At 71.5% G+C, this 56,218-nt stretch carries 52 protein-coding genes and 1 rRNA gene (1 of these 53 cut by a window edge); 16 read left to right on the top strand and 37 right to left on the bottom strand.

Translation table 11 applies throughout. From position 1 onward, the window contains the following. Together IF12_RS0112790 and IF12_RS0112785 are read right to left on the bottom strand one after the other, a co-directional pair. Positions 1–406: the 5' portion of an SDR family NAD(P)-dependent oxidoreductase gene (locus tag IF12_RS0112790; protein WP_030158727.1), read on the bottom strand. Its footprint begins 359 nt before the window's first position; the window shows 406 of its 765 coding nt (coding positions 1–406); its start codon is at positions 404–406; the stop codon falls past the left edge of the window. A gap of 34 nt (positions 407–440) precedes the next feature. After that, entirely contained in the window at positions 441–869 is a 429-nt protein-coding gene (locus tag IF12_RS0112785) for an SgcJ/EcaC family oxidoreductase (RefSeq protein WP_051704331.1), read from the bottom strand. Positions 870–971: 102 nt separating this feature from the next. On the opposite strand from IF12_RS0112785, the gene IF12_RS0112780 reads away from it, so the two are divergent. Beyond that, on the top strand, positions 972–1,634 hold the full coding sequence (locus IF12_RS0112780) for a TetR/AcrR family transcriptional regulator (protein WP_030158723.1): 663 nt from the start codon (positions 972–974) through the stop codon (positions 1,632–1,634). 16 nt (positions 1,635–1,650) lie between these two features. Here the strand turns inward: IF12_RS0112780 and IF12_RS24150 are convergent, their stop codons facing one another. The 3 genes from IF12_RS24150 to IF12_RS0112765 form a co-directional block, all read right to left on the bottom strand. Continuing rightward, positions 1,651–2,160, bottom strand: coding sequence for a DUF402 domain-containing protein (locus IF12_RS24150; RefSeq protein ID WP_081913554.1), 510 nt, complete (start codon positions 2,158–2,160; stop codon positions 1,651–1,653). 66 nt (positions 2,161–2,226) lie between these two features. Further along, positions 2,227–2,835 carry a maleylpyruvate isomerase family mycothiol-dependent enzyme gene (locus IF12_RS0112770; RefSeq protein ID WP_231492587.1) on the bottom strand — a complete coding sequence of 203 codons (609 nt, stop codon included), beginning with the start codon at positions 2,833–2,835 and terminating at the stop codon, positions 2,227–2,229. A 167-nt stretch (positions 2,836–3,002) separates the two neighbouring features. Further along, positions 3,003–3,980: a hypothetical protein gene (locus IF12_RS0112765; RefSeq protein WP_133884168.1), complete on the bottom strand. Its 978-nt coding sequence runs from the start codon at positions 3,978–3,980 to the stop codon at positions 3,003–3,005. Positions 3,981–4,261: 281 nt separating this feature from the next. On the opposite strand from IF12_RS0112765, the gene IF12_RS0112760 reads away from it, so the two are divergent. Beyond that, positions 4,262–5,974 carry a DUF4041 domain-containing protein gene (locus IF12_RS0112760; protein WP_197034704.1) on the top strand — a complete coding sequence of 571 codons (1,713 nt, stop codon included), beginning with the start codon at positions 4,262–4,264 and terminating at the stop codon, positions 5,972–5,974. 211 nt (positions 5,975–6,185) lie between these two features. On the opposite strand, the gene IF12_RS0112755 is transcribed toward IF12_RS0112760, so the two are convergent. Next, complete coding sequence (locus IF12_RS0112755) at positions 6,186–6,830, bottom strand: TetR/AcrR family transcriptional regulator (RefSeq protein ID WP_030158712.1); 645 nt, start codon at positions 6,828–6,830, stop codon at positions 6,186–6,188. Between the two features lie 93 nt (positions 6,831–6,923). Here IF12_RS0112755 and IF12_RS0112750 point away from each other — a divergent pair, with 93 nt between their 5' ends. Beyond that, positions 6,924–8,405, top strand: a complete 1,482-nt coding sequence (locus IF12_RS0112750; RefSeq protein WP_051704330.1) for a serine hydrolase — start codon at positions 6,924–6,926, stop codon at positions 8,403–8,405. Positions 8,406–8,649: 244 nt separating this feature from the next. On the opposite strand, the gene IF12_RS0112745 is transcribed toward IF12_RS0112750, so the two are convergent. After that, positions 8,650–9,174 (bottom strand): hemerythrin domain-containing protein, encoded by a 525-nt coding sequence (locus tag IF12_RS0112745; protein WP_081913553.1) that lies wholly within the window; start codon positions 9,172–9,174, stop codon positions 8,650–8,652. Between the two features lie 38 nt (positions 9,175–9,212). Between IF12_RS0112745 and IF12_RS0112740 the strand changes: the two genes are divergently transcribed. Then, on the top strand, positions 9,213–9,815 hold the full coding sequence (locus IF12_RS0112740; protein WP_166659562.1) for a TIGR03086 family metal-binding protein: 603 nt from the start codon (positions 9,213–9,215) through the stop codon (positions 9,813–9,815). A 47-nt stretch (positions 9,816–9,862) separates the two neighbouring features. On the opposite strand, the gene IF12_RS0112735 is transcribed toward IF12_RS0112740, so the two are convergent. Beyond that, positions 9,863–12,358, bottom strand: coding sequence for an MMPL family transporter (locus IF12_RS0112735; RefSeq protein WP_030158704.1), 2,496 nt, complete (start codon positions 12,356–12,358; stop codon positions 9,863–9,865). 74 nt (positions 12,359–12,432) lie between these two features. Further along, a complete protein-coding gene (locus IF12_RS0112730) occupies positions 12,433–13,065 on the bottom strand; it encodes a TetR/AcrR family transcriptional regulator (RefSeq protein ID WP_030158702.1) in 633 nt (210 codons plus the stop codon). A gap of 353 nt (positions 13,066–13,418) precedes the next feature. On the opposite strand from IF12_RS0112730, the gene IF12_RS0112725 reads away from it, so the two are divergent. The 3 genes from IF12_RS0112725 to IF12_RS0112715 are packed head-to-tail and all read left to right on the top strand — an operon-like array spanning position 13,419 to position 15,775. Then, positions 13,419–14,507 carry a zinc-binding dehydrogenase gene (locus IF12_RS0112725; protein ID WP_030158700.1) on the top strand — a complete coding sequence of 363 codons (1,089 nt, stop codon included), beginning with the start codon at positions 13,419–13,421 and terminating at the stop codon, positions 14,505–14,507. 51 nt (positions 14,508–14,558) lie between these two features. Then, the gene (gene fabG, locus IF12_RS0112720) at positions 14,559–15,317 is read left to right on the top strand and encodes a 3-oxoacyl-ACP reductase FabG (RefSeq protein WP_030158699.1); all 759 of its coding nucleotides are present in this window, start codon (positions 14,559–14,561) and stop codon (positions 15,315–15,317) included. Then, positions 15,314–15,775, top strand: coding sequence for a MaoC family dehydratase (locus IF12_RS0112715; protein ID WP_030158697.1), 462 nt, complete (start codon positions 15,314–15,316; stop codon positions 15,773–15,775). The genes fabG and IF12_RS0112715 overlap by 4 nt, the downstream gene beginning before the upstream one ends. 124 nt (positions 15,776–15,899) lie before the next feature. Here IF12_RS0112715 and IF12_RS0112710 read toward each other — a convergent pair whose 3' ends face one another. Together IF12_RS0112710 and IF12_RS0112705 are read right to left on the bottom strand one after the other, a co-directional pair. Further along, positions 15,900–17,123: an acetyl-CoA C-acetyltransferase gene (locus IF12_RS0112710; protein WP_030158695.1), complete on the bottom strand. Its 1,224-nt coding sequence runs from the start codon at positions 17,121–17,123 to the stop codon at positions 15,900–15,902. Positions 17,124–17,160: 37 nt separating this feature from the next. After that, positions 17,161–18,336 (bottom strand): acyl-CoA dehydrogenase family protein, encoded by a 1,176-nt coding sequence (locus tag IF12_RS0112705; RefSeq protein ID WP_030158694.1) that lies wholly within the window; start codon positions 18,334–18,336, stop codon positions 17,161–17,163. 124 nt (positions 18,337–18,460) lie between these two features. Between IF12_RS0112705 and IF12_RS0112700 the strand changes: the two genes are divergently transcribed. After that, complete coding sequence (locus IF12_RS0112700) at positions 18,461–18,880, top strand: thioesterase family protein (protein WP_030158693.1); 420 nt, start codon at positions 18,461–18,463, stop codon at positions 18,878–18,880. Here IF12_RS0112700 and IF12_RS0112695 read toward each other — a convergent pair. The 12 genes from IF12_RS0112695 to IF12_RS0112640 form a co-directional block, all read right to left on the bottom strand. Continuing rightward, positions 18,877–20,478, bottom strand: coding sequence for an AMP-binding protein (locus IF12_RS0112695; protein ID WP_030158692.1), 1,602 nt, complete (start codon positions 20,476–20,478; stop codon positions 18,877–18,879). The genes IF12_RS0112700 and IF12_RS0112695 overlap by 4 nt on opposite strands. Beyond that, positions 20,475–21,731 (bottom strand): acyl-CoA dehydrogenase family protein, encoded by a 1,257-nt coding sequence (locus IF12_RS0112690; RefSeq protein WP_030158691.1) that lies wholly within the window; start codon positions 21,729–21,731, stop codon positions 20,475–20,477. Before IF12_RS0112690 ends, IF12_RS0112695 begins: the two co-directional genes overlap by 4 nt. After that, on the bottom strand, positions 21,707–22,762 hold the full coding sequence (locus IF12_RS0112685; RefSeq protein WP_030158690.1) for a phosphotransferase family protein: 1,056 nt from the start codon (positions 22,760–22,762) through the stop codon (positions 21,707–21,709). The genes IF12_RS0112690 and IF12_RS0112685 overlap by 25 nt, the downstream gene beginning before the upstream one ends. A gap of 85 nt (positions 22,763–22,847) precedes the next feature. After that, the gene (locus tag IF12_RS0112680) at positions 22,848–24,113 is read right to left on the bottom strand and encodes an ABC transporter substrate-binding protein (protein ID WP_035748992.1); all 1,266 of its coding nucleotides are present in this window, start codon (positions 24,111–24,113) and stop codon (positions 22,848–22,850) included. A gap of 119 nt (positions 24,114–24,232) precedes the next feature. After that, the gene (locus tag IF12_RS0112675) at positions 24,233–25,243 is read right to left on the bottom strand and encodes a branched-chain amino acid ABC transporter permease (protein WP_051704328.1); all 1,011 of its coding nucleotides are present in this window, start codon (positions 25,241–25,243) and stop codon (positions 24,233–24,235) included. Continuing rightward, positions 25,240–26,118 carry a branched-chain amino acid ABC transporter permease gene (locus IF12_RS0112670; protein ID WP_030158686.1) on the bottom strand — a complete coding sequence of 293 codons (879 nt, stop codon included), beginning with the start codon at positions 26,116–26,118 and terminating at the stop codon, positions 25,240–25,242. The genes IF12_RS0112675 and IF12_RS0112670 overlap by 4 nt, the downstream gene beginning before the upstream one ends. A 400-nt stretch (positions 26,119–26,518) precedes the next feature. Next, entirely contained in the window at positions 26,519–27,235 is a 717-nt protein-coding gene (locus IF12_RS0112665; protein ID WP_030158684.1) for an ABC transporter ATP-binding protein, read from the bottom strand. Next, on the bottom strand, positions 27,232–27,969 hold the full coding sequence (locus tag IF12_RS0112660; protein ID WP_030158682.1) for an ABC transporter ATP-binding protein: 738 nt from the start codon (positions 27,967–27,969) through the stop codon (positions 27,232–27,234). The genes IF12_RS0112665 and IF12_RS0112660 overlap by 4 nt, the downstream gene beginning before the upstream one ends. A gap of 184 nt (positions 27,970–28,153) precedes the next feature. Then, a complete protein-coding gene (locus IF12_RS0112655; RefSeq protein WP_030158679.1) occupies positions 28,154–28,882 on the bottom strand; it encodes an SDR family NAD(P)-dependent oxidoreductase in 729 nt (242 codons plus the stop codon). Beyond that, positions 28,879–29,847 (bottom strand): NADPH:quinone oxidoreductase family protein, encoded by a 969-nt coding sequence (locus IF12_RS0112650; protein WP_030158678.1) that lies wholly within the window; start codon positions 29,845–29,847, stop codon positions 28,879–28,881. Before IF12_RS0112650 ends, IF12_RS0112655 begins: the two co-directional genes overlap by 4 nt. Positions 29,848–29,855: 8 nt before the next feature. Then, positions 29,856–30,437, bottom strand: a complete 582-nt coding sequence (locus tag IF12_RS0112645; RefSeq protein WP_030158676.1) for a TetR/AcrR family transcriptional regulator — start codon at positions 30,435–30,437, stop codon at positions 29,856–29,858. Positions 30,438–30,502: 65 nt separating this feature from the next. After that, positions 30,503–31,243 (bottom strand): SDR family oxidoreductase, encoded by a 741-nt coding sequence (locus IF12_RS0112640; protein WP_030158674.1) that lies wholly within the window; start codon positions 31,241–31,243, stop codon positions 30,503–30,505. A gap of 210 nt (positions 31,244–31,453) precedes the next feature. Between IF12_RS0112640 and IF12_RS0112635 the strand changes: the two genes are divergently transcribed. Continuing rightward, a complete protein-coding gene (locus tag IF12_RS0112635; protein WP_030158672.1) occupies positions 31,454–31,837 on the top strand; it encodes a PASTA domain-containing protein in 384 nt (127 codons plus the stop codon). 352 nt (positions 31,838–32,189) lie between these two features. On the opposite strand, the gene IF12_RS0112630 is transcribed toward IF12_RS0112635, so the two are convergent. The 8 genes from IF12_RS0112630 to IF12_RS0112595 form a co-directional block, all read right to left on the bottom strand. After that, positions 32,190–33,518 carry an ROK family transcriptional regulator gene (locus IF12_RS0112630; protein ID WP_081913549.1) on the bottom strand — a complete coding sequence of 443 codons (1,329 nt, stop codon included), beginning with the start codon at positions 33,516–33,518 and terminating at the stop codon, positions 32,190–32,192. Then, on the bottom strand, positions 33,515–34,414 hold the full coding sequence (locus tag IF12_RS0112625; protein WP_030158669.1) for a PmoA family protein: 900 nt from the start codon (positions 34,412–34,414) through the stop codon (positions 33,515–33,517). The genes IF12_RS0112630 and IF12_RS0112625 overlap by 4 nt, the downstream gene beginning before the upstream one ends. A gap of 72 nt (positions 34,415–34,486) precedes the next feature. Continuing rightward, positions 34,487–35,368 (bottom strand): PmoA family protein, encoded by an 882-nt coding sequence (locus IF12_RS0112620; RefSeq protein ID WP_051704327.1) that lies wholly within the window; start codon positions 35,366–35,368, stop codon positions 34,487–34,489. Next, entirely contained in the window at positions 35,361–36,926 is a 1,566-nt protein-coding gene (locus IF12_RS0112615) for a glycoside hydrolase 43 family protein (protein ID WP_051704326.1), read from the bottom strand. The genes IF12_RS0112620 and IF12_RS0112615 overlap by 8 nt, the downstream gene beginning before the upstream one ends. Next, positions 36,923–37,822, bottom strand: a complete 900-nt coding sequence (locus IF12_RS0112610; RefSeq protein ID WP_030158664.1) for a carbohydrate ABC transporter permease — start codon at positions 37,820–37,822, stop codon at positions 36,923–36,925. The genes IF12_RS0112615 and IF12_RS0112610 overlap by 4 nt, the downstream gene beginning before the upstream one ends. Before the next feature lie 10 nt (positions 37,823–37,832). Beyond that, positions 37,833–38,753: a carbohydrate ABC transporter permease gene (locus tag IF12_RS0112605; protein ID WP_030158663.1), complete on the bottom strand. Its 921-nt coding sequence runs from the start codon at positions 38,751–38,753 to the stop codon at positions 37,833–37,835. A gap of 23 nt (positions 38,754–38,776) precedes the next feature. Then, on the bottom strand, positions 38,777–40,114 hold the full coding sequence (locus IF12_RS0112600; RefSeq protein ID WP_133884166.1) for an ABC transporter substrate-binding protein: 1,338 nt from the start codon (positions 40,112–40,114) through the stop codon (positions 38,777–38,779). Between the two features lie 385 nt (positions 40,115–40,499). Next, a complete protein-coding gene (locus tag IF12_RS0112595; RefSeq protein WP_030158661.1) occupies positions 40,500–43,109 on the bottom strand; it encodes a GNAT family N-acetyltransferase in 2,610 nt (869 codons plus the stop codon). A 57-nt stretch (positions 43,110–43,166) separates the two neighbouring features. Between IF12_RS0112595 and IF12_RS0112590 the strand changes: the two genes are divergently transcribed. Next, positions 43,167–43,880: a siderophore-interacting protein gene (locus tag IF12_RS0112590; RefSeq protein WP_030158659.1), complete on the top strand. Its 714-nt coding sequence runs from the start codon at positions 43,167–43,169 to the stop codon at positions 43,878–43,880. A gap of 45 nt (positions 43,881–43,925) precedes the next feature. Here the strand turns inward: IF12_RS0112590 and IF12_RS0112585 are convergent, their stop codons facing one another. Continuing rightward, positions 43,926–44,465: a DinB family protein gene (locus IF12_RS0112585; protein WP_030158658.1), complete on the bottom strand. Its 540-nt coding sequence runs from the start codon at positions 44,463–44,465 to the stop codon at positions 43,926–43,928. Positions 44,466–44,648: 183 nt separating this feature from the next. On the opposite strand from IF12_RS0112585, the gene IF12_RS0112580 reads away from it, so the two are divergent. Beyond that, positions 44,649–44,909, top strand: a complete 261-nt coding sequence (locus IF12_RS0112580; protein WP_030158657.1) for a hypothetical protein — start codon at positions 44,649–44,651, stop codon at positions 44,907–44,909. 288 nt (positions 44,910–45,197) lie between these two features. On the opposite strand, the gene IF12_RS0112575 is transcribed toward IF12_RS0112580, so the two are convergent. Continuing rightward, entirely contained in the window at positions 45,198–45,881 is a 684-nt protein-coding gene (locus tag IF12_RS0112575) for a DUF998 domain-containing protein (protein WP_081913548.1), read from the bottom strand. Positions 45,882–46,025: 144 nt separating this feature from the next. Here IF12_RS0112575 and IF12_RS0112570 point away from each other — a divergent pair, with 144 nt between their 5' ends. The 4 genes from IF12_RS0112570 to IF12_RS0112555 all read left to right on the top strand — a co-directional run bounded on the left by IF12_RS0112570 (position 46,026) and on the right by IF12_RS0112555 (position 50,343). Continuing rightward, positions 46,026–47,327, top strand: a complete 1,302-nt coding sequence (locus IF12_RS0112570; protein WP_051704324.1) for a sensor histidine kinase — start codon at positions 46,026–46,028, stop codon at positions 47,325–47,327. Next, positions 47,324–47,998, top strand: coding sequence for a response regulator transcription factor (locus tag IF12_RS0112565; RefSeq protein ID WP_030158651.1), 675 nt, complete (start codon positions 47,324–47,326; stop codon positions 47,996–47,998). Before IF12_RS0112570 ends, IF12_RS0112565 begins: the two co-directional genes overlap by 4 nt. Positions 47,999–48,078: 80 nt before the next feature. Continuing rightward, complete coding sequence (locus tag IF12_RS0112560) at positions 48,079–48,903, top strand: NAD(P)H-binding protein (RefSeq protein ID WP_030158650.1); 825 nt, start codon at positions 48,079–48,081, stop codon at positions 48,901–48,903. 282 nt (positions 48,904–49,185) lie between these two features. Beyond that, the gene (locus IF12_RS0112555; protein ID WP_030158649.1) at positions 49,186–50,343 is read left to right on the top strand and encodes a S1 family peptidase; all 1,158 of its coding nucleotides are present in this window, start codon (positions 49,186–49,188) and stop codon (positions 50,341–50,343) included. Positions 50,344–50,472: 129 nt separating this feature from the next. On the opposite strand, the gene IF12_RS0112550 is transcribed toward IF12_RS0112555, so the two are convergent. The 3 genes from IF12_RS0112550 to IF12_RS0112540 form a co-directional block, all read right to left on the bottom strand. Continuing rightward, positions 50,473–51,585, bottom strand: a complete 1,113-nt coding sequence (locus tag IF12_RS0112550; RefSeq protein ID WP_051704323.1) for a DNA glycosylase AlkZ-like family protein — start codon at positions 51,583–51,585, stop codon at positions 50,473–50,475. A 135-nt stretch (positions 51,586–51,720) separates the two neighbouring features. After that, positions 51,721–53,265 (bottom strand): gamma-glutamyltransferase family protein, encoded by a 1,545-nt coding sequence (locus IF12_RS0112545; protein ID WP_030158637.1) that lies wholly within the window; start codon positions 53,263–53,265, stop codon positions 51,721–51,723. A gap of 132 nt (positions 53,266–53,397) precedes the next feature. Beyond that, entirely contained in the window at positions 53,398–54,552 is a 1,155-nt protein-coding gene (locus tag IF12_RS0112540) for a tetratricopeptide repeat protein (RefSeq protein ID WP_030158635.1), read from the bottom strand. A gap of 273 nt (positions 54,553–54,825) precedes the next feature. On the opposite strand from IF12_RS0112540, the gene IF12_RS0112535 reads away from it, so the two are divergent. Then, positions 54,826–55,962 carry a hypothetical protein gene (locus tag IF12_RS0112535; protein ID WP_133884165.1) on the top strand — a complete coding sequence of 379 codons (1,137 nt, stop codon included), beginning with the start codon at positions 54,826–54,828 and terminating at the stop codon, positions 55,960–55,962. Between the two features lie 160 nt (positions 55,963–56,122). On the opposite strand, the gene rrf is transcribed toward IF12_RS0112535, so the two are convergent. Beyond that, a 5S ribosomal RNA gene (gene rrf, locus IF12_RS24145) occupies positions 56,123–56,218 on the bottom strand; the annotation flags it as partial.

Raw genomic sequence — 56,218 nt, 5'->3', positions numbered from 1 at the left:
CGTTCGTCACGGCGATGACGCCGAAGACGTTGACCTCGAACACCTCCCGAACGACCGCGAGGTCGACCGCGCTCGGCACGCGGTCGACCGCATCCTGCGGCGCGGCGTTCCCGGACCCCGAGACGCCGGCGTTATTGACCAGCACGTCGAGCCGGCCGTACTCCTCCTCGATCCGCTTGGCGGCCAACTGGATCGTCGTGGCGTCGGTGACGTCGAGCGCGAGGGCGTGCGCGTCGCCGCCCGACGCGCGGATCCCGGCCGCCGCCGCTTCGCCGCGCGCCAGGTCTCGGGCGCCGACCAGCACAGTCGCGCCGAGCGCGGCGAGCCGTTCGGCGGTGGCGCGGCCGATGCCCTTGCTCGCGCCGGTGACCAGTGCGAACTTGCGTGATGCGTTGTCGGTGTTCATGTTCGGTCTCCTGTCGATTCGGTTCCTGGTGCTCTCATGACGAAGGAGCCGTCGAAGGTGTGACCGCGGATCGTTGGGCCGAAGGCCTCGGAGTGGTCTGGGCGAGGGTCACACGCCATTCGCCGTCCTGCTTGACCAGCAGCATCGTGTAGGCACCGGTGCTGGGCAGGCCGCCGGCCTCTTCGCGTTCGTCGAAGACGTTCTTGACGGCGCTGACGAGCGCCACGTCGGGGAGCGGGAAGCGGATGTCCTCGATGTCGAGGGTGGTGCGCACGTGTGCGAGCGGGGAGGCGAGTGCCGCGCGCATCGCCTCGCCCAGGCGCTCTCTGCCGAGGACACGTCGGCCGGCGATGTTGACGACGACGGTCTGATCGATGTGGAGGGCGAGGAACGATTCAGGGTCGTTCTGGTGGCGCTGGTAGGCGGCGACGACGCGCTCGATGGCTTCGACCTCGGTGTTCACGGTGGGTCTCCTCTCAGGATCCGTTTAAAGGAGCGATTCGCTCCGTTACAGGAACCGTATATCGGAGCGAATCGCTCCGCAAGGTGGATTACTATGACCCCCATGACAGCCGAACGCCGCCGGGCACCCCGCCAAGCCGAAGCCGAGCGCAATGACCAAGCACTGCTCGACGCCGCCCGGGCCGTACTCGCCACCGACGGCGCCCACGCCTCGGTCGCGGCCATCGCCAAACGTGCCGGGGTCGGCATCGGCAGCCTCTACCGCCGCTACCCCACCAAAGAAGCCCTCTACCAGCGACTTCTGGACCTCGCGCTCGACAAGTACCTGGCCGCCGCCGAGACCGCGCTGGCCGACCCCGATCCCTGGAACGGCCTGGTCGGCTATGTGACCACCGCAGTCGAGTTCGCCGGCTCGCTCAGTCCCATCGCAGGCACCATCGCGCTTCCGGAAACGATCCTGGAGAAGAATCGGCGGGCCGGCGAAGCGGTCGCGACCATGGTCGAGCGCGCCCACGCCGTCGGCGCGCTGCGCCCGGACGCCACGGTGGTCGACATCGAGCTCCTCATCGAGCAGCTCGGCAAGTCCCCGCTGATCGAACAGCTCACCAAGCAGGGCCGGACCGAACTGCTCCAAGCCGCCGTCACCGCCAGGGCCCGCATCACCGCCATCGCCCTCGACGGCCTGCGCGCCGCCGGGCACCCGCCCCTTCCCGGCGAGGCCCCCGGCTCCGAGCTGTTCGAAGAGCGCTGGGAGCCGATGGACTGAGGGCGCGTCGCTCGCTTCATCTGAATGCGAAGGGCGGAAGCTCGGCCAGTTCCATCACGGCCGCCGGAGGGAAGTCCGGCCACGAGTCCAGTGCGTCGAGGTCGCGCAGGTGCGTGTCGATGAAGCGCTGCACATTGCGCAAGACGCGGATTGCGGTCGCGGCATCGATCGCGCCGGCCTCCAGCGCGTCGGCGAGCTCGTCGAGGTCGAGCACCTCATAGCGCCGGTTCGACGGCGGCACCACGATGTCCACGTAGAGGTCGCGGACCACCAGCCGTTTCGGTTCTACCTCCTCCAGCTCGACCAGGTCGATGTACCAACCGCCTTCGAGCGCGCCGGTGAAGGCACTCGGTCGGGTGAGCTGCACTCCCTCGGCGGCGATGACGAAGCACCGATCGGTGGTGGGCCGACCGGGCACCTGCCACGGAGGAAGAATCGCGAGGTCATAGGCCAAGACGCCGCCGGTTCGGACCCCGGGGCACCATTGCCCGGTGCGGTGCAGGACCCGTACTTCCTCAAGCTGCATGGGACCGAGTATGACTGCGGCGCGTCCTCCGGCCCACGAACGGTTTCCCCCGCATCGGGGACCGGGTCACATCGAGTTACAGCGCTCGCGGAGCGTCGAGACGCCGTCGCCTTCGAGGTCGTCGCAGAACACCGCGCGACCGGTCATCGCCATCACCAACGCCAGGGTCGGGCCGGAGACCAGCGGGCCCTCCCCCGCCTCGAACGGCCCGTCGTCGGCGACCAGCCGCAGACCGACCGCGCGCTTCTTCGCGACCACGACGAAATCCGAGCTGCGGTAGTACTCGGCCAGCGCCGTGATCGTCTCGGTCGGGTAGGCATGGCGGATGCGGAGAGGGCGGCGGATGTCCTCGCCGTGGACCACCGTCTCGCCGAGCATCGCTTTGACCGGGTTCGCCGTGGTCGTGCTCGTGACCACTCGGTTGAACCGCCGCAACGTCTCCTCGGCCGACTGCCCGAGCTGTTCGGCCAGGCGCATCGCTACCTGCTTGTCGAAGTCGAACCGGCACTTGATCACTCCGGCCATCCACCGGGCCGGCCCGAGGCTCGCCCCGGCGGTGATGTGCGCCAGCACTTCGCGCACGGACAGGCCCTCGCACAGGGACGGCGTCTCCCACTCCTCGTCGGAGCGTCCGGCGAGATCGGCCGCCAGCGCCGCCCGTTCGGCGTGGATCATCCGCCACAGACGCGCCCGATTATGCGGTCGCGACCTGGTGTTGCGATCATTCATGGAACTCGGCCTCCGGTCTCGGTCGTCCGAGAGTACGACTGGGCGGCGGCCGTGGATTCATCGGCGCACCTCGATCACCGAGGCCGCCGCAATCAGTCCGGCCGGCCTGAGCGTCAGTCCTTCCGGTGGAGCCGGAGCAGCAGTTGCTCGCTCAACGCATGGCTCGCGGGGTCCTGGTCGCGCATTCCCGGCGGCGGTCGCAGGTTCCCGGCCGCGACGAGGGCTTCCATGATCTCCCAGATGAGTTCGTGGGCGAGGATGAGCACGCCCTCGTGCGGATTAGCGTCGGGGATCGCTTCGAGCAGTTCCTGTGCCTGCCGGTCGGTGCGAAGCGCCTGCGCGAGGGTGTCGGCGATGCTCATGCTGTGCCGGTGGAGGGCATCGCTCTCATCGGCGGCCAGGACCGGGACGTCGGTCTGGACGGTCGGGTCGTTCACGAGCGCTTGTCCCGCTTCGGATCGGGCCAGGTCCCACAGGGCCTTGTTGGTGGCGTCGGTCCAGACCATGATGAGGGTCGCCTCGGTCCCCGAGAGTTCGTTCACCCCGGCGGAGTCCGTGATGGGCGGGTATATCGCCCAGAAGGCGCCGTTCCAGTACGGGCGGTCGATGCTGAGTTCGGTGGTCGGCGCGAGGCCGTGGGCCCGGAGCCGGTCCCAGAGCAGTCCGTCCACCGCATGGCCGAAGACCACGGTGTAGTCGTGCCCGGCGTGGCCGCGGCGGCGCAGTTCCGCCGAGATCGCAGCCACCGCGCCGCTGATCCGCGGTACGAGGTCGGCGGCGAGTTGCCGCACGCGCGGGCGGAGCGGGCCGAGCACTTCGGGCCCGACCACGGGGAATGCGGTGGTGATCCGGTCGCCGTCGACGGTGACCAGGCCGTAGGCCTGGAGCAGTGCGAGTTGGCTTTGGGAGGCGGTGATGCCGTGCGCTTCGAGCCGGCCGAGCGTGATGCCCTGCCGGGCGTGGTAGAGCAGGGCGCCGTTGTCGTCCATGGCCACCACCGAGTGCGGTGTGCTGCGGGCGCCGAGCGCGAAGGCGTGCAAGCCCCACTCGGCGAGGTCGGCGGGAACGTCTTGGCTGCCAGTGGAATGCATCTTCGTCCGATCGCGGAATACGGCGCTGAGCCCGAACACGGTGGTGCCGACATCCTACGGCCTTCGGCTCTCCAAGCGGATGCTCGAATCCGGCTGCTGTCGCGCTCCGGCTCCGACCGGACTCTGTGACATGCACTGACACGGCAGCATGTCCGGAATCTCAACCGATCGGTCAGTGTGGACGGTCCGAACATGCATTCTCCGCTCAAGGCATTGCGGGTGCCCGTGCTAGGTGCAATCGTGTTGTGACTCAACGAAGAGTGAGCAGAGGAGCGACTTCGATGGCGTACCGATTCAACGTTCCGCCCGGCTGGCCGGTACCTCCGGGATGGACGCCTCCGGCCAACTGGAAGTCGCCGCCGGACTGGCCCCGCGCACCTCATGGCTGGCAGTGGTGGGTCGAAGCTGATCCGACACCGGCGCCGGAACCGAGCCTGTCCCCCGGCCCCGTCGCTTCGGCCGAACCCATGCCCGGCGAAGCCATACCCGCCGAAACCCCGCTCGTCGAAGCCCTTCCCGCAGCGCCGGCGCCCACCGACCTCGCTCCCGTCAATGCGGGTGCATCCTTGAATCCCGACCTCCAAGTGTTGCTGGCGACTCCCGTCACCTCGATCACGGCATCGGCGAGCGGCAGGATCGGGCGGAAGAACCGTCTCGAAGGCCAGGTCGAGGCCTTGGAGCAGTTCGCTGGCCGCCTTCAGCGGGCACTCGTCGCCACCGTCGATGAGCTCCGAACGCTCGGCGCCCTCAATGCCTCAGAGCTCACCGTCGAAATCGGACGGCGAAGAGCGATGCTGGAACACCTTGAATCGCAGGCCAAGGAGCGAAAGGCCGCCATCGACGAGCAGGCTCAGGACCAGCTCCATCAGATCGGCGTCCAGGCCACCACTGCCAACGCCGAGCTGCACCGCCTGCGCCACGAAGTCGACTCGGCCAAGGCATCACTCGTGGAGACCCGCGACGACCTGCTGCTCCAAGAGGTCGGCATCTACGAGTACACGCACCCACTCGAGGACGCCGTGGCCTACAAGGCGAAACTCGAGTCGATCAAAGACCAGTACAAGTCGATGGCGAAGGGCGACCACGCCATCTCAAGCATCACGAACTGGCGCGTCAATGGTTCACAGGCTCAGGGCAAGAAAATGGTCCGGGAGGTCTCGCGGCTGATGCTTCGCGCCTATAACGCGGAGGCCGACAACCTCGTCCGCACCATGCGGCCCTACAAGCTCGATTCGGCCGTCGCCAGGCTCCAGAAGACCCGCGAGACCATCGGCAGGCTCGGTTCGACCATGGACATGCGAATCACCGACGGCTACCATCGGCTGCGTGTGCAGGAACTCGAATTGACCGCCGACTACAAGGCGAAGGCCGAAGAGGAGAAGGAGCGCATCCGCGAACAGCGGGCACGCGAGCGCGAGGAAGAGAAGGCCCAGCGCGAGATGCGCAAAGAGCAGGAGAAACTCGAGAAGGAGCGGACGCACCTTCGCACGGCGATCGCGAAGCTCAGCGCGAAGGGCGATGCCGAGGCCGCTGCCGAACTGACCGCGAAGCTCGATGAGGTCGACGCCGCGTTCGAAAACGTCCTGGCCCGCCAAGCGAACTCGGCGGTGGGACACGTCTACGTCATCTCGAATCGAGGCGCGTTCGGCCCCAATATGGTCAAGATCGGCATGACCCGAAGGATCGAGCCTCTGGAGCGGGTGACCGAGCTCGGGGACGCATCAGTGCCGTTCCGGTTCGACGTCCACGCCCTGGTCTTCAGCGAGGATGCGCGGGGCCTGGAGGCGCGTCTGCACGAGGAGTTCGCCGAGCGCCGCGTCAACCGGGTCAACCTGCGCCGCGAGTTCTTCTACGTCACTCCGCAGCAGGTCCGGAAGGCCTTGGCAAAATTCGCCGGCGAGCACCTGCTCCACTACACCGACGAACCCGAGGCGTACGAGTGGAGGGCCAGCGGCGGGGAGACCCGTGGCGGGGAGCCAAGCGAGGTCGCCTAGTAGCCCCACCGGGCTGCCTTCCACAACCGGCCGGGCATCCTCGTCTGGGCGATCGGCGACCCCGAGGCCGATCCCCGGGAACGCAACGAAACCGGCTCAGACTGGGAACAGGTCACGCATCCTATGACGGAGCCCGAGGCGGCACCGCAGTACACGAGCGGGCCATGACCGGCTGCGCGGGCGATCGCCCGGGCCACTAACGGGCCGAGGCTTACCGGTCGTAGTGGTGGCATTCTCCCGGGAAGTACGAACCGAGTCGGTCCTTGAGGATCGCCTCCGCGGTCTCGATGAGCGGCCGGTCGCCCCGGCGGCGTTCGGGTTCGCCGTAGAGTTCATCGGCCAGGCCGGTGACCAGGGCCGACAGTTCGAGTGCCGCGCGCTCGGCGTCGGTTCCCGGCTCTACTTCGCCGCATTCCTTGCCGTTCTCGACGGCGCGGGCGATCTGGCCGCTCACTACGGCGGCGGTCTCGCGGGCCACTTCGGCCACGGTCGGCACGTCCAGGGCCCTGGCGTGGAAGGCCGTCGCCACGCGGTACTCACCGCGGCGGGCCTCGTCCAGCGGCCACAGTTCGGGCATGCAGCGCAACAGGATCGCCCGGATCGGCTGCGCGTCGGCCTCGCCCTCGGCGACCATGCGGGCCACTCGCGCCAACTGGTGCTCGCTCATCTGCTTGTACGCGAACAGCAGCAGCTCGTCCTTCGAGGCGAAGTAGTGCTGCACCAGGCCGACCGAGAACCCCGCCTCGCGCGCGACGGCGGCCATCGTGGCGGCGTCGAGCCCGGCGTGGGCGATGAGTCGATGGGTCGCGGCGGCCATCTGGTTGCGGCGGAGATCGTGGTCGGCGGTCCTGGGCACCGTTTAACCATACCGGTGTATGGTTTTGAGGAAGCCATACGCTCGTATTGTTATCCCCACCGCGGCACCCCGCGGCCACCCGCAAGGAAACCCATGCACACCACCGCACTCGCCGCCGTAGCGCTCGCGCTCGCGAGCGGCCCGCTCCCGCCGCCTCAAGCCCCCGCGACGGACTTCGCCGATATCGACGCTTACATCGAATCGCGCCTGGAGCAGACGAAGGTCCCCGGCGCGGCCTGGGCGGTCGTGACCGCCGACGGCATCGAGCATCAGGCGGCCTGGGGCGAGGACGGCGGCGGCGCGCCCGTCACCGGGTCGACCCCGTTCCTGTGGGGCTCGGTCGCCAAACCCGTCACCGCCACCGCCGTCATGACCCTCGTCGAGGACGGCCGCATCGACCTCGACGAACCCGCACGCGCCTACCTGCCGGAATTCACCCTCGCCGACCCCGCACGCGCCGAGCGGATCACAGTGCGCCACCTCCTGGAGCAGACCAGCGGCATCCCCGAGGGCACCGGCGTCACCGACCGCTTCGACTTCGACGCTGGCGCCGACCCCTACGGGGAGGCCCTCGCCGACCTGGCCGAGGCCGAGCCGTTCGCCGAGCCGGGCGCCGAGTTCGAGTACGCCAGCGCCAACTACCTCGTGCTCGGCGCGCTCGTCCAAGCCGTCTCCGGCATGGACTACGAGGACTACCTGCGCGAGGCCGTCCTGGACCCGCTCGGGATGGACACGGCGGTCGCCGACGCCGACGCGGGCGCCGCCGTACCGGACGGGCACACGTTCGTGTTCGGGCAGCCGGTCGCCATCGACGCGCCGTTCGACCCGACCGGCCCCAGCTACGGGTATCTCGGCGGCTCGGCCGCCGACCTGGCCGCGTTCGCCTCCGCCAGTCTGCCCGGAGGCGAGGGGGCGGTCTCGCAGGATTCGTTGGCGCTCATGCAGACTCCGGCCGTGTCGATGAACGAGCGCATCGACTACGGCCTGGGCTGGAAGATCGACGACCGCAACGCCGACCTGGGCACGACCACGGTCTGGCACACCGGCGGCGCGCCCGGCTACTTCGCGGCCGTGGTCCTGCTGCCCGAACTCGACCGGGCCGTGGTCATCGCGCAGAACGCCTACGGCCACTTCCAGGACGGCGCGCTCGTCGGCACCGCGCTGGGCGCGGCGCGCATCGCGGCGGGCGGTGACGGGTACGAACTCGAATCCGACTGGACCTACCCGGCGGCCCTGGCGGCCATCGCCGCGCTCCTGCTGCTCGGCGTCGTCCTCGTGATCCGCACCGTCCGGCGACTCCGTAGCGGTGTCATGGAGACGAGGCGCCGGTGGACTGTATGGGCGGCGATGGCCGGTTGGGTTGTGCTTGGAACGGCCGTGACCTATGCCGCCGCCGTTGCGGTTCCGGCGATGGCTCCGAGCCGAATCCTGTACGTGCTCATGGCTCCTGATCTCGCGTGGGGGCTGTACGCTCTGGGGCTCGTAGGGCTCACGCTCGCGGCGATGCGGTTGTGGCAGGGCGCGAGACGCCTGCGAGGCCACCGCACCCCGGCCGACCAGGCCGGCAGGCAGTGATCGCGGGGCACCGTGCCGACCGCTGCCGGTAATGGCCCGGTCCCACGCCTCTTATCTGGCCCGCACGTGGCCCGGACCCGAACCCTCAACCGGCCGACCAGCCCGGACGCGCAAAAACTCGCAAGCCGAACTCACCGCGCCCGCGCTACCGGCGACGGCCCGGTCCCGCTCGTGATCCCGGACCCGAACCCTCAACCGGCCGACCAGCCCGGGGACCTGCGAGCCTGCGATCCTTCAACCAGTTCTAAGCGAGGTCGCCTAGGAGGGTTTGCGGGGTGCCTTGTAGGGCGAGGGTGTCGAGGATCGTCAGGAGTTGGCGTTCCTCGTAGCCGAAGTGGGTCTCCATCACCGCGCCTATGCCGTCGAGGTGGTCGTGGAGGGCGTCGGCGTCCGCCTCGGCCTCGATCGCGGCCGTGAAGCCGCCGATGAGGTGTTCGAGCATGTTGTGGTCGCTCATGAGGTTGGCGACCACCGGCTTCAATTCCGGGTGCTCGGCGAGGATCTGCGGGAACAGCCCGCCGTCCTCGCTGCGGTGGTGGCCGCTCAGCGCGGAGCAGAAGCCCCGGCAGAAGACGAGCAGGTCCTGCCCCGGCGAGTCCTCGAACTCCCCGTCGACGGACCGCCTCGCAAGATCGAGCGCCTGGCGAAGGCGCTGGTGGACGGCGCGGAGTTGTGCGCTGAACGCGACCAGTCGGTCGGTGTCGGAACTTATGTCGGTCTCCTCGGATGCTCGGCGTCCCGCCCGCAGGGGCGGGGCGCCGCGAAACATCCTACAGCCGGGAATCCGACCGGCCTATGATCGCGGTCATGACCGATCTCCTCACCTTGCACCGCCGCACCATGGCGAACGCCGCCGCGATCGTCGACCGGGTCCGCCCCGATCAGCTCGGCCTGCCGACGCCTTGCGCCGCTTGGAATCTCGGGCAACTGCTCGCCCACATGACCGGCCAGAACCGGGGCTTCGCCTCGGCCGCCCGCGGGGAGGACTTCGACCTCGCGGTCTGGGCCGAGACGGCGGCAGAGGAGCCGGGCGAGGCCTTCGCCGCTTCAGCGGAGGAGGTCGTGGCCGCGTTCGCGGGCGACGGCGCGACCGAGCGCGTCTGGCCCATGCTCGTCGGCGCCGACCAGGCCGCGCGGGTGCCCGGGAAGACCGCTCTGGGCTACCACTTCATCGACTACGTCGTGCACGCCTGGAACGTGGCCGCCGCGATCGGCGTCCCGGCCGAGTTCGACGAGGACGTGCTCGCCGCGGTGCTGCCGCTCGCCGAGGAGGTCCCCCTCGAAGGCCCGACCCGGAACGGGCCGTACGCGCCGTTCGCCCCGGCGGTGCCCTCGCACGAAGGCGAGGGGAGGTTGGAGCGGCTGCTCGCGATCCTCGGGCGCGACCCCGCTTGGGCTCCAGAGGATTAGAACGCGCCGCCCCGCCGCCGGTCCGGCGGCGGGGCGGCGCGCTTCGTCTATTCCTTCTCCGCCGCTTCGTGATGCGGGTGGCGGCGCTCCAGTGCCGCGCCCTCCACGTCCACATCGGGCAGGATCCTGTCGAGCCACTTCGGCAGCCACCAGGCCTTGTCGCCGACCAGGTGCATCAGCGCGGGGATGATAAGCAGCCGCACCAGGAACGCGTCCACGAGCACGCCGAACGCCAGAGCGAACCCGATGGGCCGGATCATGGTCGAGTGGGAGAACACGAACCCGCCGAACACCGCGATCATGATGATCGCGGCGGCCGTGACCACCGAGCGGCCCGCGCGCACGCCGTGCACCACCGCGAGCCGCGCCGGGACGCCGTGCGCGTAGGACTCGCGCATCCCCGAGCCGATGAACAGCATGTAGTCCATGGCGAGCCCGAACAGGATGCCGACGAGGATGGTCGGCAGGAAGTTCAGGATCGGGCCCGGCGTGTCGACACCGAAGACGCTTGCGAGCCAACCCCACTGGTAGATCGCCACGACGCCGCCGAGGGCCGCGAAGTAGCTGAGGATGAACCCGAGGGTCGCCAGGATCGGGACCAGGATCGAGCGGAACACGAGGATGAGGATGAGCAGCGACAGGCCCACGACGACCGCGAGGTAGATCGGGAGCGCGTCGGCGAGGATCTCGGAGATGTCGATATTGCCGCTGGCCGAGCCGGCCACGCCGATGTCCTCGACGCCGTCCACCTTCAAGTCCCGCAGGGTGTGCACGAGTTCCTGTGTGGACTCGCTGGTGGGTCCTTCGGCGGGGATCACCTGGAAGGCCATGGTGGCGCCGTCCTCGGAGACGCCGATGGGCGCGACGGCGACCACGTCGTCCTCGGCGGCGACCGCTTCGGCGACGGCGACCTGGGCGGCGAGCGACCCGGCCTCGTCGGGGCTCTCGGGCAGGTCGGCGACCACGAGCAGTGAGCCGTTCTGGCCTTCGCCGAACTTCTCGTCGATAGTCGCGTACGCCCGGTACTGGGTCGTGTCGTGCTGCTCGGAGGAGCCGTCGGGCAGGTTGAGGCGCATGTCCAAGGCGGGCAATGCGACCGCGATCAGAGCGCCGACGCCGACGAGGACGCGCAGGACGGCCCGGCCGGTGTGCATCGGCTTGGGCGCGGGGCGCTTGTCGGCCGTCTCGTGGGCCTCGCGCGCGGTCCGTTCGCGCTTGCTGAGGATGCGCAGGCCGACCAGGCGCAGCAGCGCCGGGATGAAGGTGATGGCCACGACGACCGAGCAGGCGATGCAGAAGGCGCCGATCGAGCCCATGAGGCCGAGGAACGGGATGCCGGTGATGTTGAGCGCCACGAGTGCGATGAGGACGGTCGCGCCCGCGAAGACCACGGCGTTGCCGGAGGTCCCGGTGGCCAGCGCGATGGACTCGTCCACCTCGTAGCCCTCCTTGAGCTGGCGGCGGTGGCGGTTGACGATGAACAGCGAGTAGTCGATGCCCACGGCCAGGCCGAGCATGAGGCCGAGGATCGGGGTCACCGAGGTCATCTCGACCGCGCCGGACAGGGACATGGACGCGAGCGCGCCCACGCCGACGCCGACGAGCGCGGTCGCGAGCGGCAGGGCCGCGCCGATGAAGGTGCCGAGCATGAGGACGAGGACGATGCCGGCCACGACGAGGCCGACCACTTCGCTCACGCCCGCGATGGCGGGCACGGAGTCCCCCATCTCGGAGGAGTAGTCGACGTTCACGCCGTCGACCGGCGAGTCCTCGAAGACGTCGACCACGGCGGTCTTGGTCTCGGGGGTGACCTCCATGGCCGGGTCGCTGAAGGCGACGGTGACGACCGCGGCGCTGCCGTCGGAGGAGACGACCGTGGCCTCGTCGGCGAGGTGGAGCAGGGTCGCGCCGTTCTCGAGCGCGGCGGACTGCGCTTCGAGTTCGGCTGCGCCGGTTTGGAGTTCGATCTGCTGAGCGTCGAGCTCCTCGACGCCGGCGTCGAGTTCGGCCTGCTGGGCGTCGAGTTCGGGCACGGCGGCGCCGCCGGCCTGCTCGCGGGCGGCGTCGATCTGCGCCTGGGCGAGTTCGAGTTCCTGGCGGGCGGTTTCGAGCTGGGCGAGGCCCTCGTCGACCTGGGTCTGCCCGGCCTCGACCTGGACGCGGCCCTCGTCGATCTGGGTGCGCTGCTCCTCGCGCTGCGCCTCGGTGGCGAAGGGGTCGACGACGGTCTCGACGCCGTCGAGTCCGGAGGCCTCGGCGATGAGCGCGGCGATGGCCGCCTGCTGGTCCTCGGTGAACGGCTGGTCGTTCTCGGTGCTGAGGACGATGCTGCCGGTGCCGCCGGAGGCGCCGGGGAGGGAGTCGGCGAGGTGGTCGGTGACCTCCTCGGTCGGGGTGCCGGGGATGGAGAGCGTGGTGGCGAACGCGGCTCCGAAGAGGACGAACGCGGTGGCGGCCGCCGCGAGGAGCAGCGCCCACACGGCGATGACGGTTTTGGCGCGCCGGGCGCACAAGCGCCCGACCCGGTACAGGAACTCAGCCAAGGCGGCCTCCGATTGGGTGTCGTTGGTACTGCGGTGGTGCCGGCCGGGTGCGGCCGGTGTTCAGCTTCGCGGTGTCAGGCACCGGGTTCTCGCAGGACTGCGGTGAGTCGCGCGATGAGGTCGTCCCAGGCGCGGCGGGACGCGGGGGTGTCGGCGGCGCCGGTGTCCTCGATCCAGCGGTCGACGAAGCCGAGGACGCCGCCGCAGAAGGCGGCGGTGAGGAGCTGGACGGCGAGGGCGTCGGCGTCGGGGTGGCGGCGGGCGATCGCGGTGGACATGCGGCGCGTGAACAGGTCGAAGGCGCGCTGCATGAGCACGGCGTGGCGGGTGGAGGGCTCGGGGTCGTGGCCGCCGAAGATGCCGATGAGGTAGACGACGATGGGCACGAGGTGGTCGCCGGAGGCGGTGGCGCCGAGGTCGGCGAGCACGGAATCGGGTTCGCGGGAGGCGTCGGCGGCCTGGGCCTCCATGCCGTCGACCACGTCGGCGAGCATCTGCCCGGCGACGGCGGTGACCACGTCTTCGAGGGAGGCGAAGTGGTTGAAGACGGTGCGGCGGGAGACGTCCGCGGCGGCGGCGAGCTCGTCCACGGAGAAGTCGCTGCTGCCGCGCCGGTGCATGAGATCGGCGGCGGCGTCGAGGATCGCCTTGTGGCTCTTGGCTTTCAACGCGCTGCGGCGGTCGACGGGATCGGGTGTCGCGGCCATGGCGACTACACTAGATGCAACGATGCACTCAGTGCATCGGATTGGGGATGTGTGCCTTCCCACAACCCCGAAACGCAAGCGTCCCGCGCCTTCGCTCACTCTTTCCGATGAAACCCCGGCCCCGCCCGGTCCACGGGCCCGATTTCTGTCGTACCCGCGAGACACGATCGCGGCAGACTTCCTTCCCCTCTCGGGAGGGTGGGGGTTAGGGACGGCCGGTGGCCGCGAGCCCATTCACACCGCATATTTGCGGGCCTCGGCGCTTCGGAACCACTTTCCTCCCGGGGGTAGCGCCACATACCGTCCAGTCGGTATGCTTCTATGCATCCGCTGGGATCGACAAGGAGGTCGCCGTGCAGATCACCGGTGCCGTGCTCGAACGCTGCGGCGCGCCCGCGCCCTTCACCGCCTCGCGCCCGCTCGCGATCGGCCCGCTCGAACTCGATCCTCCCGGCCCCGGCGAACTCCTCGTGCGCATCGAGACCGCCGGGCTCTGCCACTCCGACCTGTCCGTAGTGGACGGAAGCCGCGTCCGCCCCGTGCCCATGCTCCTGGGCCACGAAGCCGCCGGGATCGTCGAGGCGGCCGGGCCCGGCGCCGCCATCGCACCGGGCAGGCGCGTGGTCATGACCTTCCTCCCCCGTTGCGGCGCTTGCGAAGCGTGCGCCACGCACGGGCGCCTCCCCTGCTCGGTGGGCAGCGCCGCCAACGCGGCCGGTACCCTCGTCGGCGGCGAGGTCCGGCTCCATCGCGGCGACACGCCGGTCAAGCACCACCTCGGCGTCAGCGCCTTCGCCACGCACGCCGTCGTCTCCGCGACCTCTGTCGTGCCCGTGGACGACGACGTGCCGCCCGACATCGCCGCGCTGCTCGGCTGCGCCGTGCTCACCGGCGGCGGCGCCGTCGTCAACGCCGGGCGACCCGAAAGCGGCCAGGCCATCGCCGTCGTAGGCCTCGGCGGGGTCGGCATGGCCGCGCTCCTCGTCGCGAAAGCACTGGGGCACAGGGTGATCGGGGTGGACACCGTCCCGGCGAAACTCGACATGGCGCGCGAGCTCGAAGCCGAGGCCCGCACCCCCGCCGAGGCCGAAGGCCTGCGCGTGCCGCTCGTCATCGAGGCCGCCGGGTCCGCCCGCGCCTTCGAGACCGCGTACGCGCTCACCGCGCCCGGTGGCACCACCGTCACCGTCGGCCTCCCGCACCCCGACGCGCGCGCGAGCATCGCGCCCTTGAGCCTCACGGCCGAGGCCCGTACCATCGTCGGCTCCTACCTGGGTTCGGCCGTCCCCGGCGAGGACATCCCCCGCTACGTCGAACTCTGGCGCGCCGGGCGGCTCCCGCTCGACCGGCTCGTCTCCGACCGCATCGGCCTCGACGCGCTGCCGACCGCCCTCGACCGCCTCGCCTCCGGCGAGGCTCTGCGCCAGCTCATCGAATTCTGACCGCTCGAACCCGCACCGCCGCAAGACTGGAAGCCCCAACCACTGAAGGGAATGCCCATGACCGCACGCACCGCCGTCGTCACCGGCGCCGCCCGCGGCATCGGGGCCGCGACGGCCCGCCGCCTCGCCGCGGACGGCCACGCCGTCGCCGTCCTCGACCTCGCCGAGGACCAGGCCGAGCACACCGCGAAGGCCATCCGGGAGGCCGGAGGCAAGGCGATCGCGGTCGGCGCCGACGTCGCAGACGAAGCCGCCGCCACCGCCGCCGTCGAACGCGTCGCCGCCGAACTCGGCGCGCCGCAGATCCTCGTCAACAACGCCGGCATCCTGCGCGACAACCTGCTGTTCAAGATGACCGCGGGCGACTGGGACGCGGTCATGAGCGTCCACCTGCGCGGCGCGTTCCTCATGAGCCGCGCCGTCCAGTCCCACATGGTCGAGGCCAAGTGGGGCCGGATCGTGAACCTCTCCAGCACCTCCGCGCTCGGCAACCGCGGCCAGGCGAACTACGCCGCCGCGAAGGCCGGGATGCAGGGACTCACCAAAACGCTCGCGATCGAGTTGGGCCGCTTCGGGATCACCGCCAACGCGGTCGCGCCCGGGTTCATCCAGACCGAGATGACGAAGGCCACTGCCGAGCGCATCGGCGTCCCGTTCGAGGACTTCCTCGCCCACGCCGCCAAGGAGGCCCCGGTCGGGCGCGTCGGCCAGCCCGAGGACATCGCCGCCGCGGTCGCGTACTTCGCCTCCGAGGAGGCCGGGTTCGTCTCCGGCCAGGTCCTCTACGTGGCGGGAGGTCCGCGCGCATGAGCCCGCAGGTCACCGTCCCCTCCCCCGCCGCGCTCGCCGACGCGGTCGGGAGCACCGCCACGAGCGAATGGTTCAATGTGGACCAGGAGCGCATCGACGCGTTCGCCGACGCGACCGGCGACCACCAGTGGATCCACGTCGATCCCGAACGGGCCAAGGCGGGCCCGTTCGGCGGGCCGATCGCCCACGGGTACCTCACGCTCTCGCTCCTCCCCCGGCTCACCGCCGGGCTCTTCGAGGTCGGGCGGCTCGCGATGACCGTGAACTACGGGCTGGACCGGCTCCGGTTCCTGCAACCGGTCGCGGCCGGGTCGCGGGTGCGGGCGGTCGTGGAACTCGCCTCGGCCGAACCGTCCAATCTGGGCATTCGCGCCGGTTACGCCGTGACGATCGAGATCGAGGACGCGGACAAGCCCGCCCTGGTGGCGCAGACGATCACGCTGTACGTGCCCGAGTAGCGCACGAAAGCGGCGCGGCTTCGAAAGGAGCCGCGCCGTTCGTCGCCGCCAATTGCTCCGAAAGCGGTGGGCGGCACGACCCTTGAGGGTCGTGCCGCCCACCGCGCTTCGTGGAGGCTGCGGGTCACAGCCGTTCGAGGACCATCGCCATGCCCTGGCCGCCGCCGACGCACATGGCCTCCAGTCCGTAGCGCCCGCCGGTGTCCGCCAGCGCGTTGATGAGCGTGGAGGTGATCCGCGCGCCGGTCATGCCGAACGGGTGCCCGACCGCGATCGCGCCGCCCTTGACGTTGAGGCGCTCCTCGTCGATGCCGAGTTCGCGCGCCGAGGGGATCACCTGGGCGGCGAAGGCCTCGTTGATCTCGACCAGGTCGATGTCGTCGATGCCCAAGCCCGCCAAGGCGAGCGCGCGGTTCGACGCCTCGACCGGGCCCAGGCCCATGATCTCCGGGGACAGTCCGGAGACGCCGGTGGAGACGATCCGGGCGAGCGGTTGGAGTCCGAGTTCGTCCACGACGCGGTCGGAGACGACCACGACGGCGGCGGCGCCGTCGTTGAGCGGGCAGGCGTTCCCGGCGGTGACGGTGCCGCCGGGGCGGAAGACCGGGTCGAGTTCGGCGAGCTTCTCGACGGTGGTGCCCGCGCGCGGGCCGTCGTCGGCGCTGACGGCCGTGCCGTCCGCGAGGGTGACGGGGGTGATGTCGCGGGCCCAGAAGCCTTCGGCGATGGCCCGCTCGGCGCGCTGCTGGCTGCGGGCGGCGAACGCGTCCTGTTCCTCGCGGGTGATCCCGCGGATCGCGGCGACGTTCTCGGCAGTCTGGCCCATCGCGATGTAGGGGTCGGGGAACAGGCCGGATTCGCGCGGGTCGGTCCAGCCGGGGTCGCCGCCGCCGGCCCGTTTGGCCGTGTTCGCGACGGCTTCGGCGAAGCGGGGGTTCTCGAGGTTTTCGCCGGGGAGGTAGTCGCTGGAGCCGATGGCCATGCCGCTCACCGATTCGACTCCGGCGGAGACGAACACGTCGCCTTCGCCGGCCTTGACGGCGTGGAAGGCCATGCGGGTGGTCTGGAGGCTGGAGGAGCAGTAGCGGGTGATCGTGGCGCCGGGGACGGTGTCCCAGCCGAGCAGCACGGCGACGATGCGGGCCATGTTCATGCCCTGGTAGCCGCCGGGCATCCCGCAGCCGAGGAGCAGGTCGTCCACTCGGGACGGGTCGAGTCCGGGCACGCTTTCGACTGCGGCGCGGACCATCTGCGCGGCGAGGTCGTCGGCTCGGGTGTTTTTGAGCGACCCCTTGTACGCCCGCCCGATGGGCGAGCGGGCGGTCGCGACGATGTAGGCCTCGGTCATGCGTGTTGCCTTTCCGGTGGGTGGCTTCGGATCTCGCTCAGGCGAAGGCCTGGAGTCCGGTGATCGCCCGGCCGACGATCAGGGTGTTCATGTCGCGGGTGCCCTCGTAGGAGTAGACGGCCTCGGCGTCGGCGAAGAACCGGGCCACGCCGTGGTCGAGTTGGATGCCGTTGCCGCCCAGCACTTCGCGGCAGCGGCCGACGACCTCGCGCATCCTGGTGGTGCAGAAGGACTTGGCCATGGCGGTGTGCTCGTCGCGCTGCGTGCCCTCGTCCTCCATCTGGGAGACGCGCACGCACATGCCGATGCTCGCGGTGATGTCGGCGAGGGAGTCGGCGAGTTTCTGCTGCACGAGTTGGAAGGAGGCGATGGGCCGTCCGAACTGCTCGCGCTCCTTGGCGTACTTGAGGGCGGCCTCGTAGGCGCCGACGGCGACGCCGACCGCCTCCCAGGCGACTCCGGCGCGGGTCAGGCGCAGTACTTTGGCCACGTCGCGGAAGGAGTCGATGTGCTGCAAGCGGTCCGTTTCGGGGACCTCGACGTCGGTGAGGACGATGTCGGCGTTCTGCACTCCGCGCAGGGACTGCTTGCGCTCGATCTTCGTGGCGGTGAAGCCGGGGGCGTCCTTGCGCACGAGGAAGCCCTTCACCTGCTCGTCGGCGGTGTCCTTGGCCCAGATGACGGTGACGTCGGCGAAGGTGGCGTTCCCGATCCAGCGCTTCTCGCCGTTGAGGACCCAGGTGTCGCCGCGGCGGGTCGCGGTGGTGCGCAGGCCGCGCGAGGCGTCGGAGCCCGAGAGCGGCTCGGTGAGGCCGAACGCGCCGATGACGGTGCCCTTGCCCATGGGCGGCAGCCACTCGGCGCGCTGGTCGGGGGATCCGCCGACGCCGATCGCGCCCATGGCGAGGCCGCTGGTGACGCCGACGAAGGTCGCGAAGGAGGCGTCGACGCGGGCGAGTTCGAGCGCGGCCCAGCCGCGGAAGACGGCGCTGTTGGGGAAGCGGGCGGACTCGGGCCAGGCGGTGCCGATGACGCCGGTCTCGACGATCCCGGGGATGAGGTGGTGCGGGAACTCGGCGCGTTCCCAGTAATCGTCGGCGATGGGCGCGACCTCGGTCTCCATGAAGGCGCGCAGGCGGAGTGCGGCCTCCTGCTCGACGGGGGTGAGCAGGTCCTGGAAGGCGTAGCTGTCGGCGTCGAGGATGGTGGCCATCGGTGCTCCTGTCGTCGGTGGTGGTATCGGCGAGCCGGTGAAACCGACTGGTCGGTATGTATCTAGTATGCGTGTAGCCGTAGTTCCCGATGCGGCCCCGTTCGAACCCCCGGAAGGAGCGACCGTGACGAGTCGACACCTGTTCCCGCTGCGCTGGAACGACAACGACCAGTACGGCCACATGAACAACACCGTCTACTACGAGGCCATGGACTCGGCGGTGAACACCTTCATGATGCGCCGCGCCGACCTCGACCCGGCCGGAGACGTGATCGGGTTGGCGCGGGCCTCGTCCTGCGAGTTCCTCGCCCCCGCCTCGTTCCCGGAGGTCCTCGAAGTCGACATCGCGGTGGCCCGGCTCGGGACCACCTCGATCACGTGGGACCTCGCGATCGTGCGCGAAGGCGCTCCGGGCCGAGACGACCCGCTGGCGCTCGGGCGCTTCACCCACGTGTTCGTCGACCGCGAGCGGCGCCGCCCGGTCCCGATTCCGGGGCCGATCCGGGCGGCGGTCGAAGCGGAGCTGCGCATCGGCGAAGCCTAACCGCCGTAGACCTCGACGAGGTCGCGTTTGAGGATCTTCCCGCTCGGGCCGAGCGGGAGGTCCTCGACCACGTGCACCACCCGCGGGTACTTGAAGGCCGCGACGCGCTCCTTCATGTAGGCCACGAGTTCGGCCGGGTCGGCGTCCGCGCCTTCGGCGGGGATGACGGCCGCGTGGACCTCCTGGCCGTGCGTCTCGTGCGGGACGCCGAAGACCGCGGCGATCGAGACGGCCGGGTGGCGGGCGAGGACGGCCTCCACTTCGGTCGGGTAGACGTTGTAGCCGTTGCGGATGATCATGTCCTTCTTGCGGTCCACGATGGTCACCACGGAGTCGGCGTCGACGGTGCCGAGGTCGCCGGTGCGGAACCAGCCGTCGACCACGGCCGCGGCGGTCGCGTCCGGACGGCCGAGGTAGCCCTTCATGAGGTTGTGCCCGCGCACCACGATCTCCCCGAGCACGCCAGGCTCGCCCAGGAGCACGGTCCGGTCCTCGATGTCGGGGTCGGCGACGGCGACGTCCACGCCCCACATGGGGGTGCCGACGGTGCCGGGCCGGATCGGTTCGGAGACGACGTTGAACGTGCACGACGGCGAGGTCTCGGTGAGGCCGTAACCTTCATGGACCGCCGCGCCGTAGGAGCGCTCGAACGCTTCGAGCAGCGCGACCGGCAGCGCCGCGCCGCCGGAGACGGCGTAGCGCAGCGGCGGGCGCTCGGGCGAGCGCTTGGCCGCCTCGACCATCCCGGCGAAGTTCGTGGGCACGGCGGTGAACACGGTCGCCTTGTGCGCCACCAGGAGCGCCAGCGCCTCGTCTGGGTCGAACTTGGGCAGCAGGATGATCGCGGCCCCGCGCCGGAACCCGATGTTGAGCACGGCCATCTGCCCGAAGGAGTGGAAGAACGGCAGGCCGCCGTAGATCACGTCGTCGGGGCGCATGTCGAAGGAGTCGATGAGGGAGCAGTGGACCTGCTCGATCATCGCCAGGTGGGAGCCGACCGCGCCCTTGGGGGTGCCGGTGGTGCCGGAGGTGTAGAGGACGGTGGCGGCGTCGAGCGGGTGGACGGCGGTGTGGCGTTCGATCGGCTGCGCCGCGGCCGCTTCGGCTTCGAGCCTGGGGACCGGGGCCCCGCCGATTTCCAGTCCTTCCGGGGCGAGGACGGTGACGAGCGGGACCCCGGCGCGGGCGGCCGCGGGCGCGGCTTCGGCGAGGAGCGGCGCGGCGGCCACGACGAGGTCGGCTCCGGCGTCTTCGAGGACGAAGGCGATCTCGTCGGTCTTGAACAGCAGGTGGACGGGGATGACGACGGCGCCGAGCGCGAGGGCGGCGTAGTAGACGCGCGGGAAGTCGGGGACGTTGGGGACGATCATGGCCACGCGCGAGCCGGGCCCGATGCCGCGGGCGGCGAGCGCCCCGGCGTAGGCGCGAGTCTGGTCCCACAGGGCCCCATAGGGAATCGTGTGGCCCATGAAGTGCAGGGCGGGGGCGTCGGGGCGGCGGCGGGCGGTCTCGGCGAGGATCGCCGCGATCGAGAGGGTGCCTTCGCCGGGCCCTGCGATCGCGGGGTCGTCGCCGGCGCGGTCGGGTCGGTGCGTCATCGCACAACTCCTTCCAAAGTGGTGGGTGCTGGTCGCAGTTCGGCTTTGCCGAGCGCGGACAGGTGGACTTCGTCGGGGCCGTCGGCCAGGCGCATGGCCCGGGCGGCGGCGAACATCTCGGCGAGGGGGTGGTCGTCGCTGAGTCCGGCCGCGCCGAAGAGCTGGATGGCGCGGTCGAGGAGGCGCTGGACGGCGCGGGGGACGGCGATCTTGATGGACTGGATCTCGGTCATCGCCTTGCGGGCGCCGACGGTGTCCATGAGCCAGGCGGTCTTGAGCACCAGGAGGCGCAGGGCCTCGATCTCGACGCGGGACTCGGCGGCCCAGGCGCGCACGACGCCCTTGTCGGCGAGGGGCCCGCCGAAGGCGATGCGGTCGTTGGCCCTGTCGCGGAAGAGGTCGAGGGCGCGCTCGGCCATGCCGAGGGCCCTCATGCAGTGGTGGATGCGGCCGGGTCCGAGGCGGGCCTGGGCGATGGCGAAGCCGGCGCCGAGTTCGCCGAGGAGGTTCGCGGCGGGCACGCGCACGTCCTCGAAGAGGATCTCGGCGTGGCCGCCGTGGTCGCGGTCGTCGTAGCCGAGCACGGTGAGCGGCCGGACGACGGTGACGCCGGGGGTGTCGCGCGGGACGAGGAGCATGGACTGCTGGCGGTGGCGGGGGCCGCTCGGGTCGGTCTTGCCCATGACGATGAGGAGCCGGCAGTCGGGGTTCATCGCTCCGGTGGCGAACCACTTGCGGCCGTTGACGACGAACTCGCCGGTGCCGTTCGCGCCGCCGTCGCGGTGGATGCGGGTGCCGATCTGCGAGGCGTCGGAGGAGGCGGTGCCCGGTTCGGTCATGCAGAACGCGGAGCGGATCCTCGCGTCCAGGAGCGGCTCCAGCCAGGTCTCGCGCTGCTCGGGGGTGCCGAAGTGCGCGAGGAGCTCCATGTTGCCGGTGTCCGGTGCGGCGCAGTTCATCGCGGCCGGCGCCAGGCGCGGGCTGCGGCCGGTGAGCTCGGCGACGGGCGCGTAGCGGAGGTTCGAGAGGCCGCCGCCGAGGCCGTGCTCGCCCGGGGGCAGGAACAGGTTCCACAGGCCCCGTTCGCGGGCGGTCTCCTGGAGCGCGCGCACGACGGGGCGGACGGTCCACTCGCCCGGGGTGGCGGCGACCTGCGCGGCGAGCACGGGTTCGGCGGGCAGGACGTGCTCGTCGATGAAGGTCCGCGCCTCGTCGGCGAAGGCGCGGGTCATCTCGTCGGGGCGGAAATCCACAGGCCCTCCTCGGCCAGGGGCGCGACAAGCGCGCCAACGCGATCGAAGCCGTCGCCGACGGTGAGGCCGCCGACGTACCGGTAGTGGACGCCTTCGAGGATGACCGCCAGCTTGTAGCAGGCGAAGGCCCGGTACCAGGCCAGGTCGGGGGTCGTGATGCGGGCGCGGGCGGCGTAGGCGTCGGCGACCTCGGCGAAGTCGGGGTAGCCGGCGCCGGGCACGATCGCCCCGGCGGCGGCCTCGCCGCCGCTCAGTTCCCTGATGTGCCAGTACATGCCGAGCATCCCCAGGTCCACGAGGGGGTCGCCGAGGGTGGCCATCTCCCAGTCGAGGACGGCGGCCACGCGCGGCTCGTCCGGCGGCCCGGTGACGAGCATGTTGTCGAGCCGGTAGTCGCCGTGGACGATCCCGGCGCGGGAACGGCCGCTAGGAACGGTGGCGGCGAGGCGGTCCTGGAGGGCGTCGAGCGCGGGCTGCTCGCGCGAGCGCGAGGCGTCGTACTGGCGCCGCCAGGTCCGCATCTGCCGGTCGAGATAGCCCTCCGGGCGGCCGAAGTCGCCCAGGCCGACCGACGCGGGCTCGACCGCGTGCAGGTCGGCGAGGATCTCGGCGACGCCGATGCCCAAGCGCCGCAAGCCCTCCGCGGTCCAGTCGGCGTTCTGCGCCGGGTCGGCCAGGACCTGGCCCTCGACGTGCTCCATGACGAAGAAGACCGTGCCGGTCACCTCGGCCGCGTCCACATCGTCCACGACATCCACAGTAGAGGGAACGGGGACGATGCCGCGCAAGGCCGAGATGACGCGGTGCTCACGGCGCATGTCGTGCGCGGTGGGAAGCGCGTGGCCCAGCGGCGGGCGGCGGACCACCAGGGGGGTCTTCGCGCCGTCCACCCGGTAGGTGAGGTTCGAGCGCCCGCCGTCGATGAGCGCCGCCCGCAGCGGACCCTCCCCGGCCAGGCCGGGGTGCTCCCGGGCCAGCCAGCGGGCCAGCCCTTCCACATCGAGTCCGGGCACGCCGTTCGCCTCGGTCATCGGTCTCCTTCTGCTCCAGGGTGTCCATGGGGTGTTCGGGGGCCCGCGGCCGGGGCGTGAGGGCCGCCCCGGCCGCGGGCGCGGCCTAGCCGGGGATGCCCTCGTTCTCGAGCGGCACCGGGTCGGGCTCGACCGCGGTCACCTGCCCGGCCGCGACGGTGTACGCGGCGTCCACATAGTCCTGGACGCCCTCGTTCACGATCGTGATGCCCACGCCCCGGTAGGCGGCGTGGTCGTCGGCGCTGTAGGACAGCGGCAGGATGCCGTTGCCCACCAGGTCGCCCGACTCGACGGCGGCCACAAGGGACTCGCGGGTCGGGTCCTCCCCGGCGGCCGCGAGGGCCTCGGCGAAGAGGTAGCCGACGCTCATCCCGAACACGGTGTTGCCGGTGAACGGCGCGCCGTCGTTGTACTCCTCGTTGATCCGCTCGAACAGCGCGACCCACTCGCCGTCGGGACTGAACGGCAGGTAGTTCACGCTCACCAGGCCCTGCAAGAGGACCGGGGCCAGATCCTCGCCGAGGTAGCCGGCGAGGGTCGGGTAGTCCGCGCCCGAGGACGAGACGTACCAGCGCGGGAACCACTCCATCTGCGCGGCCGTGCCGACCGCCATGGCCGTGAAGCCGTTGATGGTGCCGAGCACGTTGACCTCGCACTCGGCCTGCATCATCGCGCCGATCTGCGCGGTCAGGTCCTCCGCGGAGGTCGTGTACGACTGGACGTCGGTGATCGCGTTGGAGCCCACCACGGTCTCGACGCCCTCGAGGATGCCCTCGCCGTAGTCGTCGTCCTGGCCCAGCACGCAGATCTTCGCGTCCGGCTCCTGCTCGACCGCGTACTGCGCCAGCGCCGCGCCCTCGGTCACGTAGTCGGCGTTGAACGCGAACGTGTTCTCGTAGACCGCCGGCTGGTTCCACGTCAGGGAACCGGAGGAGACGAACAGGTCCGGCACGCCCTGCTGGTCGAGGTAGTCCAGGACCGCCGAGTGCGTCGGGGTGCCCAGGCCGTTGACGATCGCGAAGACCTTCTCCTCGGTCACCAGTTCGCGCACCGCCGTCTGGGTGCTCGCCGGGTCGTACCCGTCGTCCTTGATCACGTACTCGATGCTGCGGCCGTGGATGCCGCCGTTGTCGTTGACGTACGCGAAGTAGGCCGCGGTCGCGGCCGAGATCGTCGAATAGCCCGCGGCCGCGGGGCCGGTCAGGGGCTGGTGGGTGCCGATGACGACCGTGTCATCGGTGACGCCCGGCACCGAATCGTCGTCACCCGGGGTGCTGCACGCGGTCAGGCCCAGGGCCGCCGCCGCGGCCAAGGCCGCCGCGGTCCGCATGTGTCGCTTGGAGTCTCGCATTCCGATCACCTCTCTGTGCTCGTATGTGTCTCGGTTCGAAGGGGTTGCGAAGCGGGTGTGCCGGCAGGCGCGCCCGCGAGGGTTCGCCGAAGGGGCGCACGACGGGTGTGCGGGGCGGCTCACCTCCCCGTGTCCGCGGCCGGGGCGCGGCGCTTCGGCCGGGCGGCGCGGAGCCGGTCGAGCAGGCGGGCGACGCCGCCGGGCCAGGCGAGGGTCATGGCGATCAGACCCGCGCCGAACAGCAGCACGGCGAGGTTGCCGTTGAGGCGCTGCCCGAGGTCGGCGGGCAGGGCGCCCACGAGCTGGTCGACCACCCACGGGAGGACGACGACCAGGACGGACCCGATGAGCGCGCCGCCGATGCTGCCGAGGCCGCCGACGACGGCGGCCACGACGAGCAGGAGCGAGAACGCGAGCCCGTAGCCGCCGGGGGTGACCTGCTGGGTCGCGACGGCGAGGATCGCGCCGCCGAGCCCGGCGGGGACCGCGCTGGCCACGAAGGCGCCGGCCTTGACGAGGCCGGGGTCGACTCCGGAGAGCTTCGCGGCGGTCTCGTCGTCGAGGACCGCGCGCATCCGCAGTCCGGCGCGGCCGGAGCGGAGCATCACCAGGGGCGTGACGGCGAGGGCGCTGATCGCGATGGCGAGCCACGCGTGCCACTGCTCGACGGCGATGAGGGCCGAGAGCGCTTCGGGCACTGCGAAGAACGGGGCGCGGGCGCCTTGGTCGCCGCCGAGCGGCAGCGCGTTCGCGGCCGAGGGCAGGGCGATGACGAGGGCGAGGGTGAGCCCGGCGAGGTAGGGGCCGCGAAGGCGCGCGGCGGCCATGCCGAGCAGGAGTCCGAGGAGGCCCGAGACGATCACGGCGGCGGCGAGTCCGGCGAGGAGCGCCAGCGGCCACGGGCCGTCCACCGCCGAGGCGGTGAAGGCGAAGCCGTAGCCGCCGGCGGCCATGAGGACGGCGTGGCCGAGCGAAAGCTGGCCGGTGAGTCCGACGAGGACGGTGAGTCCGGCGACGGCCGCGAAGCAGGCCGCGGTGGTGGCGAGCTGGTAGTTGCGGAAGGGGTCGAGGCCGAAGGTCGCCGCGATGGCGAGCGCGGTCAGCAGCAGGGCGCGCAGTGGGGTCTTCATGCGGTTCGGGCCTCCTTCGGGGCGAAAACGCCGCCGGGCCGCACGAGCAGCACGAGCGTCATGAGTCCGAGCACGGCCAGCGGCGCGGCCGAGGCCGAGGCGTAGCCGGTGACGAGGCTGACGAGCAGGCCGACGCCGATCCCGGACAGGAGCGCGCCCACCGGTGAGTCGAGGCCGCCGATGACGGCGACCGCGAACGCGTTGACGAACAGGAGGTCGGCCGCGTGCGGGTTGAGCCCGAGTTCGGTGGGCACCAGCAGGAGTGCGGCGAGGGAGGCGGTGGCGACGGCGAGGGCCCAGCCGAGGGTGACCATGCGGGGGACGCGGACGCCGAGGAGCCGGGAGGTCTCGGGGGCGAAGGCCGCGGCCCGCAGTTGGAGGCCGAGGGAGGTGCGGCTGAACAGGAGTGCGAGCGCGCCCATCACCGCGGCGGCGGCGATGAGGACGAACAGGTCGTAGGGGGACAGGACCGGGACGCCGCCGATCATGAAGGGCCGCTCGGAGAACGGCGGGTGCATGGGGCGGTGCTCGGGGCCGAAGGCGATCGCGAGTCCTGATTGGAGGACCATGACGAGGCCGATGGCGACGATGATGCCCGGCAGCGGCGCGTGGTGCGGCAGGCGCCGCATGAGGCCGCGTTCGGCGGCGGCGCCGAGGAGTGCGCCCGTGGCGAGTCCGGTGGCGAGGCCGGCCCAGTAGGAGCCGGTCGCGCTGGTGACGGCGAAGGCGGCGTAGACGGCGGTGACGGCCATGGCGGCTTGGGCGAAGTTGACGACTCGGGCTGCGCGCCAGACGATCACGAGGGAGAGGGCGAAGAGCGCGAGGACGGCGCCGCGGGCGAGCCCGGCGGAGAGGAGGAAGACGAGTCGGTCCATCAGAACCCCCGACACATGCGTCGTGACGAAACGGAATCGGCCCGGAACGGGTTCGTCGGCGCCGGAACGGCGGTGACAGCCGGGTGAGCGCTTGAACCGCGGCCGCTGCGGCCCTTCACCGACGCGAACTGCAGAAGCCATTGCGACTCACCGCGCGCGCCGGCCGAAGCCGCGATGAGGGCGACCGCCGAGCATTGGCCGGAACCGCCAGGGCCGCTGCGGCGCTTCGCCGGCGCGAACTGCGGAAGCCATTGCGACTCACCGTGCGCGCCGCCCGAAACCGCACTAGCGGTGACCGCAGAGCGCTCACCGGAACCGCCGCGGCGATCGAGTCGGCGCGCCGACTCGGTTCGCGAGGCGGACCGGCGCCCTCCGGGCGCTGAAGTCAGGTATGCGTCCATCAGAACCCCAGGTAGGCGTGTCGAAGAGTGGGGTCGGCCACGAGGTCGGCGGCCGGGCGGTCGGCCACGACCGCGCCGAGGGACAGCACGATCCCCCGGTGCGCCACCGACAGCGCGCTCGTGACGTTCTGCTCCGCGAGCAGCACCGTCATGCCCGTCCGCGCCGCGCTCGCGCGCAGCACCCCGAGCAGTTGGGCGGTGACCTGCGGGGCGAGGCCCAGCGACGGCTCGTCGAGCAGCAGCACCGACGGCCCGGCGAGCAGCGCCCGCGCCAGCGCCAGCATCTGGCGCTCCCCGCCCGACAGCGTGTGGCCGGCGGCGTCGCGACGCCGCTCCAGCGCCGGGAACAGCGCGTACATCTCCTCGACCGCCGCTCGGCGCGCCCGCGGGCGGTGCCGCCACAGGCCGCCGAGCCGCAGGTTCTCGTCCACCGTGAGTTCCACGACCACGCTGCGGCCCTCGGGAACCAGGGCGAGGCCGGCGCGGACCCGGTCCTCGGCCGGTGCCCTGCCCAGGTCGCGGCCGTCGAGCAGCACGTGCCCGCTCCAGACCGGTTGCAGCCCGGCGAGCGTGCGCAGCAGCGTGGTCTTCCCGGCGCCGTTCGCGCCGAGCAGGGCGACCACCGCGCCCTCCTCCATGTCCAAGTCGAAGTCTGCGATCACCGGAGCGCCGTCGCCGTAGCCGACGGTGAGCCCCTTGCACGAGAGCGCGCTCACGCCGCGGCCTCCAATCCGAGGTACGCGGCCTCGACGGCCGGATCGGTGCGCACTTGTTCCGGTGTGCCGCAGGCGATGACCTCGCCGAAGTCGAGCACGACCACGCGGTCGGCCACGTCCATCACGAAGTCCACGTGGTGCTCCACGAGGAGCACCGAGCAGCCTTCGGCGGCGACGCGGCGCACCGTGTCGGCCAGGGCCGCGATGTCGGCCGCGCCGAGGCCGCCCGCGGGCTCGTCGAGCAGGAGCAGGCGCGGGTCGGTCGCGAGCGCGCGGGCGAGCGCGACGCGCTTGCGTTCGGGGTAGGGCAGCGTCCCGGCGGGCCGGGCCGCGAGGTGGGCGAGGTCGAGGTCTTCGAGTCGCTTGCGAGCCTTGGCGAGCGCGTCGGGGGCGCCGATGCCGGAGAGCGGGACGAGCACGTTCTCCAGGACGCTCATGCGCTCGAAGAGCCCGAGGCCTTGGAGGGTGCGTGCGACGCCGGCGCGGAGGAGTCCGGTGGCGGCGCTCGGGGCGGGGCGCCCGTCGACGCGCACGGTGCCGGCGCGGGGGCGCACGAGTGCGCAGACGGCGTTGAACACGGTGGTCTTGCCGGCGCCGTTGGGGCCGATGAGGGCGACGGTCTCGCCGTCGGCGACGTCGAAGGAGACGCCGCTGAGGGCGGTCAGGCCGCCGAAGGCGACTTCGAGGCCGCGCACTTGCAAGCGTGGCACTGGGTCTGAGGGAGGGGTCGTCATCGTCGTACTCGCACCTCTTCGTGTCGGAGTAGTGTCACCATATCGCAGAAACCGACCGGACGGTATGTGCTGAGGACGGTGAATTCATTTCGATGTGTCGGTGGCCCGCGGACGCTCCGGCGCAGAGCCGGACGCTCCGGACATCAAGGTCAGGGGCCCGGGCTCGCAGGGTCCGGCGGGAGGGTCAGGTGTGCGGGATGCCGACGGTCATGCCGCCGTCGACCACGATCTCGGTGCCGGTGAGGTAGGCCGAGTCGTCTCCGGCGAGGAACACCACGGCCCCGGCCAGATCGGCGGGGACGCCCGGGCGGCGCAGCGGGATGATGAGCCGCTCGGGATCGATCCGGTCGGTCATGTCGGTGAGGATGAAGCCGGGGTGGATCGAGTTGACGCGGACGCCGTCGGGCCCGAGTTCGACCGCGAGAGACTTGGTGAGGCCGCGCACGGCGAACTTCGAGGCGGTGTAGCCGTGGAGGCGAACGGAACCGCGCAGTCCCTCCACTGAGGAGACGTTCACGATCGAGCCGCGCCCGGCGGCCTTCATCGCCGGGACCACGGCCCGGCAGCCGAGGAAGGTCCCCGTCAGGTTCACGGCGATGACCTTGTTCCACTTCTCCAGGGAGAAGTGCTCGATCGGGGCGGCGTTGGCGATCCCGGCGTTGTTGACGAGCACGTCGACCGTGCCGCGGGCGTCGAGGGTCGCGGCGACCGCGCGGTCCCAGGCGGCCTCGTCGGTCACGTCGAGTTCCACGAAGTCGGCCCCGAGTTCGGCGGCCAGCGCCTTGCCTTGGTCGACAAGGACATCGGCGACGACGACCTGTGCTCCGGCGGCGTGGAGGGCGCGCACGTAGGCCTCGCCGATGCCTTTGGCGCCGCCGGTGACGATCGCGACGCGTCCACTGAGGTCGGTCACTTGGCGACCTCCACGACGAGGCGTCCGGTGGTGGTGCCGCCGGCGACGCGCTGGACCGCGGCGGCGGCGTCCTCGAAGGCGACGGTGTCGCCGACGACCGGGCGGATCGCGCCGGTGGCGGCCAGGCGGGTCAGCTCCTGGTGGGCCTCGGCGACGAGTTCGGGGCGGCGCTGCTGGTAGAGGGCCCAGTGGAGGCCGAGGACGCTGTAGTTCTTGACGAGGGCGTGGTTGGCGCGGACCGGCGGGATCTCCCCGGAGGCGAAGCCGACCACGACGATGCGGCCCTCGAAGGCGATGCACTTGGTCGAGCCTTCGAAGGCGCTGCCGCCCACGGGGTCGAACACGACGTCGGCGCCGCCGAGGCCCTTGACGGCGTCGATCCACGTCTCGTCGCGCAGCAGCACTTCGCTCGCGCCCGCCGCCTTCGCGACCGGGGCCTTGGCGGCGGAGCCGACCACGCCGATCACCTTGGCTCCGGCGGCGGCGCCGAGTTGGCAGGCGGCCGTGCCGACCCCGCCGGCGGCGGCGTGCACGAGCAGCGTCTCTCCACTCTGGAGTCCGGCGCGGCGGTGGAGGCCGAACCAGGCGGTCTGGTAGGCGATGAGGAGGGCGGCGGCAGCGGCGTCGTCGAGCGCTTCGGGGGCGGGGTGGACGGCGGCGGCGGGCACGCTCGCGTACTCGGCCATGACGCCGATGTCAGTGGCCACGATCCGCTGCCCCACTTCGAGACCGGTGACGCCCTCGCCGAGCGCGGCGATGTCGCCGCACAGCTCGATGCCGGGGGTGAAGGGCAGTTCGGGGCGGACCTGGTACTGGCCGCGGGCGAGCAGGGCGTCGGGGAAGTTCACGGACACGGCGCGGGTTCGGACCAGCACCTGACCGGGGCCGGGGGCGGGCACGGGGACCTCGTCGAGGGACATGACGTGCTCGGGTTCGCCGTGGGCGGTCACGCGCCAGGCGCGCATGGTGTCGGTCATTCGGTCCTCCGGATGCTTCGCAGGAACAGTTCGGTCAGTTGCGCGGCCACTTCGCCGCGGTCCTCGGGGCCGTCGGCGGAGAACCAGTGCGGCAGGTAGTGCACGTCGGAGAAGAAGTGCGCGATGAGGACCGCGGTCGCGATGTCGGTGCGGAAGAGGCCTTCGGCCTTGCCGCGGTCGACGAGTTCGGCGAACTTGTCGTGGTACTCGCGCCTGCGGCGCTTGACCTCGGCGCGGCGCTCGGGGGTGAGCATGTGCTGGCTGCGGAAGAAGATCGTGCCCTCGGCCATGAAGTCGATGGAGGTGAGGACGACGTCCTCGCAGACGGCGCGCAGCACCTCGTCGGTCGCGCCGCCCAGCGCGGTGATCTCGTCGAGGCGGCGCTTCTGGAGCGAGAGCATCCGCTCGTAGATGGCGAAGAGGAGGTCGTCCTTGGAGGTGAAGTAGTGGTACATGGCGCCTTTGGTGACGCCGGCGGTCTTGACGATCTGCTGGACGCTGGTGTTGGCGTAGCCCTGCTCGGCGAACAGCTCGAGCGCTGCCCGCAGCACTTCGTCGGCGACGTTCTTGGTCTTCACGGCTTCTCTCCTCCACTGCGGCCGGCGCCCGGCCGGGGCGTTCGGGTCCTCGACGCTCCCATCCTTCACCCCGCCTGGCGGATGCTGGCGCCGCCGTCGATGAGGAGGGTCTGGCCGGTGACCCAGGCGGCGTCCTCGGACAGGAGGAACGCGGCGGGCCCGGCCACGTCGTCGGGTTCGCCGAGCCTGGCGAGGGGGTAGGCGCGGGAGACCTGCTCTTCGCGGCCTTCGTAGAGCGCCTTGGAGAGGCGGGTCTTGACGACGGCGGGCGCGAGGGCGTTGACGCGCACGGCGGGGGCGAGTTCGTCGGCGAGCTGGAGGGTCAGGTTGATCAAGGCGGCCTTGGTGATCCCGTAGAAGCCGAGGTTCGGGCTGGCGGCGGTGCCGGCGATGGAGGCCATGTTGACGACCGAGCGCAGGCGCGAGGCGGCGGCGCTCTCGCGGGTCCAGGCGAGGGAGGCGATGACGTTGACCTCGAAGATCTTGCGGGCCGCGTCGAGGTCGAGGCCGGTGAGGGGACCCCAGACGGGGTTGATCCCGGCGTTGTTGACGAGGTGGTCGAGGCCGCCGAATCGCTCGACGGCGTGCGCGACGGCGGCGGCGCGGTGGTCGGGATCGTCTGCGGGGCCGGCGATCCCGGAGGCGCGGGCCTCGCCGAGTTCGGCCACGGCGGTGTCTAGGGCGTCCTCGTCGCGGCCGGTGATGACGACGGAGCCGCCTTCGGCGACGAGGCGTCGGGCGATGGCGAGGCCGATACCGCGGCTCGCTCCGGTGATCAGGGCTACGCTGCCCTTGAATCGCTGCATGTCAAGCTCCAAACCGTCTGGTCGGTTTGTTTTTGAGGCTACCATGCCCGAGCACGCCGGGAAAGCCTCGCGAGAAGGCCGCGGCCCTCCGCTCGTCTGGGTACTCCGATCGAGTGGTGTGCGGACACGGCACGCTGCGGCCGCAACCGGTCCGGCTCGCGCGACGTGTCCCCACCACGTTCCCCGGCAACCGACCGAAATGGAGTCTTGATGGACCGCACCCGCACCCCGATGCGCCTCGCGCGCTGGTCGGCGGTCGCCGCCGTGGCCGCCCTGATCATCGCCTGTTCGAGCGGCGGCGGTGACGACCCCGCGCCCGCCGAGGAGACCACGGCCGCAGAGGAGGCGACCGCTGCGGAGGAGTCGGCCGAGGCCGCCGAGGCGGAGGTTCCCGACCTCGTCGGGAAGAACGCCGCGATCGCCTACGACGAGCTGCGGGCGCTGGGCTTCACGAACATCACGCTCGGCTCGGTCGACAAGGAGGACACCGTCGTGCTGATGATGTCGAACTGGTCGGTCGTCGAGGTCGAACCCGAGCCGGGGACGGTGCTGTCGACCGACTCGACCGTGGTCCTCATGTGCACGAAGCAGTAGGACACGACTCGTAGCGCTCCGCCGCCCGAATGCGGCGGGGCGCTCGGTGGTCCGGCTTGCGGGCCAGAGGGTGCCGAGGTTTCGCGTCGCGCTCGGCCCGCGCGTCGTCGCGCATGACTTCCCCGACCGCTGAGTTTCTTCGCCCGCCGCACCCTGCCGCCGCGACCGATCACCTCGGTTGGGCGCGTGGCGGTTTCGCGCCGCTCAACGCTGCGCGGCGAGCTGGGCGGACGGGTCAGCACCGATCCAGTCCCTCACCATCGCCGCCACGCTTCACCACCCGCGACCCGCCGCACACTCCCTGCCGCCGTGGCCGATCGCCCCGGTTGGGCGCGTGGCGGTTTCGCCCCGCTCAACGCTGCGCGGCGAGCCAGGCGGACGGATCGGCACCGATCCAGTCCACCACCATCGCCGCCGCGCCTATCGCGGCCGCGTCGGGGCCGAGCGTCGCGGGCCGCACCGTGATCGGGGCCCATGCCGCCGAGAGCACGCGCTGGTTCACCTCGGCCTCGACGCCCGCGAGCAGCCACGAGGACAGCACCGCGTAGCTCCCTCCCAACAGGACCGTGTCGATGTCGAGGAGGTTGAGCGCGTTCGCGAGCGCGACACCGAGCGCGTGCGCCGCACCCTCAAGGGCCGCAAGGGTCTCGGGGTCGCCCGCGTCCGCTCGCGCCAAGACTGCCGCGTCCGGCGTGACCCCGGCCGGGACGGCCTCCTCCCCGAGGATCGCCTCGATGCTCGCGTACGTCTGGAGGCACCCGCGCGCGCCGCACCGGCACGGCTTCCCGTCCGGGTCGACCGTGAGGTGCCCGAGCTCGCCTCCCCAACCGTGCGAACCGCGCATGGGCCTGCCGTCGAGGATGATCCCCGCCCCGATGTCGAGACCTGCTGAGACATAGACGAAGTCCTCAACGGATTCGGCACCGCCGAAGTCCCCCGGCGCTTCGCTCGCGGCCCTGCGGGCGGCGTGGCGTTCGCCGCGCGCAGCGAGGTTCGCCTCGTTGTCGACCGCGCAGACGAGGCCGAGGTGCCCGATCCGCTCCTCCAGCAGCGCACCCGCGTCCACCGAGCGCCAGCCGAGCGCCGGCGCGGTGCGCACGATCCCGCCGTCGGTCGGCCCGGGGACGGCGAGCGTCGCGGTGACCACCGTCAGCCCCTCGCGGGCGGTCGCCTCGACCGCTTCGGTCGCCATGCGGTCCAACCGGTCCAGGACCGCGGGCGCCTCGGGGTCGATCAGCGGCGCGAACGCGAGATGGCGCACCGTGCCCGCCAGATCGACCACGCACGCGGCCAGGCCGTCGGTGCGGATGTCGAGTCCGAGCCCGGCCGGTCCGCTGCGGGAGAGCTGGAGGCCCATGCGCGGGCGACCGGCCCGCCCGGCAGGGGTCGTGCCGGTCTCGGTCACGAGCCGACCGGTGATCAGCTCGTCCACGATCCGCGTGATCGTCGGCCGCGTCAGACCCGTCGCGGCGGCGAGTTCGGTGCGCGAGACCGGTTCCGCCGCGGCGACGAGCCGCCGGAACACGAGTTCGAGGTTGATCGAGCGCAGCCGCTCCTGGCGGGCGGGGTCGCCGCCCCGGGCGGGGAGGTCCGGGCCGGTGCGGTCGCTCCATGCGTCACCGCGCTGCGAACCCTTGCCGCCGTGGGCAGTGCGGTCGCCCCCGCCGCGGTCCTCGCTCATGCCGGCCGCGCCGCGGCCGCGAGTGCCCCGGCCGCGTCCTCGTCGAGCGCCCCGTCTGCCACGACCGCGAGGATATGCCGCTCGATCCGGGCGCCCGGATCGAGCACCAGCGGGCGGTCCCACGTCAGCGAGGAGCCGACGCCCAGGTAGTCGCGGGCGCGCACGAACCACCGGTCGGCCTCGGTCGCCGCGTCCGCCGGCAGGAACAGCATCGTCCATTCGCGACCTTCGCGGTCCGCGCCGGACACGGCGACCCACGCCGCGGTCGCGCCGTTGACCTCGCGCTCCCCCGATCCTGTCGGGCTGAGCACCCGGACGCGTTGGGTCCGGGCCGGTCCGCGCCAGAAGAACCCGCCGTAACCGGCCCCGACACGCCCGAGCGCGGCCGGGCTGCGGATCGTCAAGGGCCGCTCGGTCGCGTTCGCCAGGCGGGTCTTGAACCCGAGCACCCAGGCCGTGTCCCGCAAAGGCGCGCAGTCGATCTCGCGGCGCTCGCGCAGCACCGCCGCGCCCTCGGCGTCGACCCATTGGAGCGTGTGCGCGAGCGATTCGTCGGTGTGGTGGAGCCAGCGCCGATGCCGCTGGGTCCCGTGGTCGTCGAGCCAGGCCGGGCCGTGCCCGGCGACGAAGGTGCGCCCGCCCCAGAAGTTGCGGCCGCCGATGTCGGGGGCGGCCATCGAGATGCCGAGCTGGTGGGTGTGCGAGTGGGGCCGGGCGTCGGTGACGAGGCATCCGGCGAGGGTGCGCACCGGGTGGAGGTAGGGGCGGGGCGAGGACGAGGCGGGCAGTTGCGAGCGCCAGACGTAGTTCGCGACCTCGCGGCCGCCGACGCGCAGGCGCACGGTGTCGGGCGGCCGCTGTGCGACCGTCGAGCGGGCCGTGTCGGAGTGCCCCATCGCGCCTCCCCATCCTGCGGCCGTCACCGGCGCTTCACCGGATCGTACCGGATATATCCCCATGGTCCGCGCTCAAGCCTCACGGGGTTCGGAGCCCACCTCGACGGCTGCCACCAGGTCTTCGATCGCCGCGGCATCGAGTGCGCCGTCGGCTACGACGGTGGTGATGCGCCGCCGCGGGCCCGCCCCGGGAGGGGCCGCGAGCGGCTGCGACCAGGCCAGGGACGGCCCGACGCCGACGTAGTCGTCCCCGCGCACGAACCACGGGTCGCCTTGTGCCCCATCGGGTATGAACACGAGCGTCCACGGGTCGCGGCCGTGGGCGCTGAGGGCGAGCCAGGCGGCGCGGGCGCCGTGGAGCCGGTCCTCCCCGCTGCGACCGGGGCCGAGGACGCGCACGGTGCGTTCTCCTCTGCGGGCCCGCCAGAAGAACCCGCCGTAGCCGGCCCCGGTGCGGCCCTTGGCGGCCGGGCTCGCGATCACCAGCGCCTCCTCGGTCAGGTTCTGCAAGGCGTAGCGGAAGTCGAGGGCCCAGGCGCGGCCGTCGACCTCACGCGCGGCGATGCGGCGCCGCTCGCGCAGGATCGCGGTCCCGTCGACGCGGCTCCAGCGCAGCTCGTGCGCGAGCAGCGCGTCGGTGCGGGCCTCCCAGCGGTGGTGTCGCTGGACGCCGTGGTTCGGCAGCGGCACCGATCCGGTGCCGCGCACATAGGTGCGCCCGCCCCAGAAGTTCGCGCCGCCGACGTCGGGCACGGCGAGGCTCGCGCCGAGGTGGTGCGGGTGGTCCGGCGGCATGGCCTCGGTGACCTCGACCCCGGCGAGGGTGCGCACGGGATGGAGGAACGGGCGCGGCGAGAGGGTGCGCGGCAGGTCGGGCCGCCAGACGTACTCGGCGACCGCGCGGCCGCCGAGCCGCAGGTGGAGCGGCTGGACGAGGGTGGCCCGGTCATTCATGGTCACCCGCTCGGCTCTCGGCGACCTCGAACGCGGTGAACGCGGCGAGGCCGGATTCGCCGGTCGCGAACAGGCCGAGGGCCGCCCCGACCCAGCGGCCCGCGGTGGCCGGGAAGACCGGGCCGACCCGCTGCGCCGGGGCGCCGGTGAGGAAGCGGCAATTGCCTTCGGCGTCGACGTCCACGCCGATCGTCACGGGAACGTTCGGATCGACCGGCACCGCGGGGGCCGCGTCGCGTTCGTGGCCTTCGGCGTCGGCGACGCGGTGCACCAGGTGCACGCCGTTCCCTCTGCGCTCCAGGCCGATCCACGCGTAGGTGTCGCCGACGACGGCGAGGCCGGCGCGGGCGCCGGGGGCGGGGTCGTCGAGGCGCAGCGTGGTCGTGGCGGCGCAGGAGGGCCCGGGGAGGCGCTGGCCGAGGAGGTTCGGCAGGTGCCGGAGGTCGTCGGTGCCGCCCGGGACGCAGTGGAGCCGGAGGCCTTCGCCTTCGGCGCGCCAATGGGATCGGGGGTTCGCCTGCCAGGTCCATTGCGGACCGATGCCGGTAGCGAAGTCGTCGGCGGTGTCCGGTGCGGCGAGGGGCCCGTCACCTGAAGGCTTGGGGCCGCCGGTGACCGGCGCGCCCCGGTCGCCGATCACGGGCCAGCCGTCGGCGCCCCAGCGCATGGGTTGGAGGTGCACGACGCGCCCGAAGGGGCCGCGGTCCTGGAAGTGCACGAACCAGTCCGTTCCGTCCACATCGGTCACCCAGGCGCCTTGATGGGGTCCGTTGACCTCGGTGCGGCCCTGCTGGAGGACGATGCGCTCCTCGTAGGGGCCGAAGGGGTCGCGGGAGCGGAACGCGGACTGCCAGCCGTGGGCGACGCCGCCGGCCGGGGCGAAGATCCAGTACCAGCCGCCGCGCTTGTAGAACTTGGGGCCTTCGAGGGTGCGGTAGCCGGGGAGGTCGTCGCCGTCGATCACGACGGTGCCCTCGTCGAGCAGCTCGGTGGCCTCGAAGTTCATGCGGTGGACGGTGAGCCGGTTGTTGATCCCGGCGCGGCTCTTGGCCCAGCCGTGCACGAGGTACGCGCTGCCGTCCTCGTCCCACAGGGGGCAGGGGTCGATGAGTCCCGTGCCGCCCTTGAGCAGGTGCGGGCGCGTCCACGTCAGTTCACGGGTCCCGGTCGAGGCGGGCCCGGCCGGGTCCTTCGCGGTGGTGACGAACAGGCCCCGGTCGGGGTCGGGGTAGACGATCCAGAACCGGCCCGCGTGGTGGCGCAGCGCCGGGGCCCATACGCCGCCGCCGCGCTGCGGGGCCGCGAACTCGGCCTCGGGTTCGAGCCCGGTGAGCGCGTGGCCGATGATCGTCCAGTTCACGAGGTCGCGGCTGTGGAGGATCGGCAGGCCCGGGACGCGGTGGAAGCTCGACGCGGTCATGAAGTAGTCCGCTCCGACGCGGATCGCGTCGGGGTCGGACCAGTCGGCGTGCAGGACCGGGTTGCGGTAGGTGCCGTCGCCGTTGTCGGAGCTGAAGTGCTGCAAGGGTCTCCCGTTCGTCGGTTGCGGCCCGGTCATTTGAGCCCGGTGGTGGCGATGCCCTTCACCAGGTACTTCTGCCCGGCGATGAAGAAGCCGATGATGGGCGCCAGCGACAGGACCGACATGGCGAACATCGGGCCCCACTGCGACTGGCCTTCGGAGTCGATGAACTGGCGCAGCGCCAGCGGGACGGTGTACAGCTCGGGGTCGGTCAGGTAGAGCAGCGGCCCGAAGAACTCGTTCCACACCGAGATGAACGTGAAGATCGCGGTGGTCGCGAACGCCGGGCGGCACAGCGGCAGGATGACGCTCCAGAAGGTGCGGAACGGGCCGCACCCGTCGATGCGGGCGGCGTCGTCGAGCTCCGGCGGCAGCGAGCGCATGAACTGGACCATCAGGAAGATGTAGAAGGCGTTGGTGGCCAGGAAGTTCGGGACCAGCAGCGGGTAGTAGGTGTTGAGCCAGCCGAGCTTGGCGAACAGGATGTACTGCGGGATGAGCAGCACGTGGCCCGGGAGCATCATCGTGCCGAGCATGAGCGCGAAGAACAGCTTGCGGCCGGTGAACTTCAGCCGCGCGAACCCGTACGCCGCGAGGGAGCACGAGAAGAGGTTCCCGATGATGCTCAGGGTCACGATGACCAGCGAGTTGGAGAAGTAGACGCCGAAGTCGTACTCCAGGGCCGTCCAGCCCTCGGTGTAGTTCGCCGGGTTCCACGCCGCCGGCCACAGCGACAGGTCCGAGAAGATCAGGCCGTTGGGCTTGAGGGAGCTGGAGACGAGCCACAGCAGCGGGTACATCATGACCAGGCCGACCGCGCACAAGAGCAGGTGCCGGGTGAAGCGGCTGCGGCGGGTGCTGCCGAAGCGCTCGACGAGGCTGTCGTCCTCGGAGCGGTCCTTGGCCCGCGGCGTCTTCGCGGTCGTCGACATGGGAGGGACCTCAGTTGTCATAGTTGACCCAGTACTTGGCGGTGAAGAACGTCAGGGCGGTGAACGCGGCGATGATGACCAGCAGCGTCCAGGCCATCGCCGAGGCGTAGCCCATGTTGAACTGGTTGAAGCCCTGCTGGTACAGGTACAGGTTGTAGAACAATGTGGAGTTCGCCGGTCCGCCGCCGCCGTTGTTCATGACGAACCCCTGCGTGAACGTCTGGAACGAGGCGATGATCGACTGGATCAGGTTGAAGAAGATGATGGGGCTCAGCAGCGGCAGCGTGATCGAGCGGAACCGGCGCCACCGGGAGGCCCCGTCCACGGCGGCGGCCTCGTAGTACATGACCGGGATCTGCCGCAGCCCGGCCAGGAAGATCACCATGGGCGAGCCGAACGTCCAGATGTGCAGGATGATGAGCGTCGTCAGCGCGAAGTCGGGGTCCGAGGTCCAGGCGGGGCCGTCGATCCCGAACCAGCCGAGGAAGGCGTTGACGATCCCGTCGAGGCCGAAGATGTAGCGCCACAACAGGACCACGGCCACGCTCGCGCCCAGCAGCGAGGGCAGGTAGAACACCGCCCGGTAGACCGGCAGCCCCTTGATGCCGCGGTTGAGGACCATCGCGACCGCGAGCGCGGCAGCGAGCGACAAAGGCACCGAGACGAACGTGTAGACGAAGGTGACCTTGAGGGACTTGAGCAGCACCGGGTCGCGGAACATGTCCGCGAAGTTCGCCAGCCCGATCCACTGCGGCGAGCTGAGCAGGTCGTAGTCGGTGAACGCCAGGTAGAGCGAGGCGAAGAACGGGACGATCGTGAAGAGCATCCCGATGAACCACGGCAGCAGGAACAGGTAGCCGGCCCGGTCCCGCCTCGCCCGCCGGCGCGGCCCCCTCGGGGGCCGCGCCGGCGCTGCGACCGCCTCCGGCATGACGGCGGCTTCGGTGGAGGTGATCACCCCGCGATCGCCTGTTTCGCCTGTTCGATGAACTGCGCGGCCCCGTCGGCGGGGCTCTGCCTCCCGAATTCGACCTCGACGGCGATCGCGTCGAGGAAGTCGAAGACGGCGCTGCCGCCCGGCGGATAGGTGAACGAGCGGGGCAGCTCCTCGCCTTGGAGGGCGATGAGGTAGTCGGTGGCGAGCTGGTCGTCCGGCTCCAGGGAGTCCTTGATCTCCTCGGCCACCGACGCGTTCGCGGGGACCCCGCGGGTGGTGCCGGTCGCGAGCGAGGCCTCGGGGTCGTTGGTGAGGAAGTCGAGCAGCCGGATCGCCTCCTCGGGGTGCGCGGACGCCGAGGCCACCGACCACAGGTGCGGGCAGTCGATCGACTGGCCGCGGCGCGTCCCCTGGGTCTCGCCGGGGATGCGCAGCAGCGCGAGGTTGCCGCCGCAGGCGGCGTTGTAGCCCAGGAAGTTGTTGGTCGGGATGATCTGCGAGGCGAGTTTGCCCTGGGCGATGTAGGACTGGTCGGGGGAGCCGCCGATCTGCTCGAAGAACCCAGCGGGCGGGAACCCGCCTTCGTCGCGCATCCCGCCGATGAGTTCGAACCAGGCCTGCACCGTGGCGGCGGTGACGCCGAGTTCGCCCGCCTCGGTGAAAAAGTCCTCGCCCCTCTGGCGGGTGTAGACGACGATGTTGGCGAGGGTCTGGGCTTCGAAGCCGGTGCCGTAGACGGCGCCGTCGCTGGCGTCGGTGATGCCTTTCGCGAAGGCGGCCAGGTCTTCCCAGCTCCAGGTGTCGCCGTCGGGGACGGCGACGCCGTACTGCTCGGCGAGATCTTTGCGGACGACGAAGCCGATGGCGTTGAGCCCGGCGGGGACGCCGAAGACGCTGTCGCCGACTTCGGCGAGCGTGGACGCGTTGTCGCTGAGTCCACTGAGGTCGATCGCGCCGGAGTACTCGTTGAGGTCGAGCAGGGCGCCGCGGTCGGCGTACTCGCGCAGGCTGTCCATGCGCATCGCCATGAGGTCGGGGGCGTCGCCGGCGGCGAAGCGCGTGGCGAGCTTGTCCTGGTAGGGCCCGGAGTCCTGGTACTCGATCTTGATCGAGACGCCCTCGTTGGCCTCCATGAACAGGTCGAGGGCGGCCTGGGTCTTCTCGGCCCGGGTGGCGTCGCCCCACCAGACCATGTTGAGGGTGACGCCGTCGCCCGCGTCGTCGCCTCCGCCGCCGAAGCCGCGGCCGCAGGCGGCCAGGGCGGGGGACGCGACCAGGCCGATGCCGGTGGCCCGCATGAGGTCACGGCGGCTGAGCGCTGCGCGAGGGGTGGTGGGGGGTTGGTCAGTGGTCACGCTTGCGGTCCCTTCGAAGGGCGGTCCGGCGTATCGATCGGACTCGATGGTTCGGGTCAGGTTAGGACCGCGACCCGAGTTATGTCAAGTCATGAAATAAATTGATCCGAAGTTAGGGCAAACCATTGACCGTAATCGATCGCCCTGCTTAGACTGGCCCGGAGAACGCCGTCCCACAAGGCCGGATTCGAGCCGTACCGGGTCGAGTCGCCTTCGCCCGCAGCGCAAGGGGATCGACAGAGGCGTCTCGCCGGGGCGGACCGCGGCCTGGCGAGGGAGTTGGGCGGCCCGCAGCCCGAGATTGGGACCTGGACTGCGGTGGCGCCGAACGCCAGGCGCGGCCCTCGGCCTCGCGCCGAGGGCCGCACTCCGCGGCCGCGATCCCTTACAGCAGGGGGAAGGGCACGTCCTCGCGCCTGAGGAACGCCAGCCGGGCGGTCTTCTCGGGCAGCTCGATCTCCGGGCCGAGCGTGAAGCCGGTGCGCCGCAACCGGGCCCGGGCCTGCTCGTTGCGCGTGTCGGGTTCGGCGACGATCCGCTTCCGCGAGGGGTCGGCGAACAGGAAGCTGCTGAGGAAGGTCATGAGCCGGCCGGTGAACCCGGGCGTCACCCGGTCCCCGGCGGCGGCGATGAGCAGGTGCGAGCCGATGTCGCCGGGCTCGACCGCGTAGCACTCGCCGACCGGGTCGGCCTCCGGCTCGTACGTCTGGAACAGGGCGATGGGCGCGCCGTCGCGCAGCACCAGGTAGGCGTGGTGGGTCTCGAGGGCGGCGAGGTACTCGTAGATCTCCTGGACGTACTCGCGCGAATGCTCGGTCATGCCCCAGAACCGGGCCCGTTCCTCGGTGACCCACCCGTAGATGAGATCGAGGTCCTCGGCCGGGTGGACGGGGACGAGGGCCACGGTGCCGAAGCCCTCCACCTTCCGCTCGAAGACGGCGGGTCGGTCGATCATGCGGTACTCCTCTTGCAGCTCTTGCCAATCGGTGACTACAGGGACGAGTTCGCCGCGTTGCCACAGCGGGAACTGGTCGTCGTGGTGGGGTCCGGGCGGGCCCGAGGCGCCGAAGGGGACGATCCATCGGCTCCGCTCGCGGTCGGCGAGGTCCCAGACCCAGCGGGCGACCGGCCCGCGCGAGAAGTGGTCGCCGACGCCGGGGGCGCCGGAGGTCGCGAGCACGCAGTCGGCGTCGCCCGCGTTGCCCGCCAGCGCCTCCGGCCAGGGAACGCCGTACGGGAGGTCCTGCCAGGGTTCGAGCCGGTGCGCCTCGCCCCAGGTGAGCGCAGGCTCGGCGGCGGCCTCTGCCGCGGCGGCCCGCAGGGCCTCGTCGCGCTCTTCGGGTGCGACGAGTTCGAGCGCGTGCGGGAGGGCGAAGCCGATGCGGGGCAGCAGGGCGAGCCAGGGCGCGAAGATCACGGGGTGGCCGGACGGTTCGGCAAGGGCCGCAAAGGAGGGCAGGGCCGCGAGGCGGCGGATGAACGCGTTGCGGAGCGCGGCGAACGCGGCGGCCTCGACGCTGCCGGCGTCCATGCGGCGGTCCCAGGCGGTGAGGCGGTCGCGCAGCGCGGCGGCGGGGCCGTCGAGGTCGAGTTTCGCGAGGGGGTCGAGCAGGGCACCGGCGCTGGGGAGGTAGGTGTCGGCGTGGACGGCGGCCATGGCCGCGGCGGTCCAGTCCGATCGGGTGTCGAGGAGGGCGCGGATGCGGTCGGCCCGGTGGGGCGGGCAGAACTCGACGCCGAGGGGCGCGGCGAGGTCGCGTTCATTGGCCATGACGGCGATGCGGTCGACTTCGGTGCGCGGCAAGGGCTTCCAGCCGCGCCAGGAATGTTCGGCCTCCCAGGCGGGGACCGGGTGGCGGAGGTTCGCGGGGTCGCGGTCGGGCACGCGCCCGGCGATGCGGTGGAGGAGCCCGCCGGCGGTGTCGGCGGCCATGACGACGTTCACCGGGAGGACCCAGGAGTCAAGGGCCGCATCGACATCGGCGACCGTGGCGGCGCGGAGCAGCCGGGGCAGCGCGGCGAACCCGAGGTCCGCGACGGCCTGCACCGGGCCGCGGAGGCTCAGCGCCTCGTCGGGGCCTTCGGCAACGATCGGCCCCCGTGCGGTGGCGACGGCCTCGACCGTATGCGTCGCTCCACCGGCCACGTCGATGGCCTCGGTCCAGGAGCGCGCAGGCTCCCAACCGTCGGGCCCGAACGCTTCGACCGAGCCGTCCGCGTTGCGCCGCAAGCGTTCGCGGTAGAGGTCCTGCGTGTCGGCCATGGCGTTGGTGATGCCCCAGGCCACCGAACCTGTGTGTCCGAAGTGGGCGATCCCAGGGATGCCGGGGACGGCCAGGCCCACCACGTCGAACTCGTCGCACGAGAGTCGGATCTGCTGGTAGGCACCGGGAAGCTGGATGAGCCGGTGCGGGTCCCCGGCGACGAGCGGGGCGCCCGAGGCGGTCATGGAGCCGTCGACGAGCCAGCCGTTGGAGCCGACGGGCTCGGGCCCGTCCATGGCGAACCTGTCGACCGCCTCCTCCCCCAGGGTCTCGCGCACGCGCTCGCGCCAGAACTTGGCGGGGAACCCCGCGCCGAACAGCAGGTGCTCGGAGTGCCAGATCGCGAGCGGTGTCCAAGGGTCCCAAGGCTCCGGGGTGACCCCGGTGGCCGAGGCCGGGCCGAGTTCGGGGGCGAGCGCGGCGCCTCGCGGCATGGCGGCGTTGACGCCGTCGACGTAGGCGCGGACCCAGTCGGCGGTCGCGTCGTCGAGCGCCTCGAAGGCGGCGCGGGCGGTGTCGACGATGCCGGTCTGGCGGGCGAGGCGGTCCCAGTGCAGCCAGCGCTCGCCGATGATCGCCGAGGCGGTCCCGGCGGCGCGGCGGCGGGCGTTCTCCAACTGCCACGCGCGGTCGGCGGCGGCGTTCCAGCCTTGGGCGTAGGCGAGAGCGAGGGGGTCGGGGGCCTTCAGATGCGGGATTCCCCAGGCGTCCCGGTAGCAGATGAAGCTCATAATTAGGTTAGTCTAACCTAAGATTACGTTCGCTCATATTTCGAGGAGGGGCCGCGCATGGGCCACGGCTGGGAAGGCGCAGTCCTCAAACTGCTGCGCGCCAAGGACTTCAAGTTCACCGTGACCGGCGCCGAGCAGGTGACCGAGCACTACCGGCGCCTGACCTTCACCGACGGCGGACTGCTGGCCGAACTCCCCCTGCACCCGACCATGTGGGTCCGCCTGTGGTTCGACGACGACGGCAAACCCCACCAGCGCGGATACACCCTTGTGGACCCCGACCCGGAGCAGGGCGCGTTCGCGATCGAATTCGCGCTGCACGACGGCATCGCCAGCGACTGGTCCAGAACCGTCGAGCCCGGCGAGACCATCCAGGCCACGGTGTACGGCACCGGCTTCGAACCGCTCGACCCCGCGCCCGAACGCCTCCTCATCGTCGGCGACGCCGCCTCGCTCCCGGCGATCAACTCCCTGCTCGACGCCCACCCCGAGACACCGGCGACGATCTGGTTCGAGACCGCGGACGACGACGAGCTTCCCTTCAGGACGGACGAGCGCCACGACCTGCGCAAGATCGCCCGAGACGACCAGGGCGAGGCCCTGGTGAAGCGGGTCCGCGAAGAACTGCCGGGACTGCTCGAAGCGACCGCGAACCCCTACGTATGGGTCGCGGCGGAAGCGAAGAGCACGAGGGCGCTGGCCGCGTTCGCGCGCAAGGAACTCGGCCTCCCGAAGCAGCGGGTCCACGCCCTGGCCTACTGGCGCGCGTAACGCAGCGCATCGAGGCGGTCCGGTCATCGCGACAAGCCTCAGCCGTCACCGGGTAGCGGATCGGTGCAGGTAGAGGTCGCGGATGACGCCGATCTCGGCGCCGTGGTGGGCGACCTCGTCGAGGGCGTGGAGGCCCAGTTTGAGGTAGGTCTCGGTGCCGTAGGGGCCGCCGAGGGCGCCCATCGGCTGCATGAGCCGCTCGTCGCCGAGCCCGGTGAGCCGGGCCCGGAACCGGGACCAGTCCTCGGCCATGGCCTCGACGCCCGCTTCGGGAGTGCCAGGCCACGCCAGCGGGTCGCCGCCGCCCGGTTCGCCCTCGAAGAACCGCAGGTAGCCGCGCAGGCAGTCGGCGCCGATGTGCCACGTGCGCCAGGCGATCGTGGTGAACGGCGCGGGCACCGGGTCCTCGGGCGGGACCGGGTCGGCCCGGAAGCGGTCACCGGAGGGTCGGACGGTCATGCACCCGTCGACGGGCTCCCAGAGGTACTCCTCCTCGGTGGTCCCGGCGAGGCGGGCGACGGCCCGGTCGAAGACCTCGTCGAAGGTCCGCACCAGGTCGTCGGTGATCGGATCGGAAGCGGTCATGGAATCCTCCAGAGCAGGTTCCCGCAGATTATGTCCCCCGAGCCCGACAATCCCCGGATTCCCGATCACCGACCCGCAGAACCCTCCCCGGCCGACGCGCGGGCCGGTTTCGCAGCCCGTTGCGGCGCAACGCCTCAACTAGGGTGAGCGGTGGCAGGCGATTTTTGAGGCGAGGGGACGCGCATGGCGAGCACGGCGGAGATCAAGGCGCAGATCCAGGGCGCGATCGAGCAGGTCCAGGAGGCGATGGGCGCGGTCGGCGGCGCCCAGTCGCAGGCGGACGGCGCGATCGGGGCGGGAACCGCGGCGACCCAGGACACCGGCAGCTCACTGCCCGGCGAGGCGCTGTCGCAGTGGCAGCAGGCGAAGGACCGCCTCGAAGAGGCCCTGACCCTGTTCCAAGGCGGCTCGGACACCTTCGAGCAGTACGCCGACACGATCTGACGCGATTCCGGCCCGGCTCACCGCCGGGCCGGACGTCGCACGATGCGCTCGCATCGGCTTCGAGGCCCGCTCCTCGTACGCCTGCACCGCGATTCCTCGGAGCTCCGTAAGAACCAGCTGCCGAACGACGGGCCCGGCGGCGGGTCCTCGGGACAGCGGAACAGCGGCCGGTCTACCCTGCCGCGCCGCAGGTCGCCGCAGCGTCCCAGTGACAGCCGGACCCGCGCCACCGCCGCCCGCCAGCGCCGCGTCGCTTTCACGACCGGGCTCCGTTCGGACTCCGCGCGTTCACGACCGCGCTCCGGCCAGGGCCGGAACGACCTCTGGCGCCGCTGCCGGGACCCGGATCGTGGCCCGGCTCGAGTTCGCCACGAGGATCCACACCAGCGCCGACAGCGCCACCAGCAGCACCCGCTGCGGAATCCCCCGCCAGTCGCCGCCGCCCGCGAGGTCGGGCAGGAACGTGTTCAACGCCGTCGTCACGAACATCAGCGCCGCCAACCAGGTCGCGCCCCAGGTCCCCCGCCGCACCCAGTCCGGCGCCTTGGCCTCCTTCATCCGCGCCGCGCACAACCCGGCGACCACGGTGAGGAGCACGAACGCGGCACCGGCGCTGTAGCGGTGGATCTGGGCCCCCGGGGTGAGGCCGGTCTCGGGCGTGCCGGTGCGGAACACGGCCGCAGCGACGAGCATGACGGCCGTCGCCCCGAGCAGGAACCGGGCGAGTCCCTCCCGGGCGAGGCCGATCCCGCGCCCGGCGAGGATCGCGCAGGCGAGCGCCAGGCTCAGGACCGAGGCGGGGAACAGGACGATCCCGGGCCAGGTCAGCGCATATGCGGAGACGGGAACGGCGACGGCGTCGACCGCCTCGTACTGGGTCAGGTGCATCACGGCGAAGCCCGCCTGGCTGGCGGCGACCGCGGCCATCGCGGTCACTTCCGCTGGGCGGCTTCGGAACAGGGTTCGCATCATGTGGCGAACGGTAGGTTCCGGGAAAGTCCCCTTCCCTCAAGCCGAGGCGTGGAATCGGCCCTCATACCCAGGGGTGAGAACCGGGCCCGCGAGCCGTACTGAGGGGTGAGGCCGCGCAGGCCGGAGGCGGCCTAAGTTGGAGCGGTGAACGCACAACAGCCGTCGCGGACCTCGCCCGCCCGCGTCGTCGTCAGCTACCTGATCGCGACCGGCCCGGCCGGCGACGGCGCCTGGCGGTGGCGCTTCACCACCACGCTCGCGCTGATCGGGCCCGGTTCGGTCCCGTTCGGGCTGGGCATGTTCGCGATCCAGAACCACATGCTCCGGGTCGACTACCTGATCCCGTGGGGCGTGTTCCCCGCCTTCGCGACCGGCGCCGCCGTGGTCCTCGCGCGCTTCCGGCCGGTCGAGGCGTGGCTGCTGGTCATGGCCTCGCTCGCGGCGACCATGTCCGCCGCGACGGTCGACGGTTCGCAGCCGTGGCCCCTGACGACCGCGAACCTGTTCGCGCTCTACCTGGTCCTGTTCGCGCTGGGCCGCGACCGCCGGTTCTGGGTCGGCATCCTCGCCTGGCTGTCGTACCTGTTCATCGGGGCGAACGCGCTCCAGTACGGCCCGACGCCGGACCTCAGCGCCGCCGTGAACCCGAACCCGGCCTCGGACAACCTGGCGCTCGGCGCGGTCCTGGGCGCGTTCGCGTTCCTCATCGGGTTGACGGTGCGGATCTGGAGGCAGGGGCGGGCGCGCCTGGCCGAGAAGGAGGAGGTCGCCGAGACCGAGCGGCACCGGCGGCGCCTGCTGGAGGAGCGCACCCGGATCGCGCGGGAGCTGCACGACATCGTGGCGCACCACATGTCGGTGATCGCGGTGCAGGCGTCCACGGCCGAGTACCGGCTCGCGGGCCTGGACGGGGAGGCGAAGGCCGAGTTCCGGTCGATCGGCGACCAGGCGCGCGAGTCGCTCGCGGAGATGCGGCGCCTGCTCGGGGTGCTGCGCAGCGAGGACGAGGCGGGCGCGCGGGAGCCGCAGCCGGGGCCGGAGGCCCTGCGGGGCCTGGTCGAGTCGGTGAACCGGGCCGGAACGCCGGTGGCGTTGGACGTGGTCGAGCTGCCCGAGGAACTGCCGGAGACGGTGGCGCTCACGGTGTTCCGGGTGGTGCAGGAGGCGTTGAGCAACGTGGTGCGACACGCCCCGGGCGCGTCGACCTCGGTCGTGGTCGCGGCCGAGGAGAGCGCCGTGGTGACGGTCGCGGTGTCGAACGGGCCGCCTCCGGGGAGCGCGGTCGCGGCGGTGCCGCGGGGTTCGGGGCTGGGGCTGGTCGGCATGGGCGAGCGGGTCGCGCTGGAGGGCGGCACACTGGAGACCGGCCCGACCGCCGAGGGCGGCTTCCGCGTGTTCGCGGCGCTGCCGGTCGAGACCCGTTCCACCGCAGAGGAGACCCCGTGACGATCAAGGTGCTCGTCGCCGACGACCAGGCGATGGTCCGCGCCGGGTTCGCGGCGCTGCTGAACGCGCAAGCGGACCTGGAGGTGGTCGGCGACGCCGAGAACGGGGTCGCGGCGGTGACCGAGACCTCGCGGCTGCGCCCCGAAGTGGTGCTCATGGACGTGCGGATGCCGGTCATGGACGGCCTGGAGGCGGCGAAGCGGATCCTGTCGAGTCCGCAGGAGCGGCGGCCGCGGGTGCTCATGCTGACGACCTTCGACATCGACGACTACGTGTACGAGGCGCTGCGCATGGGCGCCAGCGGGTTCCTGCTCAAGGACGCGCCGCCGGACGACCTGATCGCGGCGGTGCGGGTGGTCGCGGCGGGCGACGCGCTGCTGGCGCCTTCGGTGACGCGCCGGCTCATCGAGGAGTGCTTCAAGGCGCGGCCGGCGCTGCGGCGGTCGGCGAAGCTCGACGCGCTGACGCCGCGCGAGGAGGAGGTGCTGCGCTTGATCGCGCGGGGCCTGTCGAATCCGGAGATCGCGGCGGCGCTGTTCGTGTCGGAGCAGACGGTGAAGACGCACGTGGGGAAGGTCTTCGCGAAGCTGGGGCTGCGGGACCGGGCGCAGGCGGTGGTGTGCGCGTACGAGACGGGACTGGTCACGGCGGGCGATCCGAGGGAGGCCTGAGACCCCAGTATTGGAATGGATCGTTCCGCTCTGCTATACTCGGAACAAGTCATTCCGTTCCATGTTTTCGAGGAGAACCCATGCGCATCCTGATCACCGGCGCCACCGGCACCGTCGGCCGCAACGTCATCGAGCAGCTCGCCGCCCTCGACCCCGAGGTCGAGCTCCGCGCCCTGACCCGCGATCCCCAGGCCGCGCTTCCCGAAGGCGTCGAAGTCGCCGTCGGCGACCTCTCCTCCCCCGAGACCCTGGCCGACGCGTTCAAGGACGTCGACGCCGTCCACTTCATCAACTTCGCCGGCGAGCAGTACGCGCCGCTCCCCGAGGCGGCCGCGATCGTGGCCCTCGCCGAGGGCGCGGGCGTGCGCCGTGCCACCGTCCTCGGCGGCCGCGCCGAAGGCGACCTCGAACAGGCCCTCACCGCCGGCGCCATCGAGACCACGTTCCTCCACCCCGTCGAGTTCATGTCCAACACGCTCATGTGGTGGGCCGAGGCGGTCAAGGCCGAAGGCGTCATCCGCGAGCCCTTCGGCGACCGCGTCAGCGCGATGGTGCACCCGGCCGACATCGGCGCGGTCGCCGCGAAGGTCCTGCTCGACGGCGGCCACGACGGCGCCACGCTGCTCCTCACCGGCCCCGAGGCCCTCCCGATCCAGGACAAGGTCCGGATCCTGGGCGAGGCGATCGGCACGGACCTGGAGTTCGTGGAGCTCACCGTGGACGAGGCCCGCGAGCGCTGGGCCTCGCAGGGCATGGGCGAGGACATGGTCGCCTTCCTCATCGAGGCCCTGGGGAACACGCCCGAAGAGGGCAAGACCGTGGTCGGCACGGTCGAGGAGGTCACCGGCCGACCGGCGCGCGGCTTCGCCGACTGGGCGGCCGAGCACGCCGCCGCCTTCCGCTAGGAGCATTCGAGAATGGACGCCGCCCCATCGCGGAGCGGCGTCCATTTTCGGCTGGAAACTGTGGTTGAAGGGTCTCGTTAGCATTCCTGAAACAACACACCACTTAGACCGATATTCACTGAATTACTTACATCTTTAACTTTTATCGTTTTGGCTCTAATCTCCTTGTATGGCCCAGCTCACCGAAGCCGGCGGGAAACAACCGTCGGAACCGGTGCGCCAGGCCGTGGCAGTCGCCTCCCCGTCGGCTGTCGATGCCCTCACCCGAAAGGCACACATCAGATGAAACGCCAACGCGCACTTGCGGTCACCGCCGCCAGCGCACTCGTGACCACCCTCATCCTCGGCACCGCCGCCACCCCGGCGTCCGCCGAGATCCTCGACGCCAAGGCCGCCGAGGCCAGGGCCGAACTCACCGGCAACGTCTCCCCCGGCCTCATCACCCAGCTCGCCGAGACGTTCGACCTCACCGAATCCCAGGCGTACGACCGCCTCGCGGTCGAATCCGTCGCGGCCGACCTGCTCGAAGAGATCCCGCAGTCCATCGAGGACTCCTATGCGGGCCTGTGGGTCTCCGAGGCCGCCGACGAGATCTTCGTCGCCACGACCGACCCGTCCGACGTCAACGAACTGCGCGCCGAAGGCGCCACTCCCATCCTCGTCGACCACGACCTCGCCACGCTCGAAGCGGCCGCGGGTGCGCTCGACCACCTGGCGGTGGAGGGCCACTACGGCCACTACATCGACCTGGCCGAGAACACCCTCGTGATCGAGACCGCCGACAGCGCGGTCGCCGAACAGATCGTCGCCGCCTCCGGCATCGACCCGGCGCTCGTCACCGTCGACGCCGAAGCCGATGCGCCCCAGACGTTCTACGTGCGCGGCGGCGACTCGTACATCATCGAGAACTCCTGGCGCTGCTCGGTGGGCTTCGCGGTCCGCCGCGGCTCGACCCCCGGGTTCGTGACCGCCGGCCACTGCGGCTCGGTGGGCAACCGCGTCACCTCCGGTGAAGCCGCGCCCGGCACCTTCCAGGCCTCGGTCTTCCCCGGCTCGGACGCCGCCTGGGTCTCGGTGGGCGCCAGCGAGCCCCTGTACAACCAGGTGAACATGTACTCGGGCACCCGGTACGTCTACAACTCGAGCCAGGCGGCCGTCGGCTCGTCGATCTGCCGCTCGGGTTCGACCACCGGCTGGTACTGCGGCACCGTGCAGGCGTTCAACCAGACGGTCAACTACGCCGAGGGCACCGTCCGCGGCCTGACCCGCACGAACGTGTGCGCCGAACCCGGCGACTCGGGCGGCTCGTTCATCACCGGCAACAGCGCCCAGGGCATGACCTCGGGCGGCTCCGGGAACTGCCGCACCGGCGGGACGACCTACTTCCAGCCGATCGGACCGGCCCTGTCCACGTGGGGCCTGACGCTCGTCACGAGTTAGCTCGGGAAGCGAATCAGAGGAGGGCCCTCCGCGAGGAGGGCCCTCCGTCGCGTCCGGAGAAGAGCGGTCTCGTTCTCGGCGAGAACAATCCCGGCGGACCCCTCGTGCCGGGGGAAGGATGCGGCGGTCCTAGACGGCCGCCTGCCAGCGCACTTCGGCGTCGACCCAGGAGGCGACGCGGTCGACGGCGGCGTGCAGGTGCTCGCGGTCGGCGCGGGCGTCGTCCCATTGGGCGGCCTCGACCACGAGTTCGCCTTTGCTGCGGCGCAGAGCGACCCGGCCGGGGAGGTCGCTGCCGACGAAGATCGGCAGGCAGTAGTAGCCGAAGGTCCGCTGCGGCTCGGGCACGTAGATCTCGATCTTCCAGCCGTGCCCCCACAGGCGCTCCATGCGCTCGCGCAGCCACACGAGCTGGTCGAACATCGATACGGCGACGGCGCGTTCGGCGCCGGTGACGCGGCTGCGGCGCACCTGCGGGCCGAGCCAGGCGCGGCCCTTCCAGCCTTCGACGGCGACCTGTTCGATCTCCAGGTCGCGCAGGACGCGGTCGGTGTCGGCGATCTTGAGCCGGAAGTAGTCGGCGACGTCCTTGGTGGTGGCGACGCCGAGGTTGCGCAGGGCGGTGGTGACCATGTAGCGCAGGCAGGCCTCGTCGTCGGCGTCCCAGAGGTGCTCGGCGGGGATGGCGCGCTCGGCGAGCTGGTAGACGCGTTTGAAGCCGATGCGGTGGGTGCAGGCGACCTCGCCGAACCAGAGCAGGCGCTCGACGGCGTGCTTGTGGTCGGTGCGGTGGTTCCAGCTGTCGCCCATGTTGCCGGTGCCGAGGGCGCGGTGCATCGCACCGGAGGGGAAGTCGGAGACGGTGATCGCGCCGCGCTCGGCGAGGAGGGCGAGGACTTCGGCTTCGGCGACGGCGAGGGAGTCGTCGGGGTAGCGCTCGCGCCAGGCGCGGCGGCGGCGGGCGAGGTAGGGCCAGGCGGAGACGGGCAGGAGCGACATGGCGTGGGCCCAGTACTCGAAGGCGACGGGGGTGCGGCGGCGGTCGAGGCTGCGGGCGGCCTCCAGGACGTCGAGGTCGCGGGAGAGGAGCGTCAGCTCGTGGGCGCGGCGGACCGCGGAGATGGTGTCGAGCTGGATGCACCCGAGCCGTTCGAGGACGGTCTTGAAGCGGGTGGCCTTGGGCCGCAGTTGAGCGGAAAGGGCGATCCGCCGCGCATCGGTGAGCCGCATCGACTCGGGCACTGGTCAGGTCCTCTCGAGATTCCGATATTCGCCCCGACGGTACCGCCGGGGTCCGACAGCCCGGACGGAGCCGGGGGCAAGGGCCACGGGCCACGACCCCCTGCGGGTCACGGACCCGCTGGCCGCGTCGCTCCGCTAGTTCGGCGCGTACGCCGCCTGCCCCGTCTCGGCCCTCGGGTCGGCCGCGCCTTCGACGTGGCCGTTCTCGTCGACCTCGATCAGATGCGCGTGCCCGAAACCGCTCCCGGCCGCCGCCCACACCGCGGCGTGCCCGCGTTCGGCCAGCCCGGCGCTCCACGCCTCCGGGGCGCCCGCCTCCAGCTCCACGTCGATGTCGTACACGCCCGTCCAAGTCCCGAACCCGGTCTCCCCCGGGTGCAGCCGCCACCGCGGCGCGGCCACGGCCGCCTCCACCGACTCCCCGCCGTGCAGCACCCGCGCGATGAGCTGCGAGACGATCTGCGGCTGCGAGTCGCCGCCCATCGTCCCCGCCACCAGCCGCAGCGACCCGTCCGGCCGCGTCACCAGCGCCGGCACCAGCGTGTGCGGCGGGCGCTTCCCCGGCCCGAACTCGGCCGGGTGGCCCACGGCCAGATTGAACCCGGTCCCGCGGTTCTGGAGGCCGATCCCGGTGCGCGGCTCGAACAGCCACGTCCCGAACCCGGCCGCGTTCGACTGGATGTACGACACGCCCATGCCGTTCCCGTCGAGCACCGCCATGTAGGTCGTCCCGCCCGCGGCCTGGTGCACCGGCACCTCGGCCCTGCGATCCGGCTCGATCCGCGCCGCCCGCTCGACGGCGGCCGCGAGCAGGTCCGACACGTCCGCGCCCTCGAACAAGCGCTCGGGCCGGTCGTACCCGGCCTGCCGCGCGGCCTCCACCAGGTAGTGCGCCCACAGCGGGTCGCCCGCGTCCACCGGCAGGTCGAGCCGGTCGGCGATCGCCAACGCGAGCAGCAGCAGGTACCCCTGCGAGTTCGGCGCGGCGGCCCACACCCGGTGCCCGAAGGCCTCGACGCTCAGCGGTTCTTCCCAGTCCGCTTGGGACGCTGCCAGATCGGCCTCGCTGAACAGGCCCTTCCCCATCTCGATGAGGCCTTGGCCGAAGTCGCCGAGATAGAACCCGTCCCGGCCGCCCTCGGCGATCGCCCGCAGCGCGGCGGCGGTCCGCTCGCGCGTCACCGTGGCCCCCGCTTCGAGTCCGACCAGGTCTTCGGCGCCTTCGACGCCCTCCACCATCGCCCCGGCCTTGGCGAGCATCGCCGTCGCGGGCCAGCCGCCCGACGCCAGCTTCACCGCCGGAGCGAGCAGCTCGGCCATCGGCCGGGTCCCGTACCGCTCGTGCAGGGCGAACCAGCCGTCGACGCAGCCGGGCACCGTGGTCGAGCGCAGGTCGCCGCGGAACGGCATCGCGGTGTGCCCTTCGGCCCGCAGCCCTTCGGGGTCGGCGCCGGAGCCGGCCCGACCGGAGGCGTTGAGGTACGCCGGGGTCGCTTCACCGGGCACGTGCACGAGCGCGAACAGGTCCCCGCCGAGCCCGCACAGGTGCGGGGCCACGACGGTCAGGGCCGCACCGGCCGCGATCGCGGCGTCCACGGCGTTGCCGCCGTTCGCGAGCACTTCACGTCCGATGCCGCTGACGAGCGGATCGACCGAACAGACCACACCCTGATCGACCACGGGGCCTCCTTCTGCGCGTCCGGCGGACCAGATTGCGGCCCGCGCGGGAATCGGGATCGGGCCGGACCGCAGGTCCGGCATGGTCAGGAAGCTTACCTTGCCGCGCGGCTAGTAGTGAGCCGCCACCGACGATCACGCCGCCGAAGGGAGGCCTTCCCACGTGGCGCTCGAGATCCTCGCCGCCCGCCAGAACCATCCGACGTAAGCGACGACGAGCGCCGCCAGGACCCCCAAGTGCTGCAACGCGTTCAACTCGCCGATCAGCATCGCGGCGACCCCGCCGAGCACCGCCAGCGTCCCCACTGCGGCGCCGGCGAAATGCCCCCGCCGACCCGCGGCGACCAGGTCGCGGCGGCACCGCGCCGGCAGCACGATCAGCGACCGCGCCCAGGCCGCCGCATAGGCGACCGCCAGCACGCCCGCCAGGACCGCGCCGAGGAGCGCGGGGGTCGGGAAGATCCAGTCGACGATGTTGAGCAGCAGCGCCGCCCGCAGCGCCCACTCGAACCACCGCCACGACCACCGCCGCAGCGTCGCCTCGTAGACGTCGGCAGGCTCCACCGCGTCGTTCCGAGCGCGGTCCTCGGTCAGCGAGGCGGCGGCCGCCGCCTGCGCGACCCGCGTCCCCGAGCTCAACCGCCCCCGCGCTTGCAGGAGCTCGGCCAGGTCGCACTGCACCGCGAGGTCGTCCGGGGCGAGTTCGAGCGACCGCTCGTAATGGGCCTGCGCGAGCTTGTGCCGCAGGTGGTGGTCGTAGATCCGCCCGGCCGTGTGGTGGACCCAGGGGTCGCCGGGCGCGCGCTCGACCGCCATCTCCACCAGCTCCCGGGTCTTGACGAACTCCTGGTCCTCGTAGCGGAACCATGCCAACTGCATGTAGTACTGGCCGTTGTCCGAGGTCAGCTCGACGGCCTGCCACAGCGCCGCCGCGGCCTCCTCGGGCCGCTCCAGCTCGAAGAGGGTGTTGGCGCGCAGCCAGTGCGCGTCGGCGTTCTCCGGCTCCTCCTCGATGGCCCGCAGTGCCCAGGCCAGAGCGTCCTCCTGGCGCCCGGCCATGTGCAGGCACCACGCGAGCAGCAGTTGCGAGACGGACTCGGCACCGTAGCGTTCGATGCCCTTGTCGAGCACGTCCGCGGCCTCCCCGTACGCCTCGGCCTCGATCAGCTCGCGGGCGCGGCTCTCGACGGCGCCCGAGATGAACCCAGGCCAGGTCTTCGCGACCGCTTTGAGGACCCGCCCCTGCGCTCGCGGGGACGGAGGGTCGGACAGATTGGCGGCATCGCTCATTCCCGACTCCGGATCGCTCGGGGGACAACGGCTCGACGACGGTTCGCGGCGGACGGCGGGCGGGAGCGCGATGTGATCGCGCACTCCCACGGGACCCGGATCGCCTGCCGGGCAGCGACACGAAGTGAATGTCTCCCGACGCACACCCTCCGTGGGGCTCGCGAACCGTGAACTAGCAATAGCATAGAGGCGGACCGCGTCCACCGGTACACCCAAGTCTCTTGTACCGTGGAGTGACCGCGGTGGGGACGAGAGGAAAGATCGGGACTGGTCATGGAAGAGCCAACACTGCCTGCTGACTCAGCCGGGCCGATCTCGTCGACGGTGCACCGGTGGCGGCGTCTCGCCGTCCGCCACGACCTCGAGTGGAGCGAGCTCCTGCTCATCGCGCTGAACCTGTACGGGTTGCGCGGCAACAACACCGAGGGCATGCGCCTGCGCCTGAACTCCGAGGACGAGGAGTTCATGCTGGTCCTGCCGGCCGACCGCGCGACCTCGCCGTTCAGCCTCCGCGCCCACGTCGACCCCTCCTCGCCGCAGCACGGCCTGAGCGAACTGTGCGTCGACGGCACCCCGGTCGCCGAGATCATCGAAGCCGAACCCGGCGAAGAGGTCCGCGGCTACCTGCGCGCCGAGGGCACGGCCGCGACGCTGCTCCTTCAGAACGCCACCGACGAGTCCGACCTCGTGAAGTGCTACCGGGACCTGTTGCAGGCCTTGGCATCCGACCTCTCCGAGGACGAGCCGCACCTGTTCGACGAGGTGACGCTCTCCGCCGGAGGGGCCAACGAGGAAGCGCTCGTCGTCGAGCACCTCACGGCCGTCCGCGAGGCGATGACCGCCGAGGGCCTTCCCGAGACGACCACGCTGGGCGTCCTGACCCCGGCGCTGCGCAGCAAGCCCGCGTTCGCGGAGCTCGCCGACAAGGTCGGCCCGGTCCTGCTGTTCCTGACCACCGAGACCTTCGAAGACGACGGCACCGTCGAAACCGCCGAGCCGTCCGTCCCTGACGACGCCGCCGCCGCGGACCCCCTGGTCCCGCCGGCGAGCCGCCAGTCGGAGCGCCTCTCGGAGATCCTGGCCGCGGCCCGCGAGGCCGGCCACCGCACCTCGTTCACGTACACCGTAGGCAGCGAACCGCTCGACGAGATGCGCGCCTGGCTGCTGCCTCTGGCCGAGCAGACCACTATGTGGCCCTCGCTGACGATCCTCCCGGCCGAATCGCCCGTGGACGACTCGCCCCAGCACATCGCGGCCCCTGACGAGCGCCTCGACTTCTTCCTGGAGGCCCGCCGCCTCCTGGAGCAGATCTTCGCCCCGACGCAGCTACGCCCGCAACCGTGGCGCTGTTACCGGGGCCTCTGGTACCGCCAGCACGCCGGCGAACACCTCGAAGGCCCGTACGTCTAGGCCGGACCGCTCTGCGGCGGGCCGCTAGCCCTGCCAAGGAACCTTGCGCAATAGGACATACGAAAAGGGCCCCACCATTCGGTGGGGCCTCTTTTCATTGTGCGCGTGAGGATATGCAAAAGGGCCTCCACCTACTGGTGGAGGCCCTTCTCATGTTCATGTTTGGCGGTGTCCTGCTCTCCCACACCCCCTCGGGTGCAGTACCATCGGCGCTGGAAGCCGTAACGACCGGGTTCGGAATGGGACCGGGTGTGAC

It is taken from the genome of Glycomyces sp. NRRL B-16210 (assembly GCF_000719515.1).
Lineage (GTDB): Bacteria > Actinomycetota > Actinomycetes > Mycobacteriales > Micromonosporaceae > Glycomyces.
This window is presented reverse-complemented; position numbering and strand designations above follow the sequence as displayed.

Bases quoted from the DNA above. Each gene is read 5' to 3' on its own strand.
- IF12_RS0112730 (WP_030158702.1), bottom strand. From the start codon at position 13,065: ATGGCCGCGACACCCGATCCCGTCGACCGCCGCAGCGCGTTGAAAGCC.
- IF12_RS0112695 (WP_030158692.1), bottom strand. From the start codon at position 20,478: ATGACGCACCGACCCGACCGCGCCGGCGACGACCCCGCGATCGCAGGG.
- IF12_RS0112580 (WP_030158657.1), top strand. From the start codon at position 44,649: ATGGCGAGCACGGCGGAGATCAAGGCGCAGATCCAGGGCGCGATCGAG.
- IF12_RS0112745 (WP_081913553.1), bottom strand. From the start codon at position 9,174: ATGTTTCGCGGCGCCCCGCCCCTGCGGGCGGGACGCCGAGCATCCGAG.
- IF12_RS0112675 (WP_051704328.1), bottom strand. From the start codon at position 25,243: ATGAAGACCCCACTGCGCGCCCTGCTGCTGACCGCGCTCGCCATCGCG.
- IF12_RS0112770 (WP_231492587.1), bottom strand. From the start codon at position 2,835: ATGATCCACGCCGAACGGGCGGCGCTGGCGGCCGATCTCGCCGGACGC.
- IF12_RS0112540 (WP_030158635.1), bottom strand. From the start codon at position 54,552: ATGAGCGATGCCGCCAATCTGTCCGACCCTCCGTCCCCGCGAGCGCAG.
- IF12_RS0112555 (WP_030158649.1), top strand. From the start codon at position 49,186: ATGAAACGCCAACGCGCACTTGCGGTCACCGCCGCCAGCGCACTCGTG.
- IF12_RS0112625 (WP_030158669.1), bottom strand. From the start codon at position 34,414: ATGGGGCACTCCGACACGGCCCGCTCGACGGTCGCACAGCGGCCGCCC.
- IF12_RS0112740 (WP_166659562.1), top strand. From the start codon at position 9,213: ATGACCGATCTCCTCACCTTGCACCGCCGCACCATGGCGAACGCCGCC.
- IF12_RS0112650 (WP_030158678.1), bottom strand. From the start codon at position 29,847: ATGCGCGCCTGGCGCGTGACCGCCCACGGCGAACCCGAGCACGTCATG.
- IF12_RS0112765 (WP_133884168.1), bottom strand. From the start codon at position 3,980: ATGCATTCCACTGGCAGCCAAGACGTTCCCGCCGACCTCGCCGAGTGG.
- IF12_RS0112585 (WP_030158658.1), bottom strand. From the start codon at position 44,465: ATGACCGCTTCCGATCCGATCACCGACGACCTGGTGCGGACCTTCGAC.
- IF12_RS0112595 (WP_030158661.1), bottom strand. From the start codon at position 43,109: ATGAGCTTCATCTGCTACCGGGACGCCTGGGGAATCCCGCATCTGAAG.
- IF12_RS0112560 (WP_030158650.1), top strand. From the start codon at position 48,079: ATGCGCATCCTGATCACCGGCGCCACCGGCACCGTCGGCCGCAACGTC.
- IF12_RS0112615 (WP_051704326.1), bottom strand. From the start codon at position 36,926: ATGACCGGGCCGCAACCGACGAACGGGAGACCCTTGCAGCACTTCAGC.
- IF12_RS0112635 (WP_030158672.1), top strand. From the start codon at position 31,454: ATGGACCGCACCCGCACCCCGATGCGCCTCGCGCGCTGGTCGGCGGTC.
- IF12_RS0112605 (WP_030158663.1), bottom strand. From the start codon at position 38,753: ATGCCGGAGGCGGTCGCAGCGCCGGCGCGGCCCCCGAGGGGGCCGCGC.
- IF12_RS0112630 (WP_081913549.1), bottom strand. From the start codon at position 33,518: ATGAGCGAGGACCGCGGCGGGGGCGACCGCACTGCCCACGGCGGCAAG.
- IF12_RS0112685 (WP_030158690.1), bottom strand. From the start codon at position 22,762: ATGACCGAGGCGAACGGCGTGCCCGGACTCGATGTGGAAGGGCTGGCC.
- IF12_RS0112590 (WP_030158659.1), top strand. From the start codon at position 43,167: ATGGGCCACGGCTGGGAAGGCGCAGTCCTCAAACTGCTGCGCGCCAAG.
- IF12_RS0112535 (WP_133884165.1), top strand. From the start codon at position 54,826: ATGGAAGAGCCAACACTGCCTGCTGACTCAGCCGGGCCGATCTCGTCG.
- IF12_RS0112575 (WP_081913548.1), bottom strand. From the start codon at position 45,881: ATGATGCGAACCCTGTTCCGAAGCCGCCCAGCGGAAGTGACCGCGATG.
- IF12_RS0112750 (WP_051704330.1), top strand. From the start codon at position 6,924: ATGCACACCACCGCACTCGCCGCCGTAGCGCTCGCGCTCGCGAGCGGC.
- IF12_RS0112705 (WP_030158694.1), bottom strand. From the start codon at position 18,336: ATGGCCACCATCCTCGACGCCGACAGCTACGCCTTCCAGGACCTGCTC.
- IF12_RS0112710 (WP_030158695.1), bottom strand. From the start codon at position 17,123: ATGACCGAGGCCTACATCGTCGCGACCGCCCGCTCGCCCATCGGGCGG.
- IF12_RS0112610 (WP_030158664.1), bottom strand. From the start codon at position 37,822: ATGTCGACGACCGCGAAGACGCCGCGGGCCAAGGACCGCTCCGAGGAC.
- IF12_RS0112640 (WP_030158674.1), bottom strand. From the start codon at position 31,243: ATGCAGCGATTCAAGGGCAGCGTAGCCCTGATCACCGGAGCGAGCCGC.
- IF12_RS24150 (WP_081913554.1), bottom strand. From the start codon at position 2,160: ATGCAGCTTGAGGAAGTACGGGTCCTGCACCGCACCGGGCAATGGTGC.
- IF12_RS0112760 (WP_197034704.1), top strand. From the start codon at position 4,262: ATGGCGTACCGATTCAACGTTCCGCCCGGCTGGCCGGTACCTCCGGGA.
- IF12_RS0112715 (WP_030158697.1), top strand. From the start codon at position 15,314: ATGAGCCCGCAGGTCACCGTCCCCTCCCCCGCCGCGCTCGCCGACGCG.
- IF12_RS0112680 (WP_035748992.1), bottom strand. From the start codon at position 24,113: ATGCGAGACTCCAAGCGACACATGCGGACCGCGGCGGCCTTGGCCGCG.
- IF12_RS0112780 (WP_030158723.1), top strand. From the start codon at position 972: ATGACAGCCGAACGCCGCCGGGCACCCCGCCAAGCCGAAGCCGAGCGC.
- IF12_RS0112660 (WP_030158682.1), bottom strand. From the start codon at position 27,969: ATGACGACCCCTCCCTCAGACCCAGTGCCACGCTTGCAAGTGCGCGGC.
- IF12_RS0112670 (WP_030158686.1), bottom strand. From the start codon at position 26,118: ATGGACCGACTCGTCTTCCTCCTCTCCGCCGGGCTCGCCCGCGGCGCC.
- IF12_RS0112620 (WP_051704327.1), bottom strand. From the start codon at position 35,368: ATGAATGACCGGGCCACCCTCGTCCAGCCGCTCCACCTGCGGCTCGGC.
- fabG (WP_030158699.1), top strand. From the start codon at position 14,559: ATGCCCATGACCGCACGCACCGCCGTCGTCACCGGCGCCGCCCGCGGC.